The sequence below is a fragment of the Kitasatospora sp. NPDC048239 genome (assembly GCF_043202015.1).
Taxonomy (GTDB): domain Bacteria; phylum Actinomycetota; class Actinomycetes; order Streptomycetales; family Streptomycetaceae; genus Kitasatospora.
Genome location: NZ_JBICZP010000006.1, coordinates 426,352 through 484,022, shown reverse-complemented (window position 1 = coordinate 484,022; position 57,671 = coordinate 426,352). Strand labels below are relative to the sequence as shown.

At 74.3% G+C, this 57,671-nt stretch carries 21 protein-coding genes (1 of these 21 running past the window's edge); 8 read left to right on the top strand and 13 right to left on the bottom strand.

What is annotated here, in order from left to right; genetic code table 11:
• From ACGFZP_RS19470 to ACGFZP_RS19450, 5 genes are all read right to left on the bottom strand, one after another.
• Positions 1–332: the 5' portion of a cupredoxin domain-containing protein gene (locus ACGFZP_RS19470; RefSeq protein ID WP_392934292.1), read on the bottom strand. Its footprint begins 190 nt before the window's first position; only the first 332 of its 522 coding nucleotides appear in the window; it begins with the start codon at positions 330–332; the stop codon falls past the left edge of the window.
• 285 nt (positions 333–617) lie between these two features.
• Entirely contained in the window at positions 618–3,674 is a 3,057-nt protein-coding gene (locus ACGFZP_RS19465; RefSeq protein WP_392934291.1) for an acyltransferase family protein, read from the bottom strand.
• A 15-nt stretch (positions 3,675–3,689) separates the two neighbouring features.
• Positions 3,690–5,471, bottom strand: a complete 1,782-nt coding sequence (locus ACGFZP_RS19460; protein WP_392934289.1) for a glycosyltransferase family 2 protein — start codon at positions 5,469–5,471, stop codon at positions 3,690–3,692.
• A gap of 274 nt (positions 5,472–5,745) precedes the next feature.
• Complete coding sequence (locus ACGFZP_RS19455; protein WP_392934286.1) at positions 5,746–8,313, bottom strand: discoidin domain-containing protein; 2,568 nt, start codon at positions 8,311–8,313, stop codon at positions 5,746–5,748.
• A 340-nt stretch (positions 8,314–8,653) separates the two neighbouring features.
• The gene (locus ACGFZP_RS19450) at positions 8,654–9,910 is read right to left on the bottom strand and encodes an ROK family protein (RefSeq protein WP_392934284.1); all 1,257 of its coding nucleotides are present in this window, start codon (positions 9,908–9,910) and stop codon (positions 8,654–8,656) included.
• A 156-nt stretch (positions 9,911–10,066) separates the two neighbouring features.
• Here ACGFZP_RS19450 and ACGFZP_RS19445 point away from each other — a divergent pair, with 156 nt between their 5' ends.
• The 4 genes from ACGFZP_RS19445 (at position 10,067) to ACGFZP_RS19430 (ending at position 14,625) form a co-directional block, all read left to right on the top strand.
• Positions 10,067–11,377, top strand: coding sequence for an extracellular solute-binding protein (locus tag ACGFZP_RS19445; RefSeq protein WP_392934283.1), 1,311 nt, complete (start codon positions 10,067–10,069; stop codon positions 11,375–11,377).
• 1 nt (position 11,378) lies between these two features.
• Positions 11,379–12,359, top strand: coding sequence for a carbohydrate ABC transporter permease (locus tag ACGFZP_RS19440; RefSeq protein ID WP_392934280.1), 981 nt, complete (start codon positions 11,379–11,381; stop codon positions 12,357–12,359).
• On the top strand, positions 12,356–13,198 hold the full coding sequence (locus ACGFZP_RS19435; RefSeq protein WP_392934277.1) for a carbohydrate ABC transporter permease: 843 nt from the start codon (positions 12,356–12,358) through the stop codon (positions 13,196–13,198). The genes ACGFZP_RS19440 and ACGFZP_RS19435 overlap by 4 nt, the downstream gene beginning before the upstream one ends.
• Positions 13,199–13,281: 83 nt before the next feature.
• Entirely contained in the window at positions 13,282–14,625 is a 1,344-nt protein-coding gene (locus ACGFZP_RS19430; protein ID WP_392934274.1) for a GH1 family beta-glucosidase, read from the top strand.
• A gap of 82 nt (positions 14,626–14,707) precedes the next feature.
• Here ACGFZP_RS19430 and ACGFZP_RS19425 read toward each other — a convergent pair whose 3' ends face one another.
• Together ACGFZP_RS19425 and ACGFZP_RS19420 are read right to left on the bottom strand one after the other, a co-directional pair.
• Positions 14,708–17,101, bottom strand: coding sequence for an ATP-binding protein (locus ACGFZP_RS19425; RefSeq protein ID WP_392934272.1), 2,394 nt, complete (start codon positions 17,099–17,101; stop codon positions 14,708–14,710).
• 365 nt (positions 17,102–17,466) lie between these two features.
• Entirely contained in the window at positions 17,467–20,406 is a 2,940-nt protein-coding gene (locus ACGFZP_RS19420) for a BTAD domain-containing putative transcriptional regulator (protein ID WP_392934269.1), read from the bottom strand.
• Between the two features lie 211 nt (positions 20,407–20,617).
• Between ACGFZP_RS19420 and ACGFZP_RS19415 the strand changes: the two genes are divergently transcribed.
• A complete protein-coding gene (locus tag ACGFZP_RS19415) occupies positions 20,618–23,659 on the top strand; it encodes a BTAD domain-containing putative transcriptional regulator (protein ID WP_392934267.1) in 3,042 nt (1,013 codons plus the stop codon).
• On the opposite strand, the gene ACGFZP_RS19410 is transcribed toward ACGFZP_RS19415, so the two are convergent.
• Entirely contained in the window at positions 23,548–24,192 is a 645-nt protein-coding gene (locus ACGFZP_RS19410; RefSeq protein WP_392934265.1) for a sigma-70 family RNA polymerase sigma factor, read from the bottom strand. The two genes, ACGFZP_RS19415 and ACGFZP_RS19410, sit on opposite strands and share 112 nt — an antisense overlap.
• A 253-nt stretch (positions 24,193–24,445) precedes the next feature.
• The gene (locus tag ACGFZP_RS19405) at positions 24,446–24,781 is read right to left on the bottom strand and encodes a hypothetical protein (RefSeq protein ID WP_392934262.1); all 336 of its coding nucleotides are present in this window, start codon (positions 24,779–24,781) and stop codon (positions 24,446–24,448) included.
• Positions 24,782–25,188: 407 nt separating this feature from the next.
• Here ACGFZP_RS19405 and ACGFZP_RS19400 point away from each other — a divergent pair, with 407 nt between their 5' ends.
• The 3 genes from ACGFZP_RS19400 (at position 25,189) to ACGFZP_RS19390 (ending at position 28,779) form a co-directional block, all read left to right on the top strand.
• Positions 25,189–26,871 (top strand): MinD/ParA family protein, encoded by a 1,683-nt coding sequence (locus tag ACGFZP_RS19400; RefSeq protein WP_392934260.1) that lies wholly within the window; start codon positions 25,189–25,191, stop codon positions 26,869–26,871.
• A 159-nt stretch (positions 26,872–27,030) separates the two neighbouring features.
• Positions 27,031–28,104: an NlpC/P60 family protein gene (locus ACGFZP_RS19395; RefSeq protein ID WP_392934257.1), complete on the top strand. Its 1,074-nt coding sequence runs from the start codon at positions 27,031–27,033 to the stop codon at positions 28,102–28,104.
• 171 nt (positions 28,105–28,275) lie between these two features.
• Positions 28,276–28,779 (top strand): N-acetyltransferase, encoded by a 504-nt coding sequence (locus ACGFZP_RS19390; protein WP_392934255.1) that lies wholly within the window; start codon positions 28,276–28,278, stop codon positions 28,777–28,779.
• A gap of 218 nt (positions 28,780–28,997) precedes the next feature.
• Here the strand turns inward: ACGFZP_RS19390 and ACGFZP_RS19385 are convergent, their stop codons facing one another.
• The 4 genes from ACGFZP_RS19385 to ACGFZP_RS19370 all read right to left on the bottom strand — a co-directional run bounded on the left by ACGFZP_RS19385 (position 28,998) and on the right by ACGFZP_RS19370 (position 57,472).
• Complete coding sequence (locus ACGFZP_RS19385; RefSeq protein ID WP_392934252.1) at positions 28,998–30,389, bottom strand: S8 family serine peptidase; 1,392 nt, start codon at positions 30,387–30,389, stop codon at positions 28,998–29,000.
• On the bottom strand, positions 30,386–33,766 hold the full coding sequence (locus ACGFZP_RS19380; RefSeq protein WP_392934250.1) for a right-handed parallel beta-helix repeat-containing protein: 3,381 nt from the start codon (positions 33,764–33,766) through the stop codon (positions 30,386–30,388). Before ACGFZP_RS19380 ends, ACGFZP_RS19385 begins: the two co-directional genes overlap by 4 nt.
• A 70-nt stretch (positions 33,767–33,836) precedes the next feature.
• A complete protein-coding gene (locus ACGFZP_RS19375; RefSeq protein WP_392934247.1) occupies positions 33,837–35,444 on the bottom strand; it encodes a hypothetical protein in 1,608 nt (535 codons plus the stop codon).
• 131 nt (positions 35,445–35,575) lie between these two features.
• Positions 35,576–57,472 (bottom strand): toxin glutamine deamidase domain-containing protein, encoded by a 21,897-nt coding sequence (locus tag ACGFZP_RS19370; protein WP_392934244.1) that lies wholly within the window; start codon positions 57,470–57,472, stop codon positions 35,576–35,578.
• Between the last annotated feature and the right edge of the window lie 199 nt (positions 57,473–57,671).

The following is a 57,671-nucleotide window of genomic DNA, read 5'->3' as shown; positions in this document are numbered from 1 at the left end:
GTCCCGGGCGCCACCGTGAAGTTGTCGGGGTGGAAGGCGAAGTTCTTGATCGTCACCACCACCTTGCCCGAGGAGGGGGAGGCGGATCCCGACGCGGACGCCGAGGCGGAGGCCCCGGCCGAGGCCGCGGAAGAAGCGGCCGACGAGGCGGCCGAGGCCGCGGACGAGGCGAGGGACGAAGCGGCCGAGGCGATGGACGAGACGGCCGCGGCCCCGGAGGAGGCGGACGATCCGCCCCCGCCGCTGGAACAGCCGGTGGCGCCGAGCAGCAGCCCGGCCGCCGCGCCGACCGCGAGAGCGGTCCGCCATGAACGGGAAGAACGGAGGGTCATCGGGCGGCTCCAGTCTCTCTGCCTGCGGCAACTCGGTCTGCGGCAACCCGCCCACGCTAGGCCCTGCCGCAACGACAGGGCGCAGGCACGGCCGTGGCGGCCCGTCCGACCGGCCGCGGGCCACCCGAACGCCGGATCCGGGTGCAGCCGCTCCCGGCACCGGAACACCCCGGAACGCCTCCGGGCCCGGGAGCGGACTGCGCTCCCTGGCCCGGAGGGCACCACGATCGGACGACACAGCCATCGGACGGCACCGCGACCGGCCGGCGCCGACAGCCGCCGGCGTCAGGAGTGGGCGCCTCCCCGGGTCGAGACCGCGACGTAGTCGACCCGCATCGGGTGCCCCGGTTCGGTGGCCGGGCCCGGGACGCCGCCGAGCGCGGCGGGCAGGTTGCCGCCCACGGCCACGTTCAGGATCAGGAACAGCCCGTGGTGCACGGCCCGGTCCCAGGTCGCGGCGTCCATCTGGGCCGCCGTCACCCGGTGGTACTCGCGCCCGTCGAGGTACCAGCGCACCTGCTCGGCGCCGGCCGTCAGATCGACCTCCACCGCGTAGGAGTGGAAGCCCGTCCGGCAGTCCTGGCACGCCCGGTCTCCCGAGCCGAGGCCCTTGGGCTCCTGGCAGGGGCCGCCGTCCAGGGTGCCGCAGTGCATCGTGCCGAAGACGGAGTCGCGGCCGTTGACATTCTCCATCACGTCGAGCTCGCCGATCGCCGGCCACCCGGTGTAGCCGTCGCGCAGCCCGGACCCGAGGGTCCAGAAGGCCGGCCAGTAGCCCGCGGCCGCCGGCCCGGTGACGTCGGGCAGGGCGATCGAGGCCTCGATCCGCATCACCCCGCCCGGCGGGGGCGCGAGGTCCGACCGGCGGGACTCGATCCGGCCCGAGCTCCAGCGGCCGTTCTCCAGGGTGGGCACGATCTCCAGGGCGCCCTTGCCGTCGAGGCGGACGTTGGCGGTCGAGTCGGTCATCGTCTCGATCTCCCCGGTGCCCCACTGGGCGGCCGGGCAGCCCGGGTAGCAGGTGCCCAGGTCGTACTGCCAGTGCGCGGCGGAGGGCCGGCTGCCGCCGGGACCGTCGAAGTCGTCCCGCAGGACGGGCGTCCAGCCGTCCGGCCCCGCTGAAAGGCCCCCAGCAGCACCGGCAGCACCACCCGCGGCCGAGCCGGCCGGTGCGACGGCGGGCACCAGCCCGGCCTCGGTGAGCAGCCGTTCGAGCCTCGGGGTGAGGACGACGGCCGCGACGTTGGTCAGGTGCGCGTCGTCGCGGTAGAGCAGGATCCGCTCCAGGACCGCCGGGCAGGTGCGCCCCGCCCCCGGGCAGAGCACCGAGTTCACCTCGACGGACCGGACGCCGGGCACCCGGCCGGCCGCGATCGCCCCGGCGAGCGGGTCCGGCCACTGGGCGCCGTCCCGGGTGAACGCGCAGGCCGCCGGGTCGTCGGTGTGTCCGGAGACGCAGGCCGGGATGTCCGTCCCCGGGATCGGGGTGTCCTGGAGGTAGACGATCGGCACGCCCATCGCGCGCAGCGGTGCCAGGGTCCTCTCCCAGGCCTGGAGCAGGAGGTCCTGGTCGTCCGTGTAGCGGTTGAGCGAGGAGACCACGATCAGCTTGGGTTTCGGCCCCTGCTGGAGCCGGGCCAGGCTGTTCGCCCGCCAGCTGTCGCACTCCCGGTAGGTGCGGCCCAACTGCGGGTTGACCACGGTGAGTTCGGGCAGCGGGCAGCCCTGCTTGACCAGCTCCTCCAGGGCCCAGTGGCGCCCGGCCGCGATGGCCAGTAGCGGCGAGAACCACTGGCCTGCGTGCGAGTCGCCGAGCAGGACGATCCGGTCCAGGCTTCCGGTCTCGCCGAACAGGCAGGCCGGGCTGGTGGTGGCGCTCGGCGCCACCTCGCACTCGCCGTCGGGCGGGAAGTCCTTGCGGGCCTGGACGGCGTCCGGGACCACCGGGCCGCCCTTGAGCGGGGTGGCGGTGCGCGCCAGCAGGGAGGTGCCGTCGGGCGAGCCGGGCGGCAGTCCGAGCAGGTCGACGGGGGCGGCCGGGCCGAGCAGCCGCAAGGTCCCGGTGCCGACGACCAGCGCGAGCACCACCGGGATGATCACTGCGGCGACCCCCAGCGAAAGCCCCCGCCTGGGGAGTTCGGAGACCGTCCGGTTGCGGCGCAGCGGCTGCTCGATCCAGCGCAGCACCGCCGCGGCGGGCAGTGCGGCGGCCACGGTGAGCGCCGCCTTGGCCGGCCAGCCGAGGGCTCCGAGCCGGGCCTCGGCGAGGACGAGGATCGGCCAGTGCCAGAGGTAGAGGTTGTAGGAGAGCCGGCCGATCGCCCGCGGGGCGCGCAGGCCCAGCAGCCGGTCCGCGCCGAGGCCGGTGCCGGGCGCCCGGCCGGCGCCGCTGCGGTCGGGTGTGCCCGCCAGGATGACGGCGGCGGCGCCGAGTGTCGGGACGAGCGCCGCGTACCCGGGGTAGGGGGTGGTGGCGTCGTACCGGAGGATGCACCAGGCGATCGCCCCCAGCCCGGCCCAGCCGGTGAGCACCCGCAGTGCGCGCGGTCCGGGCAGTCGGTGCCAGGGCAGCAGGGCGAGCAGTGCCCCCACCCCGAACTGCCAGACCCGGGAGGGCGTGCCGAGGTAGGCGAGCGAGACGGAGCCTTGCGTCCAGTGCAGCGACAGGGCGAAGGAGCCGAGGGTCGCCGCCCCGGCGACGGCGGCCGCCACCGAGCGCACGGCCGCGCCGCGGCGGGCGGCGCGGGCCGCGAGGAAGACCAGCACCGCGAGCAGCGGCGCCCAGAAGAGGTAGAACTGCTCCTCGACGGCGAGCGACCAGAAGTGCAGCAGCGGGCTTGGATCCCGGCCGGCCGCGAGGTAGTCGGTCTGCTGGGCGACGAAGCGCCAGTTGGCCACGGAAAGGGCCGCGGCGAGGACGTCGTACTCCAGGTCGGCGCGGCGCAGCGGGACGGTGAGCCATGCGCCGGCCAGTGCGACCGCGCCGAGCACGACCGCGGCGGAGGGCAGCAGTCGCCGCGCCCGGCGGGAGAAGAACTCCCCGAGCCGGATCCGGCCGGTGGTGACCGCCTCGCGCACCAGGAGTCCGGTGATCAGGTAGCCGGAGATGACGAGGAAGACGTCCACGCCGACGAATCCGCCGGCCAGGCCGGGGAGGGAGGCGTGGAAGGCGAGGACCGCGAGGACCGCCACCGCGCGCAGGCCCTCGATGTCGGGGCGGAATCCGGCGGAGCGGGGCGTCGGCCCCGGGGTGCCGGACCTTCGGGAGCCGGGGCCGCCGGGTGGCGGGCCGGGAATGGTGTAGGACTCCGGACTGAGGTCCGTCGCCGTGGTCGAAGACATCGGTGTGATGACCTTTCACCCCAGCCAGGGCAGCATCGGGCTGACCCAGCCGGAGGCAAGCAGAGCGGTGAGCACGAGTGTGGCGGTGGCGGCCAGCGCTTCGGGCCAGCGCCTGGGCAGCATGCCGGGGCCGGTCGGGCGCAGGGCCGGAAGCCCGAGCCGGCGTCGGGCCGGTACGGCGGCGCGGTTCGGATCGGCGGTGCCGTCCGGGCGAGCGGTGCCGTCCGGGCCGGTGGCAGCGCCCGGGCCGGCCGCGAGGGCGGCGCGGTGCGCCCGGGCGGGCCGGAGCTCGCCGATCAGGTCGCGGACCAGCGGGAGGCCGACCTGGCACTGGACGGCGAGGTAGAGGCCGAGGCCCCAGGTGTGCCCCCAGCCGCTGCGGACGACGGCCAGGGCGAGCCCGGCGGCGGCCGCGCCGATGGAGAGGCAGAGCCAGCCGAGCGAGACCAGGACCACCCGGCGGGCCAGGCCGCCGGGCTTCGCCCGCCCTGCGCCGGTGGGCACCCAGGCCGCGCTGCGGCCGCGCAGGGTGTGCCAGAAGGCGGCTGCGGCGGCCACGCTCATCAGGACGTTCGAGCGGATCACCTCGATCCGCCAGCGGGTCCGGCTGATCCGGGGCAGCAGGACGTGCCACAGCCAGAGCGGTGCGAGCAGCGGCAGGACGTGCCAGGGCCGGATCTGCTCCGGGTACCAGAACATCATCACCAGCGGTGGCAGCGGGGCCACGAAGAGGTTCACCGAGGCGGCCAGGTAGCCGACGATGCCCTCGTAGAAGCAGAGCCGCATCCGCCAGGGCGCCCGGATCTGCTTGAGCACGGGCGAGCCGAGCAGGTGCAGGTTGCCCATCGCCCAGCGGTACTGCTGGTTGACGAAGGAGGCCAGGTTGTCGGGCGAGGTGCCCTTGGCGACCAGGACCGGGACGTAGAGCGTCCGGTACCCCTGGGCGTAGAGGCCGAGGCCGGTGAACAGGTCCTCGCTGTGGTCGAGCCGGGCGAAGCCGCCGGCCGCGTCGATGGCCGAGCGCCGGTAGACCGCGTTGCTCCCGCAGCAGATGGCCGCGTCGCTGGCGTCCCGGGAGGGCTGGATCCATCGGAAGAACCACTCCTGGGCGGAGCCGGCGGCGCGCTGGATCCAGTCCATCGACTCGTCGGTGTCGAAGCACTGCGGGCTCTGCACGATGCCGATCCGGGGATCGGCGAGGTACGGCACGAGGTGGCGCAGGAAGTCCCGGCGCGGCGCGAAGTCGGCGTCCAGGATGGCGATGTACTCCGCGCTGCTCAGGGTGAGCGCGTGGTTGAGGTTGCCGGCCTTCTTGAGGTGCCCGCGGTCGGGGCGGACGACGTACTCGTAGCCGTGCGCGGCCGCCAGTTCGGCGACCTCGGCGCGGTCGGCGTCGTCCAGGACCCAGACGGTCAGGGCATCCGGCCAGTCGAGCTCCCGGACCGCCCGGTAGGCGTTCTCCAGGACGTCGAGCGGTTCACCGCAGGTCGGCAGGTACAGGTCGACGGTCGGCAGCCTGCCGGGGTTCCAGGCGTTGACCAGGACCTCGTGCGACTGCCTGGTCAGCCGGCGCTGGCGCAGGCTGTTGACCGAGGACAGTGCCAGGGCGACGACGTTGAGGCCGAGGACGGCGAGGAAGCCCCACAGGGCCGGGGTCCGCAGCGAGAAGGTGAACATGGTGGCCGCGGTGAAGACGAAGGCGAGCGAGGTGCAGATCAGCACCCAGCGGCGCTGCGGCCCGAAATACCAATAGAGCTCCTGATCGGAAGGAGGTTGAGGAAGGTGTTGGACGGTCATGAGGCCCCCACAGCCGCGTTTCTGACAGCTCCGGCGGTCACAGTACCTCATTGGTATAGACCATTAACGCCGCTGCCCGAGCGGTGGAACACCTCCCGCCGGGGCTGCGCCCGACCGGTGGCCAGGTGACCGCCCCGCCCGGTCCGGGGTGTGAATCAGCAGGTCGCGCGGGGGTCAACAGCCGTCCAACTTCCGTACGGGGCACGTTCGCCGCCGGGCGCGGCCCGGCCCGTCGGGGCCGGGCCGCGCCGCGTTCGGAGCGGTCCGGGGGAGGTCAGGGGAAGGAGACCACCGTCGACGGGGTGGTGCCGGTACCCGAGGTCGCGGCCCCGGTGGAGTTCACGACGTGTTCATACTGGCCCTGGCCGCCGAGCGAGACGACCAGCAGGTCGTGGAACCGCACGCCCGGCCGGACGGGGGCCTCGAAGCCGTGGTCCATCCGGATCGTCGGGTCCACGTTGAAGTAGCAGTAGCTGCCCAGGCCCCACCCCTCGTGCACCGTCACCGAGTCGTCGACCTTGTAGGCGGCGAAGCCCTTGGTCGGGCCGTTCTGCACGGCGGCCTGGTTCGGGGCGTCGTAGGCCTTCTCGTTCTGGAAGAAGACCGTCCGGCCGCGCTCGCCGGACCACTCGACGTCGTACTTCTTGAAGTGCTCGACGAACAGGCCGGTGCCGAGCACGTCGTCCCCGCGCACCACCAGGCCGTAGTCGGCGGGGTTGGCGTCCCAGCCGACGCCGGCCCCGTGGTCGGCGCGCCAGATCCAGGTGTGGTCGATCAGCACGTCGTCGCTGTTGACCACGACGCCCGCGGTGGTGGAGCCGGGGCCGGCCCCGCCGACCCGGATGAAGACGTCCTGGAGGCTGGTCGGGTCGGCGGAGTGGTCGGCGCCGGAGCCGTCCGGGCCGACCTGCACCAGGGCGGCGGACCTGACCGGGCCGGCGTCCACCAGCAGTCCGGCCAGCTTGACGCCGTCCACGTCGGCCACCTTGATCGCCGTCACCCCGTTGTCGGGGACGACGGTCGCCAGGCCCAGGCCGAGCACCACGGTGTCGGGCCGGGTGACCTCGATCGGCCGGTCGACGTGGTAGACGCCGGGGGTGAAGAGCAGGTTGAGGCCCTGGGCGAGGGCCGCGTTGATCGTCGCCGCGGCGGCACCGGGCTTGACCAGGTAGAAGCGGTCGAGCGGCAGCGAGGAGCCCTGCGGGGTGCCGTCCCAGGAGACCCCGCGGGCGTTGGTCCGCTTGGCCGGGACGAACACCTTGTAGTCGTTGCCGTCCAGGTAGAGGAAGGGCTTCTCACGGGAGACCGGGGTGGTGTCCAGCGTGGTGTAGGGCGGGTCGGGGAAGGACTGCGCCGGGGCGCCCTGGACGCCGGAGAAGGTCTGGTTCCAGACGCCGTTGGAGAAGCCGCCGACGGCGCTGTCCCGGGTGTACCACTGCTGCTGGGAGTAGTTGCCGACGCTCCCGTCGATCCGGCTGTCGGCGATGTAGCCGCCGCTGGCCCAACCGTAGCCCGCGGGCGCGAGGTTGAGACCGCCCTTGACGTGCATCCGGCGGAACGGGGCGGCCTGGGCGACGGCCCAGCGGTCGGTGCCGCTGACCGGGTTCAGCGCCAGGTTCTCGGCGGAGCGCCAGAAGTTCTGCGTGGCGTTGCCGTTGAACCAGCCGGCGTCGACCGTCACGTCGCCGTTGAGGAGGGTGTCGTCGGGCTTCAGTCCGAGCCCGGCGACCGAGGTGTAGAAGCCGAGTTGGACGTTGAGGTTCTGGTAGCTCCCGGGCTTGAAGAGCAGTGCGTAGCGGGCGTCGCCGAACTGGTTGGACTCCTGCTTGGCGAAGACCTCGTCGACCTTGGCCTGGATGCCGGGGGTGGCGGGGTCGAAGACCAGGACGTTGGGCCCGAGGTCGCCGCCGCCCTGCACCGGCGGCACGCTCGGCCCGTCGGCGGTGTTCACCCGGAACTCCCAGAGCGAGTACCCCCAGGCGGTGCCGCGCGCGGTGCCGTTCATCCGGACGTAGCGGCCGCTGCCGCTGACGGCGAGCGTCTCGGTGCCGCCGGCGCCGGTCGCGGTAGCGGCCAGCGTCCGCCAGTTCGCGCCGTCGTCGGATACCTGGATCTGGTACGAACGCCCGTACGCGGCCTCCCAGTCGAGCACCACCCGGCAGAGCGGGCGGACGGCGCCGAGGTCGACCTGGAGCCACTGCTGGTCGCTCGCGGCGGAGGACCAGCGGGTCCCGGTGTCGCCGTCCACCGCGGCGGCGGCCGGCGTACCGGCGTTCTCGGTGGAGGAGGCGGTGGCCGGCCGGCCCTGGGCGGCGTTCGCGGTACCGCAGTCGGAGCCGGCCGGGGCGAAGGCGCCGAAGACCTGGAACTCCCAGAGCGAGTAGCCGTATCCGGCGCCCCGGGTGAGCCCGTTCATCCGGACGTAGCGGCCGCGGCCGCTGACGGCGAGCGTCTCGGTGCCGCCTGCGCCGTTCGCGGCGGTGTACAGCGTCCGCCAGTTCGCGCCGTCGTCGGAGGCCTGGATCTGGTACGAACGCCCGTACGCGGCCTCCCAGTTGAGCACGACCTTGGTGAGGTCGGCGGCGGCGCCGAGGTCGATCTGGAGCCACTGCCGGTCGCTCGCGGCGGAGGACCAGCGGGTCCCGGTGTCGCCGTCCACCGCGGCGGCGGCCGGGGTGCCGCCGTTCTCGGTGGACGAGGCGGCGACCGGCCGGCCCTGGGAGATCAGGGTGTCGGCGGCGTGGGCGACCGGCCCGGGCAGAGCCAGGGCGGTGCCGGAGAGCAGGGCCAGGCCGAGCAGTGCGGCCGGTGCCCTGCGGGGGCGTGCTGAAGCGAGCCTCATGGGCTTCTCCTGCGGTGGGGGATGGGTGGGAGCGGGGGCGCACCACGTGTCCGCACCCGGCACAGCGCAGGCGCCGGGTGGTGGGGGGGGACGACGAGCCACCGGTCCGCGCCGGCCGACGGTTGGGGAGTCGGCGCGGCGCGGGACCGCCGGGGTGGGGCGGTGCCGGAGTCGTGACGGGGCATCCGCCGGGCCCTGGCAGGGCCTGACCCGGCCCGACCCGGGGAGCGCCCCCGACCGGGAGTCTCGGGGCTGGCGATCCGCAGTGTCAACCCTTCGCGCAGACTTTCCTCACGCCGTGAACTAGGCCTGATGGAGGCAAGTTGGCGAGACCTGAGGGTCAGGACCGGCCGGTGGGCAGTGCCCGCGGCCGGTCGGCGGACCGGCGCGGGGGCTCCCCGCCGGACTCCAGGAACTCGGTCAGCGGGAGGGTCGCGGCACCCACCGTGACCGCCTCAGGCCCGAGTGTGCCGAGCACGATCGAGGTCTGCTCCCGCGGGAAGCGCAGCGCGTACGCGGTGGCCGCCGTCCGGATCGCCGGCAGCAGCCGGGGGCCCAGCAGCAGGCCGGCCCAGCCGCCGATCACGATCCGCTCGGGGTTGAACAGGTTGACCAGGTCGGCGATGGCCGCGCCGAGGTACTCCGCGGCCTCGGCGAGCAGGTCGGCGGCGGCGGCTTCGCCCGCCTCGGCGGCCGCCAGCAGGGCGGCGATCCCGGCCTTCTCACCGCCGCCGGACGGCGCCGCCGCCCAGCGCTCCAGCAGCGCCTCGGCCCCGACGTACGCCTCCAGGCAGCCGCGGGCCCCGCACCGGCAGCGGCGTCCGCCGACGTGCACCTTGGTGTGGCCCCACTCCCCCGCACTGCTGGTCGCGCCGCGGAACCGGGCGCCGTCGGCGACCACGCAGGCGCCGACCCCGGAGCCGAACAGGGCGATCACCGCGTGCCGCACCCCGCGCCCGGCCCCGAACCACATCTCGGCCTGGCCGAGCGTCTTGGCGCCGTTGTCCACGAACAGCGGCAGGTCGGTACCGGCCCGCAGCAGCCGGCCCAGCGGGACGGCGTCCCAGCCGACGGTCTGGCCGTGCACGACGATGCCGAGGCCGTCCGAGGCCGGATCCCCCTGCTCGACGATGCCCGGCACGCCGATGCCGACGCCGAGGACGCTCGCCGGGTCGGTGCCGGTGCGCTCCAGCACCTCGGCCAGCCCGGCGAGGATCAGCTCCACCACGTGGTCCACGTCGTGCCCGCAGTCCGACAGCGGCCGGTCGCTGGCGGCCAGCTCGGTGCGGGCCAGGTCGAACAGGGCCACCCGGACCTGCGTCTCCCCGACGTCCACCCCGACCAGATGGGCCCGCCCGGGGGCGACCTGCAGCATGATCCGGGGCCGGCCGCCGTCCGACTCCACCGAGCCGCACTCCTCGATCAGCCCGTCCGCGAGCAGCTCGCCCGTCACGTTGCTGACCGATCCGGCGCTCAGCCCCGTGAGCGTGCCGAGTTCCTGGCGGCTCAGCGGCCCGTCGAAGTACAGCCGCCGCAGCAGCGTCGACCGGCTTCCTCTGCGCAGGTCACGCACCGTCTTCTTGCCTTGCGCGGTCATGGGATCTCCCTCCTGACCCGAATCTACCGTTGCCCGAACCCTTGACGGAAGCTTTCCTCGGACGTTAAATCACGCCTTGAAGTAAGCCTCTGGTCAGGCTACTTCACCACAGAACCGACCCATCCACGCCCATTCCCACCCGAGAGGGTCACCGGCATGCCCATCAGACGCCGCACCGCGGCCACCGCCCTGGCCGCCACCCTGGTCCTCGCCGCCACCGCCTGCTCCGGCGGATCCGGCTCCGGCGGCGACAACAGCAGCCCCGGCACGCTCACCTACTGGGCCTCCAACCAGGGCACCAGCCTGGAGAACGACCGCCAGGTCCTGGAGCCGGAGCTCAAGGCGTTCGAGCAGCAGACCGGCATCAAGGTGAAGCTGGAGGTGATCCCCTGGTCCGACCTGCTGAACCGGATCCTCGCCGCCACCACCTCCGGCCAGGGCCCCGACGTCCTCAACATCGGCAACACCTGGTCCGCCTCGCTCCAGGCCACCGGCGCCCTGCTGCCCTTCGACACCGCCGCCCTCGACCGGATCGGCGGCCGGGAGCGCTTCCTGCCCGCCGCGCTGGCCTCGGCCGGCGCCCCCGGCAAGGACCCGGCGGCCGTCCCGCTCTACTCCATGGCCTACGGCCTGTACTACAACAAGCGGCTGTTCGCCGAGGCCGGGATCGACCGGCCCCCGGCCACCTGGGAGGAGCTGGTCGCCGACGGCAGGCGGCTCACCGGCGGCGACCGCTACGGCCTCGCCATCGAGGGCGGCAACCCCTCCGAGAACGTCCACCACGCCTTCGTCCTCGCCAAGCAGCGCGGCGCCGACTTCTTCGACCCGTCCGGCCGGCCCGCCTTCGACAGCCCCGGCGCCGTCGCCGCCGTCAAGCAGTACGTCGGCCTCCTCGGCACCGAGCGGATCGCCGCCCCCGGCAACGCCGAGTACGCCAACAACCAGTCCGTCACCGACTTCGCCACCGGCAAGGCCGCCATGCTGATGTGGCAGGCGGCCGGCGCCAACCTCAAGTCCCACGGCATGAACCCCGAGGACTACGCCGTCGCCCCCGTCCCCGCCCCGGCCGGCGCCACCGGCGAGCGCGCCACCACCTCGATGGTGGCCGGCATCAACCTCGCGGTGTTCCGCAACACCCACAACACCGACGGCGCCCTGAAGTTCGTGAAGTTCATGACCGGCACCGAGGAGCAGACGAGGCTCAACAAGGCCTACGGCTCGATCCCCCCGGTCAAGGACGCCCAGGCCGACCCCGCCTTCGCCACCCCCGAACTGCGCACCCTGGCCCAGGTGCTGGCCACCGGCGCGGCCCCGCTGCCGCAGGTCGCCAACGAGAGCCAGTTCGAGACCCTGGTCGGCACCGCGGTGAAGAACCTGCTCGCCGGGGCCGCCGCCGGAAAGCCGGTCACCGACGAGTCCGTGAAGGCCGAACTCACCCGCGCCCAGCAGCAGATGCCGGCCGGCTGAGGTGACCCCGACGCTACCCGCCCCCGCCCCGCCCCGGCCCCGGCCGCGCGCCCTCCCCCCGGTCCGCACCCGGCGCGCCCGCAGCCGCCGCACCGCCCTGCCCTATCTGCTGCTGCTCCCCGCCCTGGTGCTGGAACTGCTCGTCCACCTCACCCCGATGGTGGTCGGCATCGTGATGAGCTTCAAACAGCTCACCCAGTTCTTCATCCGGGACTGGTCCGCCGCCCCATGGGCCGGCCTCGCCAACTACCGCATGGCGGTGGACTTCGACGCCCCGGTCGGCAGGGCCCTGCTGCACTCCTTCTGGGTCACCTGCGCGTTCACCGTGCTGGCCGTCGGCCTCTCCTGGCTGGCCGGCACCGTCGCCGCGATCATGATGCAGGACGCCTTCCGGGGCCGCGGGCTGCTGCGCGCCGCCTTCCTGCTGCCGTACGCGCTGCCGGTCTACGCGGCCGTCATCACCTGGTCGTTCATGTTCCAGCGGGACACCGGCCTGATCAACCACGTGCTGCACGACCAGCTCCACCTCGTCGACGACAAGCCCTTCTGGCTGCTCGGCGACAACAGCTTCACCGCCCTGGTCACCGTCTCGGTCTGGCGCAGCTGGCCGTTCGCCTTCCTCACCCTGACCGCGGGGCTGCAGAACATCCCGCGCGAGCTGTACGAGGCCGCCGCCCTGGACGGCGCCGGGATCTGGCAGCAGATCCGCCGGATCACCCTGCCCTCGCTGCGCCCGGTCAACCTCGTCCTGCTGCTGGTGCTGTTCCTCTGGACGTTCAACGACTTCAACACGCCCTACGTGCTGTTCGGCCGGTCCGCACCCGAGGCGGCGGACCTGGTGTCCATCCACATCTACCAGTCCTCCTTCATCACCTGGAACTTCGGCGCCGGCTCCGCGATGTCGGTGCTCCTGCTGCTGTTCCTGCTGCTGGTCACGGCCGGCTACCTGCTGCTCACCTCACGCCGAAGGAGTCCGCGATGATCGGCGCGACCGCGTCCTTCCGATGGATCCGGCGGATCGTCCTGGCCGCGCTCACCGTGTTCGCCCTGGTGCCGGTGCTGGTGATGCTGAGCAGCTCGCTCAAGCCGCTGCGGGACGTCCAGGGCCCGTTCCGGTGGATCCCCAGCACCTTCACCGTCCGCCCCTACCTGGACATCTGGCGGACCGTGCCGCTCGGCCGCTACCTCGTCAACTCGCTGATCGTGGCCGGTGCGTCGACCGCCCTCTCGGTGGTGGTCGCGATCCTCGCCGCGTACGCGGTCAGCCGCTACCGGTTCCGCGGGCGGCGGCTGTTCACCGTGACGGTGCTCTCCACCCAGATGTTCCCCGGCATCCTCTTCCTGCTGCCGCTGTTCCTGATCTTCGTCAACGTCGGCAACGCGACCGGCGTGGCCCTGTACGGGAGCCGCGGCGGCCTGATCCTCACCTACCTCACCTTCTCGCTCCCGTTCTCGGTCTGGATGCTGGTCGGGTACTTCGACTCCATCCCGCGCGACCTCGACGAGGCCGCCCTGGTCGACGGCTGCGGACCGGTCCGGGCGCTGGTGCGGATCATCATCCCCGCGGCGGTGCCGGGGATCGTCGCGGTCGCCGTGTACGCCTTCATGACCGCGTGGGGCGAGGTCCTCTTCGCCTCCGTGCTCACCACCGACCAGACCCGCACGCTGGCGGTCGGCCTGCAGGGCTACGCCACCCTCAACGACGTGTACTGGAACCAGGTGATGGCCGCCTCGCTCGTGGTGAGCGTGCCGGTGGTCGCCGGGTTCCTCCTGCTGCAGCGCTACCTGGTCGCGGGGCTGACCGCGGGGGCCGTCAAGTGACCGCACCCGCCGCCGTACCCGCACCCGCACCCGCACCCGCACCCGCCGCCCCTTCGACCGCACCCCGCACGGAAAGGCACCCCGTGAACGACCTCAGCGCCCTCCCCGACGACTTCCTCTGGGGCGCGGCCACCGCCGCCTACCAGATCGAGGGGTCGGCGGACGCCGACGGACGCGCCCCCTCGATCTGGGACACCTTCGCGCACACCCCGGGCCGGGTGGCCGGCGGCGACACCGGCGACACCGCCTGCGACCACTACCGGCGCTGGCCCGAGGACCTCGGACTGATGCGCCGACTCGGCCTGGGCGCCTACCGGTTCTCCATCGCCTGGCCCCGGGTGGTGCCGCTGGCCGACGGCCGGGTCAACCCGGCCGGACTGGACTTCTACGACCGCCTGGTGGACGCGCTGCTCGCGGCCGGCATCACGCCCTTCCCCACGCTCTACCACTGGGACCTCCCGCAGGCCCAGCAGGACCGCGGCGGCTGGCCCGTCCGCGCGAGCGCCGAGCGCTTCGCCGAGTACACGGCCGTGGTCGCCGCCCGCCTCGGCGACCGGGTCACCCACTGGGCCACCCTCAACGAGCCGCTCTGCTCGGCCTGGATCGGCCACCTGGACGGCGCGATGGCCCCCGGCCTGACCGACCTCACCGCGGCCGTCCGCGCCTCCTACCACCTGCACCTCGCGCACGGCCTGGCGGTACAGGTGCTGCGCGAGTCCGTCCGGGGCGCGCAGATCGGCATCGTCAACAACCTGAGCACCGTGGAGCCCGCCTCCGGCTCCGAGGCGGACCTCGCCGCCGCCGTGCGCGCCGACGGCCACATCAACCGCTGGTGGCTCGACCCCGTCCTCGGCCGCGGCTACCCCGCCGACATGCTCGACGCCTACGGTGTCGAACTCCCGGTCCGCGACGGCGATCTGGAGCTGATCTCGGCCCCGCTGGACTGGCTCGGGCTGAACTACTACTTCCGCCAGATCGTCGCCGACGACCCGGGCGCCGGCCCCGGCCCGCGCTTTCGCCAGGTGCCCGGCCCCGGGCCGGAGCACACCGCCATGCCCTGGGAGGTGCACGCCCCCGGCCTGGAGGAGCTGCTGCTGCGGCTGACCGACGAGTACGGCGTGGAGCGGATCTACGTCACCGAGAACGGCTCCGCCTACCGCGACACCGTCGGGCCGGACGGCAGCGTCCACGACCCGGAGCGCACCGCCTACCTCGAACGGCATCTGGCTGCCTGCGCCCGGGCCGTGGCCAAGGGCGCCCCGCTGGCGGGCTACTTCGCCTGGTCGCTGCTGGACAACTTCGAGTGGGCCTACGGCTACGACAAGCGCTTCGGGCTGGTGCACGTCGACTACGCCACCCAGCAGCGGACGCTGAAGACCAGCGGCCGGCGCTACGCGGAGCTGATCGCCGCCCACCGGGCGCGCTGAGCCGGGGCCCGGCGCGCCCGGGCGGCCGCCGGCGGCGGCGGTCGCCAGCGGCGGCGGTCAACGGCCGCCGGACGGTGCGCCGTCAGCCGGCGCGCCGGTGGCCGCCCCGGGCGCCCTCCGCGGTCAGGTCGGTCAGCGCGCTGGTCAGCAGCTCGCGGGCCTCGTCGGCGCGGCCCAGCTCGATCAGGGCGGTGCCCAGCTCGGTGAGGGTCTGGGTCATGCTGTCGGGCTGCCCGGCCGCCTCGAAGTGGACCAGCGCCTGCCGGTACGCGGCCTCGGCCCCGGCCCAGTCCTGCAGCGCGGCCTGGTCGAGGCCGATCTCGTGGACGGAGAACCCGGCCATCAGGTGGAACATGTGCGAGGGCGAGCCGTCCAGCCACTCCTGGACCTCGGCCAGGACCGCCCGGTGGGCCTCCAGGGCGCGCCGGGGCCGCCCGGACTCGCGCAGACAGGCGCCGACGCAGCGCAGCGCCACCACCCGGCCCACCTCGGCGGACCGGCCCTCCAGCGTGGCGAACGCCTCGGCCGCCTGCCGGTACGCCTCGATCGCCTCCTCGGACCGGAGCAGCCGGCGCAGGGCGGTGGCGCAGTAGGTGAGCGCCCAGGCCTCCTGCTGGGCGTCCCCGATCCGGCGGGACAGCTCCAGGGCCTCCCGGGCGACGTCCAGGCCCGACTGGTACCGGTGCAGGCAGGTGATGTGGGCCCAGGCCAGGTAGTTCAGGTGGACGGCCTCGGCGAGCCGGTCGCCGGCGGCCCGGGCGGAGTCCACCGAGAGCCGGAACACCTGCGCCCACACGTCCCAGTGCAGGAGGCTGTCGGAGAACCAGTGCATGGCCTCGGCGGTCTCCACGACCTGCCGGTGCCGGCCGGTGGCGTTCGCGTGGTGCAGGGCGGACAGCCACTCCGGGTGCTCCTCCTCCAGCCAGCGCCGGGCGTCGGCGAGGGTGGCGGGGGCTCCGGCCGGATCCGGGTCGCCCGAGATGTCGCCCTCGGTGCGCTCGACGTCGAAGCGCAGCCCTGCCGCGGCGGCCCGGCGCAGCAGCCAGTCGCCGGCCCGCTCGCGGGCCTCCTCCACGGCCTGCGGACCGTCGTCGGCGGTGAGCTGCTCGCCCGCGTAGAGGCGGACCAGGTCGTGCAGGCGGTAGCGCTGGGGGGTGGCTGCGGGCTGCAGCAGCCCGGCGTCGGTGAGCTCCTCCAGGTACCGGTCGGTCTGCTGGACCGGCAGACCGGCGTAGGGGGCGACGGTGGCGGCGGTGAAGTCCTCCCCCGCGGTCAGCGAGCAGCGGCGCAGTACCAGTCCGGCGGCGGCCGGCAGTTTGCGGTAGGAGAGCGCGAAGGCGGTGCGCACCCGCAGGTCGCCGGCCTCCAGCACGTCCAGGCGGTACTCCTCGGCGGCGAGCTGGCGGACGAGGTGGCTGACCGGCTGCCGGGGCCGGGCCACCAGCCGCTGTCCGGCGATCCGCAGGGCGAGCGGCAGGTGGCCGCAGAGCCGGGCGAGCTCCCCGGTGGCCTCGGGCTCGGCGGCGATCCGGTCGGGGCCGGCGATGCGGGCCAGCAGGGCGGCCGACTCGCCGGGGGCGAGCACGTCCAGCGGCAGGCGGTGCACCGATTCCAGGCCGGGCAGGACGTGCCGGCTGGTGATGATGGTCAGGGCCGGGCCCGAGCCGGGCAGCAGCGGGCGGACCTGCGCCTCGTCGGCGGCGTTGTCCAGGATCAGGACCAGGCGCTTCTCGCGCACCAGGGTGCGGAACAGGCTGGCGCGCTCCTCGGTGTCGGCGGGCACCGAGCGGTCGGCGACGCCCAGGGCGCGGAGGATCTGGGCGAGGGCCTCGCGCGGCGCGAGGGGCGTCGGGGCCATGCCGCGCAGGTCGAGGGAGAGCTGGCCGTCGGGGAACAGCGGGGCCAGGGTGTGGGCGGCGTGCAGGGCGAAGGCGGTCTTGCCCAGGCCGGGCTGCCCGTAGGCGAGCACGATGCGGGGGTGCGCCGGGTCCGCGTCCCTGGCGAGCCGGTGCAGCCGGTCCAGGGCGTCCTCGCGGGCGGTGAAGTCGGCGATGTCCCGGGGCAGCGCGAGTGCGGAGTAGACGGCCTCCCCGGGGCGGCCTGCCTCGGCCGGGCGGTCGGCGCCGGGACCGGCCGCGGGCTCCTCGGGTGCGGCGGCCTGGGCGGGCACGGCGGCCTCGGCCCGGGCGGGGGTGCGGCGGGGGCGTCCGCTCTGGGCGGCCTGGTCGAGCGCGGCGGCCTGGGCCTGGTCGAGGCGCAGTGCGGCGGCCAGCGCCTGCACGGTACGCCGCTGCGGTCCGCGGGTGCGGCCGCGCTCCATGTCGCCCAGCGCACGCAGGCTGACCCCGGCCGCCTGGGCCAGCTCGGCCTGGGTCAGACCGGCCAGCACCCGGAGGCGGGCCAGCAGGAGGCAGAAGTCGTCGGACGTGCCGGAATCGCCTGTCGGTTTGCCTGCCGGTATGCCTGTCGCGCCCATCGCCGCCCCTGTCACCCACGGTGTCGGCCTCTTCACCGAACACGTCGAGGTCAGACAGTATGCCTGGTCAAGATCGCGCGCCGGACACGGATGGGTGGCCGGACGGTGCGACGCCACCGCACCCGCCGGTAACCTGACGGTCCGTCCGGTCCGGCGTCGCGGGGGCGGATCGCGGTGCGGGGGCAGCGGCCCGACCCCCGGATCCGCCCGGTACTTCCGCCTGTGGTTCTGCCTGTCCGGCCCGCTGTGACCGTGCTCGTTCCGCCTGTCGGGGCAGGGCCGCACGGGCAGGGGCATCCGGGCTGAGCTGCACGGGCACGGGCTACACGGGCGGGGCCGCACGGGCACGGGCTGCCGGGTGGAGCTCAGCGGTGCGCGGCCTCGGCGGCCCGGCCCTCCTCCGCCACGGCCTCGGCGGTGCGGCCGAGGGCGTGCAGGACGGTCGCGATCAGGGCGTGCGACCGGGCCTCGATCGCCGGGTCGGCCTGGGTGCGGCCGAGGGCGAGGGCCAGCCGGGCCGTGGTCAGGGCGTCCCCGTGGCGGCCGAGCGCGTGCAGCGCCTCGGCGCGGGTGTGGGTGGCCCGGACGGTCTCGGCCGCGTCCGGGTGCGCGGCGAGGATCCGGACGGCCTCGTCGGCGTGGGAGAGCGCCGGTTCGAGCGTGCCGCCGACCACCTGGGCGCTGGCCAGGTCGTTGAGCGCCCGGGCGAGCAGGCGGTCGTCGGCCAGGGCGCGGGCGCGGGCCACGATGTCCGTCATCAGCGGCACGGCGCGGTCGGGCCGACCGGCCCTGACCAGGCCGTCGGCCGTCCGGGCCCGGCAGTGGTGGCGCAGCACCGGGTCGCTGACCTCGTCGGCCGAGGCGAGGGCCCGGTCCAGGTGGTCGGCGGCGGCGCGGAAGTCCCGTCGGTCGACCAGGATCACGGCGAGGTCGGTGGTCAGCCGGGCCACGGCGGCCGGGTCGGCGCAGGCCCGCGCTGCCCGCAGGCCGGACTCGGCGGTGGTCCACCACTCCGCGCGGCGGTGCCTGGCCTTCGCGTAGAGGACCCCGGCCCGGTGGGCGAGCCGCCAGGCCGCGGCGAACCGGCCGTGCTGCTCGGCGCGCAGCACCATGCCGCGCACCGCGGGCTCCTCGCGGCCGAACCAGTCGGCGGCCTGGCCCGGGGTGGCCGTCGGCGGCAGGCTGTGGCCGGCCGGTGGGGTGATGACGGACGGGGTGACGGCGGACGCGGTGACGGCGGACGGCGCGCCGCCGGTGTGCGGGCCGGCGCAGGCGACGGTGGCGGTGGCGGTGGCGGTCAGGTAGTGCTCGATCAGCCGGTCCAGGGCCGCCAACCGCTGGTCGGCGGGGAGCTCGGCGGCCAGCCGGGCGCTGTGCAGACGGACCAGCTCGCGCCGGGCGAAGAGGCCGGGTGCGCTCTCCTCCAGCAGGTGGACGGTGTCGAGTTGGGCCAGCAGTCCGCGGGCGGCGGCCGGGGACACGTCGGCGAGGACCGCGGCCGCCGCGGGGTCGATCACCGCGCCGGGGTGCAGGCCGAGCAGCGCGAAGAGCCGGGTCGCCGCCGGCGTCAGGGTGCGGCAGGTCAGGTCGAGGGCCACCCCGACGCCGGGTGAGCCGAGGTCGGCCCGGGCAGGCGCGGTGAGTCCGGCGCGCTCCGCCGAGAGCTCCGCCACCAGGTCGTTCAGCGCCCAGTCCGGGCGGACGGCGAGCCGGGCGGCCGCCAGGCGCAGCGCCAGCGGAAGGCGGTCGCACTGCTCGGCGAGTTCGGCGGCGGCCTGCGGTTCGGCGGCGACCCGCGCCGGGTCCACCACCCGGGCCAGCAGCTCCCGCGCGTCGGCGGGGGACAGCGTGTCCAGCGGGAGCGTGGTGGCGCCCTCGTGAACCAGCAGGTCGCGCAGCCGGCTGCGGCTGGTGATGACGGTGACGGGCCCGGCCCAGCCGCCCGCCGCCGCGGTGTCGTGGGCCGAGGTGTCGTGGGCGGCGGCCTCGGGCGGCGGGTCGGGCAGCAGCGGGGCGAGCTGCTCGTAGCAGCGCGCGTTGTCCAGCACGATCAGAATCCGGCGGCCCGCCAGCAGGTCGCGAAAGCGCCGCGAGCGGCCGTCGAGCGAGGCGGGCAGGGCGTGCGCGGCGACCCCGAGGGCGGTCAGGAACCCGGCAAGCACCTCGGTCGGCTCCCGCGGGCCGCCCTCGTCGAAGCCGCGCAGGTCGGCGTAGAGCCGGCCGTCGGAGAAGCGCTCGGCCACCCGGTGGGCCCAGTGCTGGACCAGGCTGGTCTTGCCGACCCCGGCCGGTCCGGTGACCAGGATCGGACGGGCCTCCCGGCCGGTGGCGATCGCCCCGTCCAGCCGGTCGAGTTCGGCCGACCGACCGACGAACCTCCGGTTGGCACGCGGAAGTTGGGAGGGGGCCGGGGACAGCCGCCGGGCCGCCGCGGCGGTCGGCCCGAGTGCGGCGGTGGCGGCGGCAGTGGTGGCGGTGGCGCGCTCGGCAACGGCGCCGGCACCTGTGGCGGGTACGGCCGTCGGGCGGCCGGGTACGGCCGTCGGGCCGCCCGCGAGCCGCTCGCCGGCCAGCCGCAGGGCGGGCCCGGGGGCGGTGGGCAGTTGCGCCGTCACCCGGTCGTACCAGGCCCGCGCCTCGGCCCGCCGCCCGGCCTGGTCGAGGCAGTCGATCAGCCGGGCGGCCAGCCGCTGGTGGGAGGGGTGGGCCGGCACCGCCTCGACGAGTTCGGCGACCAGTTCGGCGCCGCGGTCCAGCCGGCAGAGCCCCTCCGCCAGCCGGTCCAGGGCGCGCAGCCGCAGATCGGTCAGCCGGGGGGCGGCCCGCTCGCGCAGCAGGGCGGAGCCGCAGTCGGCCAGGGCCGGGCCGCGCCAGAGGTCCAGTGCCGCGCGCAGCAGCGGGAGCGCCGGGTCGTCGTCCCCGGTCGGGCGGTCGGCCGACGCCGCCGCGGCGGCGTCCGGACAGCCCGGGAGCAGCACGCCCGCCCGGTCGCAGAGGTCCTCGAAGCGCAGGGCGTCCACCTGGTCCGGGTCGCCGGTCAGCACGTAGCCGGCCCCCCGGGTGGCCAGCACCAGGCCGCCGTCGAGCAGTCGGCGCAGCGCGGTGACGTGGCCCTGCAGCGCGGCGCGGGCCGTGGCCGGCGGGCTGCCGTCCCAGACGAGTTCGATCAGGCGGTCGGTCGGCACCACGCGGTCGAGTTCGACGGCGAGGGCGGCGAGCAGTGCGCGACGCTTCGGCGCCGAGGGCGTGGCCGCTGTGCTGCAGTCGTAGCGGACGGTCACAGCGCCGAGCAGATCGATCCGCATGCGGCCCCCTTTGCCCAGATGTCAGCATGTCAGCCATCGGGATAGTGGCCGATCAGGCCGGAAAACACCGAACCGCGGAGCGCGGATTGCCCGAAGGGGCAACCGTACGGCGACCCTTCGGGCAGCGGGCGGGCGGGCGGGATTCCAAGCCGGACAAACTACGCGGCTACACTGCAGCCCGATATCAGGCTCGACCGCCGTGGGGGCGACTGTGGGCGACCGCGTGGGCATCCAACTCCTCGGTCCGGTGGAGCTGCGGACCGCGTCCGAAGGGTTCGTCGCGCTGCCCGGGCCGCAGCGGCGTGCGGTGCTGGCGCTGCTGGCCCTGCGCCTGGGGCGGGTCGTCGCGGTGGAGCGCTTCTTCGAGCTGCTCTGGGGCGAGGAGCCGCCGGCCCGGGCCAGGGCGGCCCTCCAGGGGCACATTGCCGCCCTGCGCAAGGTGCTCGCCGACACCCCGTTCGACCTGTGCACCCGGGCCCCCGGCTATCTGCTCACCGGCCCGGCGGAGCAGGTGGACGGGCTGCACTTCGAGACCCTGGCCGTCCGCGCCGGGGAGTACGCCGAGCGGCCCGGCCGCGCCGGGGACGCCGAGGCGATCGGTCTGCTGGAACAGGCGCTGGGGCTGTGGACGGGCGCCGCACTGGTCGACCTGCCCGACACCGAACTGCGCCGGGCCCTCGCCGGCCGACTGGAGGAGAACCGGACGAAAGCCCTGATCGGCTGGGCCCGGCTGCGGCTGCGCCAGGGTTCCGGGGCCGCCGCCGTCCCGGCGCTGGAGCAGCGGGTACGGGCGGACGGGCTGCGGGAGGAGGTGGTGGCGCTGCTCATCCGCTGCCTGCACCAGGCCGGCCGGCCGGCCGACGCGCTGGCGGTGTACCACCACGCGCGGGAGCTGCTGGACCGCGAGCTGGGCATGGTGCCCGGCGCGGAGCTGCAGGCCGCGCTGTCGCAGGTGCTGGCCGAGGAGCCCGCAGGCCCCGAAGTACCAGCGCTCCCGGGTGCGGAGGCCGGGCCCGGTGCGGAGGCGGCGTCACGACCCGAGGCCGCGGCCGACCCGGCGCCCCGGCACGAACCGGACCAGGACGAGCCGTCGACGCCCCGCCAGCTGCCCCGCCAGTCCGCGGGCTTCGTCGGACGGGCCCCGGAGTCCCGCTGGCTGGACCAGGAGTGCGGCCCCGACCGCACCGGCGACGGACTGGCCGTGGTGGTCGGCCCGGCCGGCACCGGGAAGAGCGCCACCGTCGTCCGCTGGGCGCACCAGGCGGCCGCGGGCTTCCCGGACGGCCAGCTCTTCGTCGACCTGCGCGGCTTCGACCCGGCCGGCCCGGTGGACCCGGCCGAGGTGCTCGGCCAGTTCCTGCTCGCCCTGGGCGTGCCGGAGGCGACCATCCCCGAGGACCTGGCCGGCCGCGCCGCCCTCTACCGCGCCCGGACCGGCGACCTGCGCCTGCTGGTCCTGCTGGACAACGCCCGCAACGCCGGCCACATCGCCGACCTGCTGCCCGCCGGGCCCGACTGCGCCACCGTGGTGACCAGCCGCAGCACCCTGGAGGACCTGGTGGTCACCGAGGGCGCCGCGATGCTGCGGCTGGGGGCGCTGCCCGACGGCGACGCACTGCGGCTGCTCGAACGGAGCCTGGCCCCCGAACGGGTCCGGGCCGAGGCGGACGCCGCCGAGCAGCTCATCGAACTCTGCGACCACCTGCCGCTGGCCCTGCGGATCGCGACCTCCCGGCTCGCCGCCCGACCGGACTGGACGATCGCCGACCTGGTCTCCGAGCTGGCCGACGAGCGCACCCGGCTGCTCGCCCTGGAGGCCGACGGGGCGGTCAGCATCCGCACCGCCCTGATGCTGACCCACCGCCACCTCTCCGCCCGGGCCGCCACCCTACTCACCCTGCTGGCCGCGCACCCCGGCCGGGACGTCGACACCCCGGCCGCCGCCGCGCTGCTGGGCGCCGACCCGGCCGCCGCCCGGGCCGCCCTGGGCGAACTGGCCGCCCACCACCTGCTCGGCGAGAGCGCACCGGGGCGGTACAGCCGGCACGACCTGATCCGGCTGTTCAGCGTCGAGCTCCTCGCCGAGCAGCCCGACGAGACCCGCCGGCTCGTCCTCGAACGGCTGCTGGACTACTACGTGACGGCCGTCCAGCACTGCGGCGATCACCTGCAACCGGGCCAGGACAGCTATGGGGAGCGCGTCCACCCGCCGGCCGTGCTGCCCCTGACCGCCGACACCCGCAGCGCGCTCGGCTGGTTCCGGGCCGAGCAGTCGACGATCCGCGCGCTGGTCGCCACCGCCACCGCGGTCGACCCCGAGCGGGCCTGGCGGCTGGCCATGTCGTCGAGCGCGCTGTACTACGGGTCCAGCCGGCTGACCGACTGGCTGAGCTGCCTGCGCGCGGGCGAGCGTGCCGCCGTGCAGTGCGGCGACCGGCTCGCCACCGCGCTGCTGCGCGAGGCGACGGCGAACGCGCTGCTCGGCCTGGAACGCCGCGAGGAGGCGGCCGCGACGATCCAACGGGTGGTGGACGACACCACCCCGGCCGACGGCTTCGCGCACACCCGCGCCCTGGCCACCCAGTCGCTCAGCACCGGCCTGCTCGGGGACCCGGCCGGGGGCGCCGCGCTGGCGGCCGCCGCGCTGGAGCTGGCCGAGGAGTCCGGCGATCCGCACGAGATCTCCTTCACCCTCGGCTACGCCGCCTCGGCCGCGCTGGTGGCGGGCGACCTGGAGGAGGCGCTGCGCCGGGCCCGGCGGACGAGGGCGCTGCTGCCCGACCACCCCGCAGCGACCATCCACGCCTGGTCGATGCTGACCGAGGCGCACGCCCTGCAGGCCCTCGGCCTGGCCGAAGCCTCCGAACTGGCCTGGGCCCGGCTGCTGGTCACCTGCGAGGAGGCCGGGTTCCTGCATCTGCACGCCGTCTCCGAACAGGCCTACGCCGCCTTCCTGCAGAGCCTGGGCCGGGAGGCGGAGGCGCTGCAGCACCTGCGCTCGGCCGTCGGGCTCTACCGGCTGCACGGGCACCAGGCCGGGTCCATCCCCGGGACGCCCGCGGCGATCGAGCGCTCGCTACGCGCCCGGGGCGCCCGGGCGGGCGCCCCTCGGGACATCCCCGGACCGACCGCGGTGCCCCATCAGGCAGCGCCGGGCAGCGCGGCCGGAGCGGGCCCCGACGGTCCTGACGGCTCGACCGGGGCGTACCCGGGCTGGGCCGCCAGGACCGGGCGCAGCGCCCGGATCGCGTAGAAGTTGCGCGACTTGACGGTGCCCGGCGGGACACCCAGCCGCTCGGCGGCCTCCAGCACCGAGCGGTCCTTCAGGTGCAGCTCGACCAGCACCTCGCGGTGGTGCGGCTGCAGCTGCTCCAGCAGCTGCTCGATGTCGCGCAGGGCGACCACCTCCTCGTACGCGTCGGCGGCGAGCGGTCGGTCCTCCAGCATGTCGCCGGACACCTCCTGCGCCCGGGCGGCGGCCATCCGGTAGTGGTCGATGGCGATCCGGCGGGCCACGGTGAACAGCCAGGGGCGGCTCTGCTCGGGCCCGGCGGCGATCGCGTCGGGGTGCTGCCAGGCGCGCAGCAGGGTCTCCTGGAGGATGTCCTCGGCCTTGCCGCGGTCACCGTTGGTCACCCGCTGGAGGGCGCGCAGCAGGTAGCCGCCGTGCAGGCGGTAGAGCTCGGCGAGGGTGCCCGGGTCGAGGGTGGGGCGCGCGGCCGTCCGGGCGGTCGCGGCGAGCGGCAGGGCTGCGGGCACGGGCGGGGCGGAGGGCTGGATGGACACGCGCTACCTCTCGGAAGTCCGACGGCGTCGAGATGCGGGCCGGACAGGGGGCCCGACGGGGGGCCGGGCGGACGGCTCCGATCCCGGCACCGATACGCTCCCGGGCCGCGCCAAGATTGCGCCAAGCAACCACCAACGTCCCGGCCAACGTCCCGACCTGCGCCTGCGTGACGGCCAACGTCCCGGCCAGGCGCGCCGCCGTGCAGGCCGGACGCCGTGAGCGACGGCCCGGGCCGACCCGGACGTGGACCGGTCAGGTCCGGTTGAGCGCCCGGACCAGCTCCTGGACCCCGTCCTCGCCGCGGTGCTCGATCAGCACGGCGACCCAGGAGGCCAGCAGCTCACGGTCCGCCGCCGACCAGGAGTGCGCGGACGGGTGCTCGTCCACGACCAGCGCGGTCGCCACCCGCAGCAGCTCGGGCCGCGGGGCCGGATGCGGCCGCTCCAGCGGCAGGTCGGGCAGCACCAGCCGCCGTGCGGCCGCGATCACCTCGGCCGCGGGGGCCTCGGGGACGGCGAGCACCGGCGGACCGGGGAGCGGGTCCGCCTGCCAGGCCAGCAAGGACTCGATGAGTCGACGCGGATCCACTGACGACCCGTCCCGTGACATTGGTGCCTCTCTCCCCGCTCCATGCGGGACTTCCGCTCATCTGCCGGTCTGATCGGTCGAACCGGCACGCCACCCGGTGGAAGCGCCGTCCGGGAGGCACGCTACCGAGTGGGGGCCCGCTTCGGCAGGCAAATGGCGGGGGCTGAGCCCAGGGCCGGTCATCCGCGCCGGTTGTTGCATGTCGTCCTCCAGTGGATCGCCGGCGGTTGCCGTCCTGCCCGGGTCAACGGGCCCGCCGTCGCCAACGGTTCACCGTGCAACCAAATGAACCGCTCTCCCGGGCGGCGCCGTTCTCCTGGACGGACGGCCCGTACGGCGGCCCTGGGGGAGGCGGCACGTCACCGGTACGCGGGAAAGGGGCCGACGTGGCGACAGGAGGCGGGCGCGTGGCGGCCGAGGAGAGCAGCGCAGTGGTACAGGTCCAGCGACTGGCGAAGGGCCCGGACCGGGACCTCGCCCCCGACTACACCCCCACCAGCTGGCCGGGCGCGGCTCCGCAGGCGGCTGCTCCCCGGGGGGCGGCCGAACCCGCGGGCCCCGGCGGCACGGCGGCCGGCGGCGGCGCCGGCGCCGCCGGTGGGGCCGGGACCGCCGGCGGGGCCGGGACCGCCGGTGGGGCCGGGACCGCCGGCGAACCGGTGCAGCTGCCGTACTGGTCGCAGCCGCTGGACGCGATGGGCACCGTCCTGGTGCCCCCGGAGGCGCGCCCGGGCGAGACGGGCCACACCGGCGCTCCCCCGGCGGCGCCGGCCCCCGTACTTCCGCCTCAGGCCGGCCTCCGGCCGGCGGTTCCGGCCCCGGCACCGGCTCCGGTCGTGGCCCCGGCCCTGGTGCCTGTCCTCGCACCGGCTCCGCAGATGCCGATGCCGATGCCGCTGCCGCTGCCGCTGCCGCAGACGGTCGTTCCGCCCACCGCTCCGGTCGCAGGCCCGCCCACCGTTCCGCCTGTCATCCCGCCCACCCCTCCGGCCGCGGGCCCGCCCACCGTTCCGCCTGTCATCCCGCCCACCGCTCCGGCCGCGGGCCCGGTTCCGGTCCCGGTTCCAGTCCCGGTACCGCTCGCAGCGACGCTCCCCGCCCCGGTCGGCCCGGAGCCCGGACAGCCGCCGCACACCGCCCCGCAGCGCGGCCGCCGAGGGCTGGGCCTCTCCTTCGGCCAGAGCGAGCGGGAGCGCCAGCGGACGGCGGCCGCCATCCGCACGCCGCTGCGCCGCAGCTTCCGGATCGCGGTGATCAGCCTCAAGGGCGGGGTCGGCCGGACCTCGACGACCATGGCCCTGGGCTCCGTCCTCGCCGAGGCCCGCAACGACAAGGTCATCGCCGTCGACGCCGACCCGAACACGGGCACCCTCGGCCGGCGGGTCCGCGCGGAGACCACCGCGACCGTCCGCGACCTGCTGGCCGCGGCCCCCTCGATCAACGGCTACATGGACATCCGGCGCTTCACCTCGCAGGCCCCGAGCGGTCTGGAGGTGCTCGCCGGCGCCCCGGACCCGGCCGGTGCCGGCGCCCTCGACGGCGAGGCCTACCACCGGCTGATCGGCGTGCTGGGCAACCAGTTCCCGGTCATCCTCAGCGACACCGGCACCGGCCTGCTGCACGGCTCGATGCGCGCCGTGCTGGACCTCGCCGACCAGCTGGTGGTCACCGCCACCACCAGCGTCGACGGCGCGAGCAGCGCGAGCAGCACCCTGGAGTGGCTGAACACCCACGGGTACGGCGCCCTGGCGCAGCGCGCCGTGACGGTGGTCTCCAGCATCCGGGGGCCCGGCCGGCTGATCCGGGAGGCCGACCTGGTGGCCCACTTCGGGTCCCGCTGCCGCAGTGTGGTGGTGGTGCCCTTCGACGACCACCTGGCCGTGGGCGGGGAGTTCGACCCGGCGAAGCTGCGGCCGAAGACCCGCCGGGCGTACCTGGACCTCGCGGCCGCGGTCGGCGAGGGCATGGCGGTCGGGCAGCCCGGTGCGGAGGGGGTTCCGACGGCGGTGGCCGCGCCCGTGCCCGGCCCGGTCGGCCTGCCCGGCCCCGCCGGCGTCGCCGGGTGGCCGACCGCCCTGGGCACGGCGTAGGCGGGGTCCGACCCGTCCGGTGGTCGAACGCCGAACCCGGCCCGGCCCGCCCGGGCCGGGCCGTTCGCACTCCCCCGGCGCCTCGGAGTGAACCTGCGGACATCCCCCGGACGTTCTCTCCAGTATCCATCCAGGTCACCCGAAGGAGAGCCCACCGCCATGGGAAAGCGACGCAAGCCCACTCCCCCGAACCGGGCCCGCCTGGCGGTCCTCACCACGGCCATGGCCGGCAGCGCGGTGCTCGCCTCCGGCACGGCCCACGCCGAGCCCGCCCCCACCGCCGCCTCCGTCAAGGACCAGGTGGACCGGCTCAACGAGGAGGCCGAGCAGTCCATCGAGCGCTACAACGGCTTCCAGGCCAAGCAGCAGAAGCTCCAGGGCGAGGCCGGCCGGATCCAGGAGAAGGTCGCCCGCGGCCAGGAGGCGATGAACGAACTGCGCACCCGGCTCGGCGCGGTGGCCGCCGACCAGTACCGCAGCAACGGCATCGACCCGGGCATCCAGCTCATGCTCGACTCCGACCCGTCCGCCTACCTGCAGCGCGCCTCGGTGCAGAACCAGGTCGCCGACTCCCAGACGAACCTGCTCAAGCAGGCCCAGGACGAACAGCGCAAGCTCGACCAGGACCGCACCGAGGCCGCCGCCACCCTCGCCGAACTCGACACCGTCGGCGCCTCGCTCGGGGCCCAGAAGAACCAGATCCAGGCCAAGCTCGCCCAGACCCAGGCGCTGCTCAACAAGCTCAGCGCCGCCGAGCGCGCCAAGATCAACGCCCAGGAGTCCGCGGACAAGGCCAAGGCCGCCGCCCAGCAGGCCGCGGCGGCCGACCGCGCCTCCCGCGCCGCCGAACGCCCCGACCTGAAGGCCCCGGCGCCGCCGGCCGCCGGCGGACGCGCCGCCAGCATCGTGCAGTTCGCCTCCGCGCAGCTCGGCAAGCCCTACGGCTGGAGCATGACCGGCCCCAACAGCTTCGACTGCTCGGGCCTCACCGGCGCCGCCTACCGCGCGGCCGACATCAAGCTCCCCCGGCTGTCCCAGGACCAGTGGAACGCCGGCACCCGGATCGCCCGCGCCGACCTCCAGCCCGGCGACCTCGTCTTCTTCTACCCGGACCTGCACCACGTGGGCATCTACATCGGCGACGGCAAGATGATCCACGCCCCCCGGACCGGCAAGAACATCGAGGTCCTCCCGATCGGCGTCATGCCCTACATGGGCGGCGTCCGGCCGTAGGACGGCCTGGAGACCGGCGGCGCCCGGCTGCCCGGGTGTGGTTTCCCGTCAGAAGCCGCTGCCACGGGCCCTGCCCGGCATGAGAGCAGCGCCCGGCGGTATGCGGGGCCTGGCGGTACGCGGGGAAAACCCAGGGGAGCGGACGGCCGCGCGCTGCTACGGTCGGGCGCCATGAGCTGGCTTCCCGATGACTTCGTCCACCCCGTCCTGGTACCGCTGCCGGGCGGTGGCCATCACCTGCGGCCGATCCGGGAGGTGGACACCCCGCTCGACTACCCGGCTGTGATGGGTTCGCGCGAGCGGCTGTGGACCATTTTCGGCCCGGCCTGGGGCTGGCCCGCGGACACCATGACCTACGAGGCCGACCAGGCCGACCTCCTGCGACACGAGAAGGAGATCGCCGCGCACCAGTCCTTCAACTACGCGCTGTTCGACGCGGCGGAGACGGTTCTGCTCGGCTGTGTCTACATCGACCCGCCGGAGAGGGCCGGCGCGGACGGCGAGATCTCCTGGTGGGTGGTGGACGAGCTGGTGGGCGGCAAGGTCGAGCAGGCCCTCGACGCGCTGGTGCCGCAGTGGATCGCCGCCGACTGGCCGTTCGAGCAGCCGCGCTTCATCGGCCGTGAGATCTCCTGGTCGGACTGGCTCGCCCTGCCGCAGCATCCCGACGCGTAAGCGGTCGTTAGCCGTACCGATCTCGAAGGCTGCCGGCCGCTTCGCCGGTATGGCGCTAGTAGATCCGTCTGTCCGTCAGTGCTGCTTCACTGACGAATTCCGACGGGAAATTGTGACGGGTAGGCGGAAGAACCTTTCCGGCCGACGGGATCGAGGTGCACCGACCGCTCCCCGGCTGCTCGGGATCCCGGCCGGGATCCCGAGCAGCCGGGGAGCGGTCAGGCCCCTTCCTGTTCCTGGGCGTTCCAGCGGCCGGGCTGCCAGCCCCGGCGCCTGCCGTTCGTCAGGACGAACCCGAGGCCGCCGATCACGACCACCGCCCCGAGTGCGCCGCCCGCCACCGCCGCCGCCTGTCCACCGGCCGGCTGCGGCGCCGGGGGCTGGACGGCTGCCACGGCCGTGCCGGCCCTGGCGGCCGGTGCGGTGGCGGCGGCCGGGCCGCCCGGCAGCATGGCGCCGACGGCGCCCAGCGGGTCGACCATCCCGTAGCCGACCCGGGCGTCCGGCAGGGCGGTGCCGGGGTGGTAGGCGGTGGCCTTCAGCCGGTCGAGCAGTTGGGCGGGGGTGAGCTCGGGCCGGTAGCCGAGGACCAGCGCGGCGGTGGCGGCCACCATGGCCGTGGCGAAGCTCGGCCCGGCGCCGGTGAAGTAGCCCTTGCCGCCCGGGCCGACGCTCATCACCGCGTCCCCGGGGGCCGCCAGGTCGACCCGGCCCGCCGGGCCGGCGCCCTCGGCCGCGCCGCCGCTCCCGACCGTTCCGTCCGGGGCCAGGTCGGTGACCGCCAGGACGTCCGGATAGGCCGCCGGGAAGGCCTGGCCCGCGGATCCGGCGGAGGTGCCCTGGTCGGGCCCGACCGGGGCGACGACCAGCGCCCCCCGCTCACGCGCGTACTGCACCGCGCCCGCCAGGTCCTCGCCGCCCACCGGGACGGGCACCGCGACGGCGATCACCCGGGCCCCGCCGTCGGCAGCGTGCCGGATGCCCTTGGCGAGCAGCTCGGGGGTGGTGATCCCGGCCTCGTCGGTGACGGCCACCGCGAGGATCCTGGCCTCGGGGGCGATCCCCGCGAAGCCCACGCCGTCCTGTCGCCGGGCGGCGATCAGCCCGGCGACGAAGGTGCCGTGGCCGACGCAGTCCCGCCCGGCGCCGCCGGGTCCGAACTCGCGCGGGCCCAGGGCGAGCCGGCCCTCCAGGACGCCGGAGGCCGCATCCACACCGGACCCGACCACGGCGACCGTCACCCCGGCGCCCCGGCTCAACTGCCAGGCCGCCTCCGGGCGGAGGAAGGTCTGCGCCCACGGGGTCCGTTCGGTGCCCTTGTCGGAGGGCTTGGTGCAGCCCTCCTGCCTCGACTTGGCGATGCCCTGGCCGATCACGGGCAGCGAGGCGGACGGATCGGCCCCGCCCGCCGGGGCCCCGCCCGCCGCAGGTGCCGCCGGCACCGCCGTGCCGGCGGCACCCACCGCAGGCGTCCCCGGCCCGACCGGGACCGCCGGGGCGGCCGGGACGACGGCTCCGGGGACGGCCGGCGCGGCGGCCAGCGCCGCCGGGGCCGGGGTCAGCAGGGCGCAGCAGAGCAGCGCGGCGGCTGCCGGTCGGGCGGCCCTCACACCGGGCTCCCCTGCCGCAGCGGCGGGATGTCCCGGGGCAGCAGCAGGCTGAGCTCGGACAGGTCGCCGACGTCCAGCCGGGCCAGCCGGCCGGCCTGCCTGGTGACCATCGCCTCCAGGGTCTGGCGGGCGAACCGGCCGTTGCCGAAGGTCCGGTCCCGGGGGACGACGGTGCACAGCTCGGTGAGCGCGGTGAGCGTCTCCGGGGCGCAGACGTAGCCGGACTCCTCCGCCTGGAGGCGGATGATGGTGACCAGTTCGTCGGGGGTGTAGTGCTCGAAGGCGACCTGCTGGGAGAAGCGGGAGGCCAGACCGGGGTTGGAGCCGAGGAAGCCCTCCATCTCCTCGTGGTAGCCGGCCACGATCACCACGACCTCGTCGCGGTGGTCCTCCATCAGCTTCATCAGGGTGTCCACCGCCTCCTGGCCGAAGTCGTTGCCGCCGCCGCCGCGCGGGGTGAGGGTGTACGCCTCGTCGATGAACAGCACGCCGCCGCGGGCGCGTTCGAAGGCCTCCTTGGTGAGCTGGGCGGTGTGCCCGATGTAGCGGCCGACCAGGTCGGCCCGGGCGGTCTCGACCAGCTGGCCGCCGGTCAGCACCCCCAGCTCGGCGAGGATCGCGCCGTAGAGGCGGGCCACCGTGGTCTTGCCGGTGCCGGGCGGCCCGGCGAAGACCAGGTGGTGGCTGATCTTGGCGGTCGGCAGCCCCGCCTCCTCCCGGCGGCGGGCCTGCTTGATCAGGTTGACCAGGTCCTCGACCTGTTCCTTGGCGGCCGACAGGCCGACCATCCGGCGCAGCTGGTCCAGCAGGTCGGTGCGGGCGTCCGCCGTGCCCTCCGCCGCCCGCCGGACGGCGGCGGCGGCCTCCTCGCCGATGTCCTCGGGGAGGAGCAGGGCCAGGTCCGCGTCGGCGACCTCGGCGAGGACGGCCAGCCGGGAGGCCTGCCGGTCCACCATCTCCTCGAACACCTTGCGGGCGGCCCGGCCGTTGCCGAAGTCCGCGCCCTTGGGCATCCGTTCGAAGTGGCTGAGGAGGACCTCCTGCGTGGCGTCGGCCAGTTCGTAGCCGTGCCCGGCGGCGGCCCGCCCGACGATGGTGACCAGCTCCTCCGCCGAGTAGTTGCGGAAGTCGATGGTGCGGCTGAACCGCGAGGCGAGGCCGGGGTTGGACCCGAGGAAGTCGCGCATCTCCTCGGAGTACCCGGCGACGATCACCACGACGTCGTCGCGGTGGTCCTCCATCAGCTTGACCAGGGTGTCGATCGCCTCCCGGCCGAAGTCAGGGCCGGTGCCGCCCGACCCCGCCGAGAGCGTGTACGCCTCGTCGAGGAACAGCACCCCGCCCAGGGCGGACTGGAAGACCTCGGTGGTCTTGATCGCCGTCCCGCCGACGATCGAGGCGACCAGGTCGGCCCTGGCGACCTCGGTGAGGTGGCCGCTGCGCAGGACGCCCAGCTCGGCCAGGATGGCGCCGTAGAGGCGGGCCACCGTGGTCTTGCCGGTGCCGGGCGGCCCGGCGAAGATCAGGTGGCGGCCCATCGGCAGCACCGGCATCCCGGCCTGCTCGCGGCGCTTGGCCAGCTTGTTGAGGTTGACCAGGGTCGCCACCTGCGCCTTGACCCCCTCCAGGCCGACCAGCGCCTCCAGTGCGGACTGCGGGCCCTCGGGGTCGAGCGCCGGCGGTTCGGCCGGGTCCGCGGCGGGCGACGGCCGCTCACCGGGCTCCCCGGGCTCGGATGCGGCGTGCTCCGGTCCGCGGCCGCTCTCGGCGGGCGCCGTGCCGTGCGCGTCGGGCCGGGCGTTCTCCCGGCTGATCAGGTTCTCCACCGCGAACCGGGTGCTGGGCCTGGTCTGGCGCAGCCCGGAGCCGCGGTTGCCGGCGACGGTGCAGCCGGTGATCCGGACCGGCTCCTCGGACTCCGCCCGCAGCCCGTCCACGGTGTTGTCCGCCATCTCGCAGCCGTTCAGCGTGGCCCGGGCGCCCGCCGCCAGCAGCACGCCGTGCCGCCGGTTGCCGTGCACCCGCGACCTGGCCATGGTCAGGTCGCCGCCGTCCTCGACGCTGATGCCGTCGGTGGCGCTGTCGGACACGTCGCAGTCGCGCAGCGAGGCGATGCCGTCCCCGCCGACCTCGACGCCGGCCGTGCCGGTGCCGCGCACGGTGGTCGCGCCCACCTGGGTGTTGCCCCCGTCGGCGATCCGCAGCCCGGCCCTGCCGGTCGAGGACAGCGTGCAGGACTCCAGCCGGCCGCGGCCCTCCCGCAGCACCTCGACGCCGTGGCCGCGCACGTCGGACACCTCCACGCGGCGCAGCAGCGGGTTGGCGCCGTCGCGCACGCTCACGCCGGCGCCCGCCGCGTCCCGGACCTCCAGCCGGTCGAACTCGGCGGCGCTCTCACCCACCAGCTCGACCCCGGCCGCCGCGCCGCCGCGGACCACCGTCCGGGTCAGGGACGGGCTGGAGGACTCCTCGACCAGGATGCCGGCCAGCTCCGCACCGACCACCTCGCAGTCCTCGAAGGCGCCCCGGGAGCGGCCGGTCACCCGCAGGCCGTGGCCCTTGGTCCGCTCGGTGCGGCAGCGCCGCACCAGCGGGTCCGTGCCGCCGGCCACCACGATGCCGTGGCCGCGGGTGCCGCTGACCGTGCAGTCCTCCAGCACGACGCGGGCGGCCGAGCTGAGGTAGACGCCGATCGCGGTGTCCCGGACGGTGGTGCCCAGCACCCGGGTCGTGCTGTTCTCCTCCAGCGCGATGCCCGGCTTGTCGGTGGCGGAGATCTCGCAGTTCTCGATCGAGCCGCGGCCCTCGCCGTTGGCGCAGACGCCGTTGCCCCGGGCGTCGCGCATGACGCTGTCCCGGATCACCGGGTTGGCCCGCTCGCCGATCACCACGGCGGAGCTGCCGAGGTGCTCGATGACGCAGTCCTCGATGATGCTCGTCCCGCTGGAGGTCTCGACGATGCCGGCCCCGGCCGGGTTGACGACCCGGCAGCCGCGCATCGCCAGCGAGCCCTGCTGCCGGGTCAGCACCGCCGTCCACGAGTTGCCGGCCACCTCGCAGTCCTCCAGGGCGGCCTGCCCGCGTGGGACGTCGACGGTGGGCAACTCCTCGTCCCGGCCCTGCAGCACGAGGCCGGTCAGCTGGACGGCCTCGGCCACCACCTGCACCACCGCCCCGCGCCGGGGCGAGATCCGGACGCTGCCCCGGGCCTCCTCGGCGGTGATGGTCACCATCTTGGTGATGACCAGGTTCTCCTCGTACCGGCCCGGGCGGACACTGATCACCGCACCGCTGCGCGCCGCCTCCAGCGCCTCGCCGATGGTGCGGTAGCCGCCGTCGCGCTGCTCCGCGCACACACTGAGCACATGGCGCGTCATCGCGCTCGTTCTCCTCCGTCGTTGGTGGCATTCCGGGTCCGGGCGGTGGCGGGCACCGCCCGGCCGCCGGTCAGCCGGTGCAGTTGGCCCGGATCGCCGAGGCCGCGTGGTGGGCGTACGTCGCGGTGCCGCCCTTCCAGTCCTCACCTCGGGTGTGCATCATCACGGCGATCTTGCCGGCGGTGGCCGGGAAGGTCCCGACCGAGACCCACGACCCCCTGCTGCCCACCTGGTTGACGATGAAGTCGCCGACGGTGCCCGAGCCCGGCTCCGACTTGGACTGGACGGTGTAGTAGGTCGGGGCCCCGCCGACGGCCTTGACGTCGTCGCTGGCCGGCACGTAGACGGAGAGCTTGCAGCTGCCGTTGACGACCGGGGCGGTGTTGAAGGTCCAGACGACCGAGTTGCCGTCGTCCTTGTTGGCCGTGCCCTGCATGGGCACCGAGGCGTACTTGCCGTTGCAGCCGTCCGACGCGTAGCCGCCGGAGTTGGTGACCCAGCCCTCCTTGCCGTTCTCGTACCGGCCGTACTGCTGGGTGGTGGTGGTGTTGCCGGGAGGGCTGCACCACAGGCCCGCCACGGCGTTGTAGACCGGTGCCGGCGGCGGGGTGGACTTCGCGGGCTGGGGCTGGACCGGGGCCGGCGGCGGGGCCGGCTGGGCGGCTCCGCCCGCGGCGGCGGCCGCTCCACCGGCCGCTGCACCACCGGCCGCCGCGCCGCCGGTGCTCCCACCGGTCGAGCCGCCGGTGGAACCTCCGGTCGACCCTCCGGCGGCTCCGCCGCCCGTGGCGGCGCCGCCGCCGGTCGCGGCGGAGCCCTGGCCGACCGGCACGCCGGGCGCGGGGGGCTTGCCGGCGGCCGCGGAGGACTGCCCGGGGCGGGGCTGGCCGACCGGCTGACCGGGGACGACGGCGTTCTGCTCCGGACCGGTACCCCCGGCGGCGGCCGCACCGGCGTCCGCGGGCGGCGCCGCGGGCACGGTCGGCGGGGCCGCCGGGTCGCCCGCGGACTGCGGGACGGCCAGCGCCACGTTGCCCTGTGCGTCCACGCCCGGGACGAAGCCGTCGCCGCCGCCGTCCTGCTGGGTGTACCCGGCGGGGGGCGGACCGCCCGCGCCCGGATGCGGATCGTCGCCGCCGAGGTTGGAGAAGACCAGCGGCAGCCCGACCAGGACCAGCCCGGCGACGGCCGCCGCGGCGATCATCGGCTTGGAGATCCGGCGCGGGCCGCTCTCCCCGGGCAGCGGGGGCTCCAGCTCCTGGCCGGGGTCGGCCACGACGACACCGGGCAGGGCCTCGACCGCGATGGTCTCGGTGGCCGCTGCGGCCCCGGACTGTCCGCCGGTGACCGGCGGCACCGGGCCGACGGGGGCCGCGGCGGTCGCGGACGCCTCGGCGGCGGCCGCGCCGGTGGCCTTGCCCGCGGCCGAGCCGGCGGCGGCACCGACAGCCGGGCCGGAGCCCGCGCCGGACGGCGTCGCGGCCGAGCCGGCGGCGGGCGTCTTTGCGGGGTCGGCCGTTGCGGCGCCCTCGCTCTCGGCGGCGGCGGCCGCCTCCGACGAGCCGGACGCTCCCGCCGAGGCGGCCGTCGGCTGCGGCACGACCCATGCCACCGCCGGCAGTTCGTAGCCCTCGCCGGGCGGCTGGTTCCCGCGCCCGTTCCGGTTCTTGCCCACCATGGCCCCCTGGCCCTAGACGACAACGCTCGCGGGAGGCCGCCGATCCGCCCCTTGGCGACCGGGCGATGGACCGTCCCTCCCGGTTCGACGGATGACGCACCACGGCAGGTTCAGCCATGAGGCCCTGGGTCCTAACCGAAGAAGATCTCCACCTCCTCTCCGGCGTCCGCGTCCCCGTCCGCGTCCGACCCGGCCCCCTCGTCACCCTCGTGGGGCTCGTCGTCGTGCTCGTCCTCCTCCTCGCCCGACCCGGCCGACAGGTCCACCGGCAGCACGAACGGGAACACGAACGGCACGTCCTCACCCGACTCGGACCCCGAGTCCCCGTCGTCCCCGTCGTGTCCGCCCTCGTGTCCGCCGTCGCTCCCGTGTTGGCCCACGCTCTCGCCGGTGCCGGTGCCGGTGCCGGTGCCCGGCCCGGTCGGCAGGCCGACCGGCAGCACGAACGGGAACGCGAACGGCACCTCCTCACCCGACTCGGACCCCGAGTCCCCGTCCTCCTCCGCGGCCGACGGCTCGTCATCCTCTCCGGACCCGCCCGGCGGCGCGAACGAGAACGTGAACGGCACCTCCTCACCCGACTCCGACCCCGGGTCCCCGTCCTCCTCCGACTCGGCGCCCGAGTCACCCTCGTCCTCCGCACCCGACGACTCGTCGCCCTCCTCGGAACCGCCCGGAGGCACGAACGAGATCATGAACGGCACCTCCTCGCCCGACTCCGACCCCGAGTCCCCGTCCTCCTCCGACTCGGACCCCGAGTCACCCTCGTCGGGTCCGGCCGGCGGCACCTGCTGGGGACCGGGCGACACCTGCCCCGGCCCCGCCACCGTCGTGGCCGTCGTGGCCGTCGTGGCCGTCGTGGCCGTCGCAGCGGCGTCGGCGGGCGGCACCACCTCCTCCGCCTCGATCAGGACGTACTGGTTGCCGGTCGTGCCGTCCATGTCGGGCATCACCGTGCGGTCGGTCACCCGGAAGCGGGCCCCGGGCAGCAGGAGCACCTCGGTCTCGTACTGCTTCTGGGAGAACGGGCCGATGTCACGCCCGCTGACACCGCGCAGCGTGAGCATGTACACCACGCGGTGCTTGTACCGCCCGACCGCGTCCTTGACGGCGAACTCGTGAGCCGTCGGGAACTCCTTGCTGGTGCTCGCATAGGTGTCGAACTCGATGTGGTCCTTGGCCAGCAGCCCCGCCAGGAACGCGCTCGCGTTGCTCTCGTTGCCCCACTCCCAGGCCCCGCGGTAGACGGTCATCTCGTTGGCGACCGGCAGGGTGTCGAGCGCCTCCAGCAGCATGGCGGCGTGGAGCTTGGACTCGGCGACCACCGCGGGCAGCAGCTCGGTGATCTTGCGCTCGAGCCGGGCGTCGACGTCCTGACGCGCGTCCGCGGCCAGGTTGCCGCGCTCCAGCATGAGGGTGTTGACCGCCTCGTCCGTGAAGAACATGTTCGGCCCGAGGTAGTTCTCGTTGGAGTGCACCAAGGAGATCATCTCCCTCAGCACCCGGCGGGTCGCCGCCGCCACGATGTCGAACGGCAGTCCGCCGCCGACACCCCGGGTGCGCTCCACGACCAGGTTGATCAGGGTGTGGTCCTCCCCCGTGTAGGCCCGGACCGCCATCAGGTGGGCCACCGTGAACTTCGCGAGCCGCTCGCGCATCTGGGGCACCGGGATCCCGTGGTCCCTCAGCCAGCGCCGCAGCGCCGGACTCGTGGGTGCGCCGAACGCCACGTTGACCTGGTGGTGGTGGTACTCCCTCGCCTCGTGGACGTCCGCGCTGGTGAGCGCCTGGAGGCCGCCGTCCTCGGCGCGCAGCGACAGCCGCTCGAAGTAGTGCCGCTCGTGCGGGAGCAGCCCCCTCGGGTCGAACTGGCGCAGCCTGTCCTCCGCGAACTCGGGACCGAGCACCTCCAGGCTCCGGTACATCGACACCGCGTCGGTCAGGTCCAGGGCCCTGCCGTTCGCGCCGTCGAAGCCCGCGATCTGGGCGCCCCGCAGGATCTCGTACAGCGAGTGGTCCCTCTGCAGCCCCATCCAGGCGATCAGGCCGACGACGAAGTCCTCACGCCGTGCCTCCGGGACGTTCAGCCAGTCGAAGGTGCTGACCATCCGGACGGCCGTGCCGGACAGGCCGCCGATGGCGGGCATGCCCCGCCCGTCGACGTCCCGCCGCCAGGAGGAGTCCGGCTCCAGCCGGAACCGGGCCGCGCCCTCGATCGACCCGAGCGGGAACTCCGGCCCCTGCCGTGGCCGAATCGCCTCGCCCAGCTTCATAGTCCCCCGCGCGATCGCCTCCTCGACCTCCTCGACCGTCATCTCCGCCAGGTCTCCGGCCCGTAGCCTCATCCGGCCGGACACGTTCGCCGTCACCGTGGTCGTGACGTTCCCGTCGGCGTCCGGGGTGCCGGGCGTGACCGTCACATCGGACACGGTGTGCCACTCGGGGAAGATCAGGGCCGTGTCCGGCTCCTGCCCGGGTGTGAGCGGGACGGTGTCGAGCTCCCGGGTCACGGTCGTCGTCATCGGCATGACCTCGCGCTCCAGGAGCAGCGCCCGCTCGCGGTTGCTGAGCTCGATGCCGACCCGCCTGAGCCGCGCCGGCGTCAACCTGCCCGGTGTGCGCATCTCGTCCGGGCGCTCGGTGCGGATCAGCTGGCTCCGGCCCAGTTCGGTGGAGTTGTCGATCGGGTCGGCGCTCCACCGCATGAGGTTGCCCAGGGCGAACGGGTCCAGGGAGAAGTTCCTGGCCTGCCAGGTCGAGAAGGCCGCCAGCACACCGTGGACCAGCCTCCGCTCCCGGCTGTGCAGGTGGTCCCGGTACGGCCTCAGCCGGTCCACGTCGAGGCCGAGCTCCCGGGCGGCGGTCAGCTCCGGATCGCTCATCACCGTCAGCAGCAGTTCCTTGAAGCCGCCGATGTACTCGCCGGCCGCGCCGTCGCCGTCGGGCCGGTAGTAGGCGCCGTTGTAGAAGGCGGTGTACTTCTCCCGCGGGTTCCCGGACTCCATCATCTTGTCGATCTGGCGGACGGTCAGGCCCGAGTGGCCGATCTGGCCCGCGCTGGTCACGTCGTCGCGGGTGAAGACCTGCCTGAGGTGCACCTCCTCGATCCAGTTCGGGCCGTGGTGGTCGACGAGGACGGCGACCAGCCGGTTGAGGGCGTGGTCGATGGCGGCGTCCCCGCGTGCCGTGACGGCGGTGGCGAGCTCGGCGACGTGCATCTCGAAGGCCTCGGCCAGCTCCGTCCAGCCGGGCTGCTCGGCGATGGGGTGCCGGGTGAACAGCCTCTCCGTCGGGGCCATGCCGAAGGTGTGGCCCGGTCCTCCGGCGGCCGGGTCGTGGAACAGCGTCGGGTCGTGCCGCCCGTCGCCGCGGATCTGGTTCCGCGCGGCGTTCTCCGTGTAGGCCCAGACCTTCCCGGTGTCGGAGACGGCCGGTGCGTGCTCCGGGAACTCGCCCCGCTGCGGGTCGATCCAGCGCAGTGCGCCGCCGCCGGTGTTCAGCAGGGTCCAGGCGTGGCCGACCAGGCCCTCCTCGGCGACGAGGACCAGTGCCCGGGTGCCGGGGCCGCCGTCCCGGACCAGGGCGACCACCCTGTCCAGGGCCGCGGAGCCGGCGCCGTAGTGCCAGGGCGGGCCGAGGCGCCTGGTCACCTCCCAGATGCCGTCGCGCTCGGGCATGTCGTCGACGCGGGTCCCCGCGGGGTGCGGGTCGCCGTCCATGGTGTCCCACAGCGCCAGGTTGACGTCCAGGCAGTTGACGGCGGAGCCGTCGGGGTTGAGGTGCCCGAGCAGGTCCGCGGTGAGCCGCGGTGCGGTGCCCGGCTCGACCGGCCCGTCCGGCAGCGCGCCGAGCCAGGCCCGCTGCTGCTCCTCGGTGGACTGGAGCAGGCCGCGGTCGGCCGGCGGGGTGGCGTTGCGGTCCATGGTGTGCAGGCGCTTGGGCTCCGGGGTGACCGGCTCGGAGACTACGTCCGGCTCGGCGCGCCGCTTCGTGGCGGGCACGAGGACGTTCCAGATGTCGTCGCCGGTGAGCTGGCGCGAGGACCCGGGCCGGCTCTCCTGCCGGGTCGGCGTGCGGGGCTCGGGCGCCGCGGCCACGGGGGGCCGCTGCGGGGCGGGGGCGGGGGCTGCCGCGGGCACGTCGGTCTGCTCGGCCTGCGCCTCCTCGCCCTCCATGCTGTGCACCATCTCCTTCGGCGCAGGCGCGGCCGCGTCTTCCGGCGCGAGCGGCGGGACCTCGGCGGACTCCGCCGGCTTCTCCGGCACCTCCGCAGGCTTCTCCTCCGACACGACCGGCTTCTTCGCCACAGGCACAACCAGCGGCACCGACGGCACCGACGGCGGCACCACGGCAGGCACCTCCGGAACCTCCGGAACCTCGGCGGACTCCGCGGCCTCCGCCGGCTTCTCCGGCACCTCCGCAGGCTCCTCCTCCGACACGACCGGCTTCTTCGCCACAGGCACAACCAGCGGCACCGACGGCACCGACGGCGGCACCACGGCAGGCACCTGCGGCACCGGCGGGACCTCGGCGGACTCCGCCGGCTTCTCCGGCACCTCCGCAGGCTTCTCCTCCGACACGACCGGCTTCTTCGCCACAGGCACAACCAGCGGCACCGACGGCAGCACCACGGCAGGCACCTCCGGAACCTCCGGGACCTCCGCGGCCTCCGGCACCGGCGGGACCTCCGCGGCCTCCGGCACCGGCGGGAGCGCCTCGGCCGGGGTCTCCCGGCGCCACTGCCGCCCCTTCTGCTCCCTGGCGGTGAAGAACGTGTCCGCCGGAGCGGTGATCGTCTCGGAGATCTGCTCCTTCGGGATGGAGACCGCGAACGGGACCACCCCGCCGGCGGCCGGGGAGGCGGCGCCCGGTCGCTCCTCCCCGTGGTGGAAGGTGAACCGGAAGGCCACGTGGCCGTCGAAGTGCACCAGCGGCACCGGGACCTTCGAGTTGGCGATCGTCCGCCCACCGGCCGACCGCTCCCCGCCCTGGCGCCACCGGTATCCGCCGCCGAAGATGGCGGACACCGAGAACTTGCTCTTCAGCTTGGAGAACTCCGCGCCGATCTGGCCCATGGCCTGGAGGTGGCGGGAGTTGAGCGCGCGCTCGCTGTACCGCGCCGAGGACTCGCCGACCAGCGCGAGCTCCGCGCCGCCCTCGTCCCGGTGGTGGGCGAGATCGACCAGCTCGGCCGTCACGGACACCCAGGACTGCCGGCCGTTCACCCGGAACGGCGTGCCGGTGAGCGTCCCGCCCGCGGTCAGCCGCGGCAGGGCGGCCATCAGCCGCTCGCGGCCGAACTCGTTCATCACGCGCTCGGAGCGCCGACCGCCGCCCGCCACCCGGCTGTCCCAGACCCCCGGGTAGTGCCGCCGGCCCTCGGTGTCGAGCAGGCTGTGCAGGGAGCCGACGTCGGTGAGGTCACGGATGACATGGGTGGCGGCGAGGCCGCCGGTCCAGACCGCGGCCGGCGGCACGGAGTGCGTCCTCGGCTCGGTGTCCCGCACCGGGGCGGCGCTGCCGGCCCGGGTGGTGACCGGTCCGGGCGCCTCGAAGCGGCCGTCGGCACCGCCGGTGACCGGGTGGGCCTCGGAGGCCTCGACCAGTACCTGGAACCCGACCTTCGCGTAGCCGAAGGCGTTCCGGCGGACGGCGAACGAGGTCTTCGTCATCGGGGCGATCTGGTCGGGGGTCCGGTCGCTGCCGGGCCCGGACCCGGGCTTCAGCCCGGGGGCGGCCTTGAGCTGCTCGATCTGCTCCCTGTGCCGATCCCGGTCGGCCACCAGCCGGTCGCGCAGGTCCCTGCTGTCGGGCCGGTTGCCCAGCTCGCGGATCCGCCTGTCCAACTGCTCCAGGTCCGACGTCCACTTCCTGACGACGGACTCGTCGATCCGCCGCTGCTGACCGTCCAGCAGGGGCTTGAGCGCCGCCCGGTGCTCGCCGTCCAGCCTCGTGTTCTCGGCCTGGAACGCCGCGGGGCCGAGCTCGGCCTCCCGCCCCGCCAACGCCTTCTGGCGGGCCGCGAACGACCGCTGGACCGCGTCGATCCGCCGCTGCTCGTCCCGCGCCCCGCGGGGGACGGACCGGTCGACGGTCCTGCCCCACAGGGTCAGGTTGCGGCGGAACTCCAGGTGGAGGAGGGCGGTGCCCTCGAAGACGCTGCCGGCCACCTTGCTCTTGGTGCCGGCGCCCGTGCCCACGGAGCTGGAGTTCTCCGCGATCTGGTCCTTCCCGCTGACGTGGGTCAGCGTGCCGCCGGCCACCACCGCGGCCGGGAGCGCCCCGATCGGGTCGGAGGTGCCGACCAGCCGCAGCGCCGTGGCGTCGGTGGTGCTCCGGGTGTAGGCGGTCAGACCGTCCGTGCCGCCGCTGGAGTGGCCGACGGTGCTTCCGCTGTTGAACTCGGTCGCCTTGGTGTCGGAGACGTGCTCCATCCGTTGCACGCTGGCCCGGACGGTCACGGTGCCACCGGGCACGGCGATGGACCAGCCCTGGCCGGCCATCAGCGACCGTAGCCGCTGCTGGAGCGCCTCGGCGGTGAACTTCGGCGCGAGCGTCCGCTTCACCCGCTGCCAGTTCCGGTCCGAGCCGAACACGGCCCGGCCGGTGGCGTCCAGCTGGCTCAGCACGTCCTCGGCCCCCGGCTGTCGCCTCGGGGCCACCACCGCGTTCGCGTCGACCGCGGTCGGCCCGGCCGGGCCGCCGGACATCGACGTGAGCTGGACGTCACCCGGCTGCTCCGGCTGCTCCACCTGCGGCGGCTGCACCGGCTGCTGCGCGTCGGCAGCGGCCCCGGGCGCGCGGGTGGGCGGCACCGCGGGGCGCTCGGACTCCTGCGAAGGGGAGACGTGCAGCACGATGTCGGTGGCGCTGAGCACCAGCGACCGCATGATCCGCTGCGGCACCTGGCGCGGCGTCGCGGGGGCCGGCCTGCGCCCGCCCGGGGCGGGCGGCATCTCGCGGACCGGGAAGGCGAACTCGGCCCCGGTCGTGGCGTGCAGGGGCTCCATGGCTTTCGAGAACCCGAACCGGGGGGAGAGGTTCACCTCGATCCGGAACGTCAGGTCGCCCCGGAAGACCGCCGCCGGCTCGACGGTCTTCCCCTTGGTCACCGCGATGCTGCCGACGTCCCGGGTACCGCCGATGACGCTGTCGGAGTTCCAGGCGTGGCTCAGTGCCCCCGCCAGGTTCGGGAGCTTGCCGGCGACGACGACGGTCTGGGTCGACCGGCTCCGGTCGTCGTGCATCTCGCCGGTGGACGTCGTGGACTCGGTGCCGACCTCGAACTCGAAGTCCGCGACGGACTTCAGGTGCTCCTTGACGGACGCCTCCGCGGCGGTGATCCGGATGTCCGCCGTGACCCCGTTGGCGGAGACCGACGTCCCCCAGCTGCGGCCGGTGGTCAGCGCGGCCGCCATCGGCCGCAGCGCCACCGGGTCGAAGAACGGCACCAGGTCCGCGGCGACCCGGTCCCACTTGGCGCCGAAGACCGGCCGCAGCGCCGTACGGAGCTCGTTCATCACGGCCAGGCCGTCGGTGATCCCGAGAACGGCGTCGGACGAACCGAGCTGGCCGTTCCGGGACACCCGCTCCGGCGGCTGGTGCGTGAGGGGCTTGGTCTCCTTCCCGGCGTCGGGTGCGGGCTTGGGCACGACGGGCTTGGGCACGACGGGCTCGGGCACGACGGGCTTGGCGGCGTCCCCGACGGTGGTCGGCGGCCGCACGAACGTCGCCGGCTGCGCCTGACCCGGCAGCGCGGCCTGCTCCGGCTGCTCCGGCTTGGTCGGCTTGGCCGGCTCCGGCTTGGCCTCGGTCACGTACTCGTCGAGCCGGGACTTCGGGATCGCCACCACGAACCGCACCGCGGGGTCCGAACCGCCGCCGGAGGAGTCCAGACGGCCCTGGTCGGACAGTCGGACGTTCACCTTGGCGGTGGCGAGGAAGACCGCCATCGGCTCGGAGAACTTGGCGCTGGAGACCGTGCTGGACCCGGTCCCCGCACGGTCGCCGGTACGGCGCCGGAACGCCAGCCCGCCACCGAGCGAGAGCGACACCCATTCGCCGCCCGGGAAGGCGTAGTGGAAGCCGCCCTGCGCCTGTCCGCCGAGCGTCCAGCCGACGGTGTCCCGTGCGGCGTCGCCCACCGCCGTCTCGTTGAGGACGTTCAGCTCGGCCTTGTCGATGGTCCGCAGGAACTCCAGCCGGTCCACCCGGGCGGTGGCCTGCACCGTCGTGTCCGCGTGTCCCGGCCGGCTGAGCAGCGGCCCCTGGAGCGGGATGTCCCGGCTCATCGCGGGCAACGAGGCGGCCAGCCGCTCCAGTTGGAAGGTGTGCCGGACCGACTCCCGGAACCCCGCCCACCCCTCGGCCTTGAACGCGCCCACCCCCAGCTCGTCGAGGACGGTGTGCAGGTCCTTGCCCTTGGCACCGCCCCCGGAGGGGTTCGCCCGCGCGAAAACGTCCAGGACGACGGCGCTCTCCGGCAGCCCGGTCGTCCAGAGCTCGGGCTTGGGCCGCCAGGCGGTCGAGCCGGGCTCCAGGCGGGGCGCCTGGACCTCGCCCGGCGCCCGGCCACCGGACACGAAGGACTCCGGTCCGTCGACGGCCACCGAGTCGGCGGCCTCGGAGATCACCTGGAAGCCGACCTGCCCGGTGGCGTGGGGGCCGCCGGGAGCGGGGGTGGTGCCGTCCGGCCGGTACTCGAAGGCGAGCACGGCCCTGCCGTCGAAGATCGCCCCGGCCGCCTTCACCTTGACGGCGTTGCCGGCCCGCACGGTGACCCGGTCGATCGCGCTGCTGTCGCGGCCGAGCTGGCCGGACGGCAGAGCGCCCGTGACACCGACCGGCACGTCGCCGAAGCCCGTGTGCTTGGCGGAGGGCACCCCGGCCACGCTCAGACTGCCGGTGACGGACGAGACGACGGTACGGGTCACGTCGGTGCCCGTGTTGAACTCCGTCTGCTCGGTGTTGCGCAGGTGCGACATCTGCGCGACCAGCGCGGACACCATGATGCTCCCGCGGCCGTCGGAGAGCGTGATCTCCACGGGCTCGCCGCTCATCATGGACTTCAGCTCGGTGCGCAGGGTCTGCAGGTCCAGCCGGCCGAGGACCTCGGCGCGCAGCGCCGGCCAGTCCTTGCCGAAGGCCGCCTCGCCGAACGCCTCCAGCGAGCTCCGGGTGGCGCCGACGGGCAGCGCGGCCGCGGGGGCCGCGGCGGCGAGCACCGCGGGAACCCCGCCGACCGCCCGGTTCCCGGCCTCGTCGATCACGTGGACGTTCTTGACGACGTCCAGCCCGCCGAGCGCCAGCGACTCCTCGACGCGCCGCGGCGGACGGTAGTGCTGCTGGGCGGCCGGCGGGACGGCGTCCGCGGCCTCGGCGGCCGGCACGACGACCGGAACCGGCAGCTCGACGGGCAGGCGGTGCTGGCCGCGGCCGACCGGCATGCCCGAACCGTCCTTGCGGACACCGGAGAAGTCGAGCTCCAGCCGGATGTCGGCGTCGATCCGCAGCGCGGGCTCGGGCGTCTTGCTGCGGGAGAACGTCCGGCCCCTGCTGTCGCTGGTACCGGCCTTGCTGCGGTCGCTCACCACCCCGACCTGTCCGGTCATGCTGGTGTCGGGGGCGTTCGGGGAGAACTTGCCGCCCATCAGCAGGCCGCCGCCGAACCGTCGGCGGCCCTCGGTGAAGGACCCGGTGGTGGCGAACGAGTCGCTGCCGTCCTCGAACTCGAACTTCTTGTACGCCCCGGTGGTCGTGGCCCTGGTGACCCGGGCGGTGACCTGGACGTCGCCCTTCCAGCCGAGCAGCTCGAACGGCAGCGAGAGGCGCTCGCCCTGGGTCATCGCCGACAGCACGGGCTGCAGGGCGTCGAGGTCCAGCGCGTCGGAGAGCTGTTCCCTGACCGAGCCGGCCAGGAGTTCGCGGGCCTCGGCCAGCTGCTTCTCGGCCTTGGCCAGCCGCTCCACGGCCTGCGCCGCCTGCGGCCCGGCCGCGGCGACGTCGTCCTGGGCCTTGCGGTGCTTCTCCAGCAGGCCCTTGGGAAGCAGCTCGGGGACGCCGGTGAGGGCGGTGACAACCGCCTCCACCACCCGGTCGACGGGGCCCGATATCGGCAGGACCCGGTCGCCTCCGCTGAGTTGGCCGTTGGCGGGGTCGGTGAGCCTGGTCGGCGGCGCGGGCAGCGGCGGCGCCTTCGGCTCCTCGACGAGCGGCACCTCCGGCTTCGGCAGCAGCTCCGGCGCCGGCAGCGCCGCCGGGGTCGGGGCCGGGCTCGTTTCCGGGGTCGGAGCCGGGGCCGGAGCCTCGTCCGGCGTCGGCGCCAGCACCGGCGACTCTGGCAGCGGCGGCAGGTCCGGCCCGGACAACTGCGCCGGCTGCTCCGGCACCGGCGGGGTCTCCGGCTCCGCCTGCACCTGCACCTGCGGCGGAACCGGCGGTGGCGGCAGCTGCGCCGGCGTCTGCTGCGGGACGGGCCGCAGCGCCGAGAAGTGCGCCCCCTCGTAGCCCTGGCGGTAGAGCATCACCGTGCGGCGGTCGGAGTCCGCCAGGTAGCTGGAGAACTGCCCGGCGCTGTTGAGGACACCGAGGTTGAAGCCCACCGCACCGGCGGCGATCCGGGGCACCTCGTCGAAGAGGGGAGTGTTCCAGAGCGCCCGGTTGCGGATGGCCAGATCGACCGCCTCGCTCGGCTGCATGTCCGCCAGGCGCTGTGGGGTCAGGAACTGCGGATGCGGGTTCGGGTCCAGCACCACCGGCTGGGCCAGTCCCGGACGTTCCAGGAGGAGGCGGTCCCAGGCTCCGTTCGCGAGGTCGGTGAGCACGGGGCTGCCGAAGTTCTCGATCAGGGCGCTCGCGTCCACGCCGGCGGGCAGCTCGTCCGTCCGACCCATCACACGCCAGAGCGCCTGCGGCGTCAGGTCCGCGATCAGCATGTCCAGGACCGACTGCCCCCACTCGTCGATGAGCTCCCGCTGGGCGGCGCCGTCCGGTCCCCGGTACCACTGCAGTACGGCGGCGCGCAGCCCGGCGGCGTCCAGGTGCTGGTGCTCCCACTCGCCGAACTGGCGGTTCACGCCGACCAGCAGGGACGTGAAGAGGCAGTCGCCGTCGCCGGGCACGGTGAGGGCCTCGTAGGGCCGCCCTTCGATGACCAGCCCGCTTTCGAGGACAGCGCGCTCGCGGGACACGACCTCCGCGACCGGCAGCGGCACGGCGGCCTGTGACGGCTGCGGCTCCGGCTGCTGCTGCAGCCCTGTCTGATACACCGTCACAGTAGGTGCCTGCGAGGCATGGTGAGCGGGACTCGGCGTCGACGCGGCGTCGTTGCCGACGACGGCGTGGGACGGTGTCTTGGCCGCGGGGGCGGGCTTCGTCGAGGCGTTCCGGTACTGGTCGAAGGAGAGTTCGCGGACGACCGGTCCGGAGCGGAGCACGTCCTCGATCCGCTGGAGGTGCCGCGGCAGCACCTCGAAGTCATTGCGGTACGCGGCCTGGCCCATCACCCCCGCCTCCCCCGCGAACCGCTCCCGGCGCCGCAGCGCCATCGTCTGCTCCGCGTACTCGTCCGGCAGGCCGAGGAAGTGCATCAACTCGTGCACCAGCACCCCGGCGCCGCTCTCCTCGTGCCACAGCAGCTGGTTGCTCCGCCCGCCACCGGGAGCGACCTTGACCCGCTGATGCGCATCCGCCGCACCGTCGGCCCGCTCAAGTCGGACATGGAACTGCGACCCGTCGGACAGCCTGAACCTGCCGTTCACATGCTGATCGACAGCCGCCACCGCCCGGGCCCAGACCTCGTCCACCCTCCCCGGAGACACACCCGAACCCTCCAACGCCCCCAAGTCCAGCCGCAGCGTGAACTCACGCACCCACTGACCCGGCCGCACCTCGAAATGCCGCACGTCGTAGTCGATCCGGGTCATCGCACCCCGAAGATCACCCACCGGCCGCGGCCCACCCGGCGTCCGACCCGCAAACTGCACAGGCAGCTCCGGCCCGGCAATCACCCCACCGCTCACCTGACCCGCCACCAACGGATCAAAACGCGTCGACGACATCCGCGCAGGCACCGCGAACTCCCGCACCCCCGCCCACGCCTGCGCCGGCAACAACCCCGCACCGGCCCCAGGCTCCGACACCACCGGCAACGGACCCACAACCGGCCCCGCCACCAACGGCGGAGCAGCAGCCAGACCCTGACCCGCCAACTGCTCCGCCAACGCCGCAGTCTCCTGCTCGGCAGGCGTACGCGGCACCGTCGTGCCCCAGTAGACCGCCGGGATGCCGGCCGACATCACCAGGAACTCGTCCTCGCCGTGGTACAGCGACTCGTCGAGGGTGGCGGGACGGCTCTGCAGGTGGGTCCCGAAGACCCGCTGGATCGGGACGTCCTGGACCGTCACGTAGAACGGCCCGCCGTTGGCGTGGGGATCCTGCGGGTCCTTGTAGGGCACCAGCAGGCTGAACGACTCGGCCGCCCCGCGCCTGAGCTCCAGCACGATCCCGCCGCCGGGCGCGGGGCCGGTGACGGGGACCGGGTGGGTCAGGGGGTTCGGAAGTCCCGGGTTGTCGTCGTCCACGTGCCGCCGGTTCTCCAACCGGATCAGCCTGACCGTGCCGTTCTGCCGGTCCACGTTCGGCAGTTCGACGGTCGTCAGCAGCTCGTAGGTGAACACGTGCTGGGCGACCAGGGCGCGCAGGTCGGTCGGGCCGTAGTTGACGTAGTGGGGGCCCCCGCGCACATCCGTGATGTTCTGCAGGACGCCGCTCAGTTCGGAGAAGCCCCAGTAGTAGGTCGACTCCAGGTTTCCTTCGGAGCGGAAGTGGGCGTACAGCAGCTTCGCGAGAGCCGGATGGGCCTTCCAGGAGCTGCCGGCCTGCTGGGCTCCCCAACCGTCGATGAAGTCCGACGTCCCCGGTTGCCGGTCCAGCCACTGGTAGAAGGTGTCGGACACCCCGCCCGCGCCCCGCAGCGGCCCGCCCTCCACCAGCCCCCCGCCGGGGGCGACCAGGCTGCGGCGCGTCACCTCGACCCCGTTGTCGAAGGCCGGCGGCCGCTCGACCAGCAGCTCCGGGAGGTCCGCGAACACGCCGTCGGCCCGCATGGACATCTGCAGGTACAGGAACTCGCTGATGTACACGGGTGACCAGCCGTCCGCACTGAGCAGCTCGTACGTGTCCACCAGCCTCCGGGCGGCGGCGTTGCCGTCCGCCTCCTGCATGGCGCGCTCGACGATCTGCGCCAGCCGGCGGGCGATCCCGTCGGCCACGTGGTCGTGGACCATCGCCATGCCGTCCACCACGTGGCCCTCCGCGAGGCCGGACAACAGGTCGTCCCAGACCAGTGCCTCGACGCCGTTGAGCAGGGTGAGCGACGACAGGTGGTCCCCCTCGCGCCACAGCTCGTCGGCCCTGAACGAGCCCGCGGGCAGCGGCTCGGCCACGAACGGCGGAAGGTCCAGCACGAGCGGCGCGAGCACCGGGGAGGGCGGCTCCGAGTGCGCCGTCTGCGCGTCGGCGTCCGAGCCCCCGGTCGCCGGCACCTGGGGTGCGTACTGCTGCGAGGTGACGACCGGCGAAGCGGGGGTCGACCCGGTGCTCCACTCGTCGTCCGAATCACTGGGCGGAGCCTGCGACTCCGACCAGGGGCCGGCACCCTCCGCGGCGTTCTCGTTCTCCGCCGCGTGGTCCGCCGTCTGTTCGGCGGCCGCGGCCTGCTGCGCTGCGATCGTGTCGCGGTAGGTCTGGAGCTCCTGCTCGGTGACCACGGGTTGGCCCTCGCCCCAGCACTCCACCTGCCGGTCGGTGACCATGGTGAGGAACTCGTCCTCGCCGAGGTAGAGCGAGGTCTCGCCCTCCACCTCGTCCATCCTGGTCTGGAGGTGGGTTCCGAACACCCGGTGGATCGGGACGGTCTGCATGGTGAGCCAGAAGTCGCCGCCCACGAGGTCCTTGTAGGGGTTCAGGAGACTGTAGGACTCGGCCGCACCACGATGGATCTTGATCTGCTGGTGGTTCGTCCCGGAATCGCCGGGGTCATAGGGCTCGGGCAGCTCCCGCAGCACGCTGCGCTGCTCCAGCCGGATCAGATCGATCGTCCCCGCGTCCCGGTTCACCCGGGGCATCGGGACGGTGCGCAGCAGCTCGTAGGTGAACATGTGCTGGGCGGCCACACTGCGCAGATAGCCGGGCTGGTAGGTGAAGCCGAAGACGTCGCGCCTGCCGATCTCCATGTGGAAGCCGGGGGTCATCTTCAGCCGGTGCTCGAAGCCGTTCAGCCAGAAGTACTCGTCGCCGATGTGTCGCCTGTTCGGGTTGCGGAAGTGGGCGAGCAGGACCTTCGCCTCCAGCGACTCCCGCGAGGCCGAGGTACCCGCCTGCGCCACGCCCCAGTTGTAGAGGTACTGCCTGTTCCCGCCCACCGCCGCCGTGTCGAGCCAGTCGTAGAACGCCATCGAGGCGCCGTCCGGGCCGACCAGCGATCCCCCCTGGACGACGTCGGCTCCGAGTGCCGGAGGATTGGTGGGATCGACGAGGAAGTACGCCGCACCCACGGGCCAGGCCACCAGCTCCCTCGGGAACTTCCCCGGCACGGCACTGTCGCGGAACAGCATCTGCTGCCGCAGGAACTCGCTGATGTAGGCGGGCGTCCAACCGTCCGCGCTGAGCACCTGGTGCGTGTCAAGCAGTGTCTGGGCGGCCTCCCGCCGGTCGCCGCCGTCCGCCACGACCTGCCGGGCACGCGCGACGATCAGCTCCAACCGAAGCGCGGCCTGCTCGGCCGCCCGGTTGTAGACCGCCGCCATCCGGTCCAGCTGGGCGTCACTGGGCTCACCCTCCAACCCGTCGTCCCACACCATCCCCTCGACGCCGCCGAACAGGACGAACGCCGGCAGGCGGTCACCATCCCGCCACAGCTCGTCGGCCGTGAACGACCCCGTGATCGGCGGTTCGTGCACGAGCTCCGGAAGGTCCGGCAGCTCCGGCTCGTCCGCCGGGGAGGACGACTCCGAAGGCTGCGTCTGCGCCCCGATGTTCAGGGTCGCGATCTGCGGCAGCTGCACGGTCTGGGTGGCGGGAGTCCGCACGACCGGGACGGACGGCCCCTCGCCGCCCGAGTCGGAATCCCAGTCGTCGTCGGCCTCGCCCTCGCTGTCCGACTTCTGCCGCATCCGCTCCGGCATCGGCAGGAACGGCTGGGGCCGGGTGGCGGGCGCCTGGGTGACGGGGGTCTGGGTCGCGGAAGTCTGGGTCGCGGGCGCCTGCACGACCGGGGCTGCCAGCTCCTCGCCGCCCGAGTCGGAATCCCAGTCGTCGTCGGCCTCACCCTCACTGTCCGACTTCTGCCGCATCCGCTCCGGCATCGGCAGGAACGACGGAGCCTGCGACGCCGGCCGCCCGGCATCCGCGTCCTCCACCTCGGCGTGGGACGGTGTCTTGGCCGCGGGGGCGGGCTTCGTCGAGGCGTTCCGGTACTGGTCGAAGGAGAGTTCGCGGACGACCGGTCCGGAGCGGAGCACGTCCTCGATCCGCTGGAGGTGCCGCGGCAGCACCTCGAAGTCGTTGCGGTACGCGGCCTGGCCCATCACCCCGGGCTCCCCCGCGAACCGCTCCCGGCGCCGCAGCGCCATCGTGCTCTCCGCGTACTCGTCCGGCAGACCGAGGAAGTGCATCAACTCGTGCACCAGCACCCCAGCGCCGCTCTCCTCGTGCCACAGCAGCTGGTTGCTCCGCCCGCCACCGGGCGCCACCTTGACCCGCTGGTGCGCATCCCCCGCACCAGCAGCGGCCCGCTCCAGACGGACATGGAACTGCGACCCGTCGGACAGCCTGAACCTGCCGTTCACATGCTGATCGACAGCCGCCACCGCCCGGGCCCAGACCTCGTCCACCCTCCCCGGAGACACACCCGAACCCTCCAACGCCCCCAGATCCAGCCGCAGCGTGAACTCACGCACCCACTGACCCGGCCGCACCTCGAAATGCCGCACGTCGTAGTCGATCCGGGTCATCGCACCCCGAAGATCACCCACCGGCCGCGGCCCACCCGGCGTCCGACCCGCAAACTGCACCGGCAGCTCCGGCCCGGCAATCACCCCACCGCTCACCTGACCCGCCACCAACGGATCAAAACGCGTCGACGACATCCGCGCAGGCACCGCGAACTCCCGCACCCCCGCCCACGCCTGCGCCGGCAACAACCCCGCACCGGCCCCAGGCTCCGACACCACCGGCAACGGACCCACAACCGGCCCCGCCACCAACGGCGGAGCAGCAGCCAGACCCTGACCCGCCAACTGCTCCGCCAACGCCGCTTCGGCCCGCTGCGCCGGTGTGAGCGGCACGTCCGTGCCGCGGTACAGGGGCTGGTAGCCCGCCGCCATCACCACGAACTCGTCCTCGCTGTAGAACAGCGAGTCGTCGAGGCCGTTGAACCGGCCCTGCAGGTGGGTCCCGAAGACCCGGTGGATCGGGACGTCCTGGACCGTCACATAGAACTCCCTGCCGTCGCCCTGGGGAGCCTTGGGGTCCTTGAAGGCGTCCAGCAGACTGAACGACTCGGCCGCCCCGCGCAGGATTTCCAGCGGGATCTCGGGGGCCGGGTCCTGGGCGAGTTCGGGGTTCTGGAACTCGTCGGGGTGCGGGAGGCCCGGGTTGTCCGGGTCCACGTGCAGCCGGTTCTCCAACCGCATCAGCCTGACCATGCCGTTCTGCCGGTCCACGTTCGGCAGCTCGACGGCCTTCAGCAGCTCGTAGGTGAACACGTGCTGGGCGACCAGGCTGCGCAGCAGGGACCGGGGGTAGCGGATGATGTCGGGTTCGTGGCGGTTGACGGTCTTCTTCAGGAACTCGTTCAGGTCGGGCGCCCAGTAGTAGCCGCCCTCCAGGTTCTCGGAGCGGGACCGGGCGAACATCAGCTTCGCGGTCGCCGGTTCGTTGGTCCACGAGCCGTAGGCCTGGGCGGCTCCCCAGGCCAGGACACGGCCGGGTTCCCCGTTCCGCGGCGCCGCGCCCAACCACGTGTAGAAGCGGTCGGACGCCCCGCCCGTGCCCCGCAGCGACCCGCCCTCGACGGCGCCCGGCCCTGCGCCGGGGGCGACCAGGCTCAGGCGGCCCCTCTGGAAGCCGTTCTCCATCTCCGGCGGCTGCTCGACCAGGCGCTGCGGGAAGCCCGCGAGGACGTCACTGTCCCGCATGGACATCTGCAGGTACAGGAACTCGCTGATGTACTCGGGTGACCAGCCGTCGTCCGCGAGCAGCCGGTGCGTGGCCAGCAGTGTCCGGGCGGCCGCCAAGTCGGCTTCTTCGGGCGTCGGTTGGGCTCCGCCGTCCTGCACGGCCGGCGCGCCCTGCGCGACCGGCGGGCCCTGCGCGACGACCTGTTCGGCCTGCGCGACGATCCGCTCCAACCGGGCGGCGATCTCATCGGCGGCCCGACTGTACTCCTCCGCCGCGGCCCCCAGCTGGTCGTCGTCCGGGTCGTCCCAGGGTTGGTTGCCCCACGCCATCCAGGTGTTGCCGTCGAACAGCACGGCATCCGGCAGGCGTTCCTCGGGACGCCAGAGCAGATCGGCGTGGAACTCCCGCCCCGCCGGCACCACCTCCACCGGTTCGGCCGCCTCCTGCGCGGCCGGCAGCGGAGCCTGCTGGACCACCTGTTGGTCCGCCTGCTGGTGCGGCGCGACGACCGGCGAAGCGGGGGTCGACCCGGTGCTCCACTCGTCGTCCGAATCACTGGGCGGAGCCTGCGACTCCGACCAGGGGGCGGCGCCCTCCCCAGCGTTCCCGTTCCCGTTCTCGCTCTCGGCGGCTTCGGCCGCGGCCTGCTGCGCTGCGAGCGCCTCGTGGTGGGCCTGGAGCTCCTGCTCGGTGACCAAGGGCTGGTCCTCGCCCCAGCACTCGACCTGCCGGTCGGTGACCATGGTGAGGAACTCGTCCTCGCCGAGGTAGAGCGACGTCTCGCGGCCCTCGTCCATCCTGCTCTGGAGGTGGGTACCGAACACCCGCTGAATCGGGACGGTCTGCATGGTGAGCCAGAAACTGCCGCCCACAAGGTCCTTGTAGGGGTTCAGGAGACTGTAGGACTCGGCCGGACCGCGATGGATGTTGATCGACTGGCGGTTCGTCCCGGTCGCGCCGGGGTGATAGGGCTCGGGCAGTTCCCGCAGCACGCTGCGCTGCTCCAGCCGGATCAGGTCGAGCGTCCCCGCGTCCCGGTCCACCCGGGGCATCGGGACGGTGCGCAACATCTCGTAGGTGAACACGTGCTGGGCCGCCACGCTGCGCAGGTAGCCGGGTTCGTAGGCGAAGCCGAGGACGTCCCCCCCGTCGACCTCCACTCTGAAGCCGTGGGTCTCCTGCAACCGGTGCTCGAAGCCGTTGAACCAGAAGTACTCGTCACCGATGTGCCGCCTCTCCGGATTGCGGAAGTAGGCGAGCATGAGCTTCGCCTGCATCGAGTCCCCCGAGACCGAGGCGCCCGCCTGCGCCTCGCCCCAGCGGTAGAGGTGCCGCCGGTCCCCGCCCGCCGTCTCGTCAAGCCACCGGTAGAACCGCATGGAGGCGCCGTCCGGGCCGCGCAGCGATCCCGCCTCCCTCCACGGGGCGCCGGGAGCCGGCGGTCTGGTGGGGTCGACGAGGGCGAACGCCTCACCGGTGGGCCAGGCGACGAGTTCCCGCGGGAACCTCTGGGGCACGTCGCTGGCACGGAACAGCATCTGCAGCCGCAGGAACTCGCTGACGTAGGCGGGCGTCCAACCGTCGTCGCTCAGCACCCGGTGCGTGGCCAGCAGCGTTTCGGCGGCCTCGTGCCCGACCCCGCCGGTCTCCACGACCTGCTGCGCACGCTCGACGATCCGCGCCAGCCGATGGGCGACCTGCTCGGCCGCCCGGTTGTAGACCGCGGCCATCCGGTCGAGCTGACCCGGGGCGGTCACCTCATCCAGGCGGTCGTCCCACACCATCCCCTCGGCGCCGTTGTACAGGATGAACGTCGGCAGGTGGTCCCCGTCACGCCACAGCTCACCGGCCGTGAACGGCCCGTCGATCGGCGGCTCCTCCCGCAGCTCCGGAAGGTCCAGCAGCAGCACCGGCTCGTCCTCCTGAGAGGACGACTCCGAAGGCTGCGTCTGCCCGCCGAGGTCCAGGGTCTCGACCTGCGGCAGCTGCACGGTCTGGGTGGCGGGAGTCCGCACGACCGGAGCCGACGGCCCCTCGCCGCCCGAATCGGAATCCCAGTCGTCGTCGGCCTCGCCCTCGCTGTCCGACTTCTGCCGCATCCGCTCCGGCATCGGCAGGAACGGCCGGGCCTGGGCCGCGGGCGCCTGGATGACGGGAGTCTGGGTCGCGGGCGCCTGCACGACCGGGGCCGCCGGACCCTCGCCGCCCGAATCGGAATCCCACCCGTCGCTCTCCTCGGCGTCGCTGTCCACCCGCTGCCGCATACCCGGCGGCACCGGCAGGAACGGCGGAGCCTGCGACGCCGACCACCTGGTATCCGAGTCCTCCGCCTCGGAGTGGGCGGGCGTGCCGGAGGTGACGACGGTGCCCTGGCCCGGACCGGCCGGGGCCTGCGGGTCGGGGAGCTGCTGCCCCCGGGTACCGCGGCGCGACGACTCGACGACACTCGGCTTGACGGGGACGCCGAGTTCGGCCATCAGCTCAAGCCAGGCCCTTGCGGCCGCCAGGTTGCCGGACATCCGTGAGCCCGGTCCACCGGTCCCCCCGCTCTGCGCGACGATCTCCTCGGCACGACGGGAGACCCACGCCTGGGCCTCACGCAGCGTCAGCTGCTCCGGCCCTCCCGACTCACCCGACTCGTCGACCTGCTTGTCCCTGCCCTCCTGCAACAGCAGCTTCCAGGCCTCCTCCTGGGCCGCCTCGTCCCGCGCGGCCGATGATCCGTCCTTGTCCTTGGCCCTGCCCTTGGCCTTGTCCTTGGCGGGTGCAGCCGCGGCCTTGCCGGCGTTTGCGGCCGGCGGTTCCCTGAGCGGCAGCACGGGGACGGGCCGCACCGCGGGGGCGAGCGGCGTGTCCGAGACATCCGGCATCAGGTGGCGGTCGCGCAACGACGCGACACGGATGCCGAGTTCGGACGCCAGCTCGTGCCAGGCCCGGGTAGCCGCCGCATCGGCGGCCATCCGGGAGCCGCGCCCGCCGACGGTCTGGACCCCACCGTCGCCCTGCGCCTCGATCTCCCTGGCACGGTGGGAGACCCGGTTCCTCGCCTCACGCAGCGTCAGGTTCTCCGACTCGCCCGAGCCACCACCCGACTTGTCCCGGAGGTCCTGCACCAGCCGCTGCCAGGCCTCCTCCCGCGCCGCCTTCTGCGCCTCGGCCTTCGCCTGCCGCTCGGCGATCTTCGCCGCGGCCTCCCGGGCCTCCCGGGCCTCCCGGGCCCGCTCCTCGACCTTGGCCCGGCCCTCCAGGGACGCCTCGTACTCCGCCCGCCGCTGATCGGCCAGCGCGTACTGTCGCTCCCGGGCGGCCTGGTCGGGCGTGACTGCGCCCCGGGTGCCGTCCTTCCCGCCCAGGCGCTCGCCGCCGGACAGGACGGCGGGCGGCTGCTCCGCGGCCGGCCGGTTCTTCGCCTGCGCCTCCTGCGCGGCCTGACCGGCCTTCCGCTGGATCTCGTCGGCGCCGTCCGTCAGCCGGTAGCCCTCGTCGGAGAAGCTCTTCGACTCCGGTGTCCGGTCCGGGCCGTCCCCCGACTGCTCGTCATCGGTCGGTGCGGGCTCCACCTGCGTCTCACTGCCCGTGGACCGGCCGCGGGCCGACAGACCGCCGGTGCCCGCCCCGACACCACCGCCGTCCCGCCGCGGGGCGCCATTGGACTCCGCCGCCGAGTCCGCCGCGTCCTGCTCCCGGCGCTTGAGCTCCTCGAAGGTGACGATGCTCGACCGCTTCGGGGTCTTCGCCACATCTTCGGGCTTCAGCGGGTCAGGCGCATCCGCCGTCGGACCACCGGCCGCCCGCCGCCTCTCCTGCGCCTCCAGAACCGACTTCGCCACATCCGAACGCGCCGCATCACCCGACCCGCCCAACTCACGACCCAACCCCGGGAACGGAACAGACTCCTCCCCGGCCTCAGGCCTCACCGCACCCTCAGGCTTCACCGGCGCAGGCGCATCCGCCGTCGGACCACCCGCCGCCCGCAACTGCGCCTGCCGCTCCAGAACCGACTTCGCCACATCCGAACGCGCCGCATCACCCGACCCGCCCAACTCACGACCCAACCCCGGGAACGGACCGGTCTCCGCGTCCACGGGCCTACCGGGGCTGCTGCTGTCGGCGGCCCCGGGGCGGAGGACCAGCGTCGGAGGCTTGACCGCCGGGTTCTCGGACTTCGAGACCAGGCCGATGGTCTCCCTGCCCGACTTGTCCCGGAGGTCCTGCAGCAGCAGCTTCCGGGCCTCGGCCCTCGCCGCCCGCTGCTCGGCCTCCTTCGCTGCGGCCTCGCGGGCCTCCTGGGCCTCCCGGGCCTGCCGGGCCCGCTCCTCGGCCTTGGCCTGGCCCTCCGCGGACGCCTCGTAGTCCGCCCGGCGCTGTTCGGCGTGCGCGTTCCGGCGGTCCCGGGCGGCCGCATCCGGTGTGGCGCCGGCCTTCGAGCCGTCCTTCCCGCCGAGGCGCTCGCCGCCGGGCGGGACGACGGGCGCCTGTTCCGCCGTCGGGGGCTTCTTCGCCTGCGCGTCCTGCGCGGCCTGGTCGGTCTTCCGCTGGGTCTCGGCCGCGCTGTCCGTCAGCCGGTGCTCCGCGCCGGGGAAGTGCTCCGTCTCCGGCTTCGGCGCCGCCGTGTCGGCAGACGGCTTGTCACCCGTCGGTGCCGGCTCCACCTGCGTCTCGCTGCCCGTGGACCCGTCGCGGGACTTCGCCCCGGAGGTGCCGCTCCCCGAGCCGCCGCCATCACTCCGCGGGGAGCCGTTGGAGCCATCGCCGGAGGAATCCTGCGCGTTCCTGCGCTGGACATCCGCAAAGGTGACGATGTTCGACGGCTGCTTCGGGGCCTTCCCCGTGTTCTCGGGCTTCACCGGGGCAGGGGTATCCGCCGTCGGCTCACCCGCCGCCCGCTTCTGCTCCTGCCGCTCCAGAACCAGCTTCGCCGTATCCGAACGCGCCGCCTCACCCGCCCCTCCCAGGTCACGACCCTTACCCGGGAACGGATCCGGCTTCGGAGCCGCATCACCCCGGCCCTCGACATCCGTCAGCGTGACGATGTTCGAATCCTTC

Bases quoted from the DNA above. Each gene is read 5' to 3' on its own strand.
- ACGFZP_RS19455 (WP_392934286.1), bottom strand. From the start codon at position 8,313: ATGAGGCTCGCTTCAGCACGCCCCCGCAGGGCACCGGCCGCACTGCTC.
- ACGFZP_RS19460 (WP_392934289.1), bottom strand. From the start codon at position 5,471: ATGACCGTCCAACACCTTCCTCAACCTCCTTCCGATCAGGAGCTCTAT.
- ACGFZP_RS19420 (WP_392934269.1), bottom strand. From the start codon at position 20,406: ATGCGGATCGATCTGCTCGGCGCTGTGACCGTCCGCTACGACTGCAGC.
- ACGFZP_RS19450 (WP_392934284.1), bottom strand. From the start codon at position 9,910: ATGACCGCGCAAGGCAAGAAGACGGTGCGTGACCTGCGCAGAGGAAGC.
- ACGFZP_RS19375 (WP_392934247.1), bottom strand. From the start codon at position 35,444: ATGGTGGGCAAGAACCGGAACGGGCGCGGGAACCAGCCGCCCGGCGAG.
- ACGFZP_RS19390 (WP_392934255.1), top strand. From the start codon at position 28,276: ATGAGCTGGCTTCCCGATGACTTCGTCCACCCCGTCCTGGTACCGCTG.
- ACGFZP_RS19380 (WP_392934250.1), bottom strand. From the start codon at position 33,766: ATGACGCGCCATGTGCTCAGTGTGTGCGCGGAGCAGCGCGACGGCGGC.
- ACGFZP_RS19465 (WP_392934291.1), bottom strand. From the start codon at position 3,674: ATGTCTTCGACCACGGCGACGGACCTCAGTCCGGAGTCCTACACCATT.
- ACGFZP_RS19445 (WP_392934283.1), top strand. From the start codon at position 10,067: ATGCCCATCAGACGCCGCACCGCGGCCACCGCCCTGGCCGCCACCCTG.
- ACGFZP_RS19435 (WP_392934277.1), top strand. From the start codon at position 12,356: ATGATCGGCGCGACCGCGTCCTTCCGATGGATCCGGCGGATCGTCCTG.
- ACGFZP_RS19395 (WP_392934257.1), top strand. From the start codon at position 27,031: ATGGGAAAGCGACGCAAGCCCACTCCCCCGAACCGGGCCCGCCTGGCG.
- ACGFZP_RS19425 (WP_392934272.1), bottom strand. From the start codon at position 17,101: ATGGGCGCGACAGGCATACCGGCAGGCAAACCGACAGGCGATTCCGGC.